This window comes from Candidatus Brocadiaceae bacterium, from assembly GCA_012728835.1.
GTDB lineage: Bacteria > Planctomycetota > Brocadiia > SM23-32 > SM23-32 > JAAYEJ01.
In genome coordinates this window covers 1-56894 of sequence record JAAYEJ010000031.1, presented here as the reverse complement: position 1 = coordinate 56894, position 56894 = coordinate 1, and the positions used below count along the sequence as shown (strand labels likewise).

The 56894-nt window shown below is 70.2% G+C and carries 50 protein-coding genes, 2 tRNA genes and 1 pseudogene; 29 read left to right on the top strand and 24 right to left on the bottom strand.

The window, feature by feature from the left end; genetic code table 11:
- The first annotated feature begins 21 nt into the window (after nucleotides 1-21).
- The 4 genes from GXY85_04800 to GXY85_04785 all read left to right on the top strand — a co-directional run bounded on the left by GXY85_04800 (nucleotide 22) and on the right by GXY85_04785 (nucleotide 5366).
- Nucleotides 22-2736, top strand: coding sequence for a hypothetical protein (locus tag GXY85_04800; GenBank protein ID NLW50148.1), 2715 nt, complete (start codon nucleotides 22-24; stop codon nucleotides 2734-2736).
- Between the two features lie 446 nt (nucleotides 2737-3182).
- Nucleotides 3183-3986 (top strand): ATP-binding cassette domain-containing protein, encoded by an 804-nt coding sequence (locus tag GXY85_04795; GenBank protein NLW50147.1) that lies wholly within the window; start codon nucleotides 3183-3185, stop codon nucleotides 3984-3986.
- 16 nt (nucleotides 3987-4002) lie between these two features.
- A complete protein-coding gene (locus GXY85_04790) occupies nucleotides 4003-4701 on the top strand; it encodes a cobalamin biosynthesis protein (GenBank protein NLW50146.1) in 699 nt (232 codons plus the stop codon).
- Nucleotides 4702-4703: 2 nt separating this feature from the next.
- Nucleotides 4704-5366 carry a Fe-S cluster protein gene (locus tag GXY85_04785; GenBank protein ID NLW50145.1) on the top strand — a complete coding sequence of 221 codons (663 nt, stop codon included), beginning with the start codon at nucleotides 4704-4706 and terminating at the stop codon, nucleotides 5364-5366.
- A 74-nt stretch (nucleotides 5367-5440) separates the two neighbouring features.
- On the opposite strand, the gene GXY85_04780 is transcribed toward GXY85_04785, so the two are convergent.
- Nucleotides 5441-7036: a D-aminoacylase gene (locus GXY85_04780; protein NLW50144.1), complete on the bottom strand. Its 1596-nt coding sequence runs from the start codon at nucleotides 7034-7036 to the stop codon at nucleotides 5441-5443.
- Between the two features lie 172 nt (nucleotides 7037-7208).
- On the opposite strand from GXY85_04780, the gene GXY85_04775 reads away from it, so the two are divergent.
- Nucleotides 7209-9059: a hypothetical protein gene (locus tag GXY85_04775; GenBank protein ID NLW50143.1), complete on the top strand. Its 1851-nt coding sequence runs from the start codon at nucleotides 7209-7211 to the stop codon at nucleotides 9057-9059.
- Nucleotides 9060-9069: 10 nt separating this feature from the next.
- Here the strand turns inward: GXY85_04775 and GXY85_04770 are convergent, their stop codons facing one another.
- The 3 genes from GXY85_04770 to GXY85_04760 all read right to left on the bottom strand — a co-directional run bounded on the left by GXY85_04770 (nucleotide 9070) and on the right by GXY85_04760 (nucleotide 12249).
- Nucleotides 9070-10368 carry a TRAP transporter large permease subunit gene (locus GXY85_04770; GenBank protein NLW50142.1) on the bottom strand — a complete coding sequence of 433 codons (1299 nt, stop codon included), beginning with the start codon at nucleotides 10366-10368 and terminating at the stop codon, nucleotides 9070-9072.
- A 41-nt stretch (nucleotides 10369-10409) separates the two neighbouring features.
- Entirely contained in the window at nucleotides 10410-10913 is a 504-nt protein-coding gene (locus tag GXY85_04765) for a phosphatidylglycerophosphatase A (GenBank protein NLW50141.1), read from the bottom strand.
- 139 nt (nucleotides 10914-11052) lie between these two features.
- Nucleotides 11053-12249: a DUF4349 domain-containing protein gene (locus tag GXY85_04760; protein NLW50140.1), complete on the bottom strand. Its 1197-nt coding sequence runs from the start codon at nucleotides 12247-12249 to the stop codon at nucleotides 11053-11055.
- 172 nt (nucleotides 12250-12421) lie between these two features.
- Between GXY85_04760 and GXY85_04755 the strand changes: the two genes are divergently transcribed.
- The 7 genes from GXY85_04755 (at nucleotide 12422) to trpS (ending at nucleotide 18233) form a co-directional block, all read left to right on the top strand.
- A tRNA-Pro gene (locus tag GXY85_04755) sits at nucleotides 12422-12499 on the top strand.
- A 155-nt stretch (nucleotides 12500-12654) separates the two neighbouring features.
- Nucleotides 12655-13149, top strand: a complete 495-nt coding sequence (locus GXY85_04750; GenBank protein ID NLW50139.1) for a hypothetical protein — start codon at nucleotides 12655-12657, stop codon at nucleotides 13147-13149.
- Between the two features lie 613 nt (nucleotides 13150-13762).
- Nucleotides 13763-14542, top strand: a complete 780-nt coding sequence (locus tag GXY85_04745) for a peptidase E (protein ID NLW50138.1) — start codon at nucleotides 13763-13765, stop codon at nucleotides 14540-14542.
- Between the two features lie 320 nt (nucleotides 14543-14862).
- Nucleotides 14863-15630, top strand: coding sequence for a tetratricopeptide repeat protein (locus GXY85_04740; protein NLW50137.1), 768 nt, complete (start codon nucleotides 14863-14865; stop codon nucleotides 15628-15630).
- A 104-nt stretch (nucleotides 15631-15734) separates the two neighbouring features.
- Nucleotides 15735-16361, top strand: coding sequence for a cobalamin-binding protein (locus GXY85_04735; GenBank protein NLW50136.1), 627 nt, complete (start codon nucleotides 15735-15737; stop codon nucleotides 16359-16361).
- A gap of 205 nt (nucleotides 16362-16566) precedes the next feature.
- Nucleotides 16567-17043, top strand: coding sequence for a GNAT family N-acetyltransferase (locus GXY85_04730; protein NLW50135.1), 477 nt, complete (start codon nucleotides 16567-16569; stop codon nucleotides 17041-17043).
- 215 nt (nucleotides 17044-17258) lie between these two features.
- Nucleotides 17259-18233: a tryptophan--tRNA ligase gene (gene trpS / locus GXY85_04725; GenBank protein ID NLW50134.1), complete on the top strand. Its 975-nt coding sequence runs from the start codon at nucleotides 17259-17261 to the stop codon at nucleotides 18231-18233.
- Nucleotides 18234-18257: 24 nt separating this feature from the next.
- On the opposite strand, the gene GXY85_04720 is transcribed toward trpS, so the two are convergent.
- On the bottom strand, nucleotides 18258-19037 hold the full coding sequence (locus GXY85_04720) for a hypothetical protein (GenBank protein NLW50133.1): 780 nt from the start codon (nucleotides 19035-19037) through the stop codon (nucleotides 18258-18260).
- A gap of 66 nt (nucleotides 19038-19103) precedes the next feature.
- Nucleotides 19104-20156: an alcohol dehydrogenase catalytic domain-containing protein gene (locus tag GXY85_04715; GenBank protein NLW50132.1), complete on the bottom strand. Its 1053-nt coding sequence runs from the start codon at nucleotides 20154-20156 to the stop codon at nucleotides 19104-19106.
- A 251-nt stretch (nucleotides 20157-20407) separates the two neighbouring features.
- On the opposite strand from GXY85_04715, the gene GXY85_04710 reads away from it, so the two are divergent.
- Nucleotides 20408-21634, top strand: coding sequence for a glycosyltransferase family 4 protein (locus GXY85_04710; GenBank protein NLW50131.1), 1227 nt, complete (start codon nucleotides 20408-20410; stop codon nucleotides 21632-21634).
- 9 nt (nucleotides 21635-21643) lie between these two features.
- Here GXY85_04710 and galK read toward each other — a convergent pair whose 3' ends face one another.
- Both galK and GXY85_04700 read right to left on the bottom strand, forming a co-directional pair.
- On the bottom strand, nucleotides 21644-22834 hold the full coding sequence (gene galK, locus GXY85_04705; protein ID NLW50130.1) for a galactokinase: 1191 nt from the start codon (nucleotides 22832-22834) through the stop codon (nucleotides 21644-21646).
- A complete protein-coding gene (locus GXY85_04700; GenBank protein NLW50129.1) occupies nucleotides 22831-25470 on the bottom strand; it encodes a leucine--tRNA ligase in 2640 nt (879 codons plus the stop codon). Before GXY85_04700 ends, galK begins: the two co-directional genes overlap by 4 nt.
- Before the next feature lie 289 nt (nucleotides 25471-25759).
- Between GXY85_04700 and GXY85_04695 the strand changes: the two genes are divergently transcribed.
- On the top strand, nucleotides 25760-26536 hold the full coding sequence (locus tag GXY85_04695; GenBank protein NLW50128.1) for a type III pantothenate kinase: 777 nt from the start codon (nucleotides 25760-25762) through the stop codon (nucleotides 26534-26536).
- A gap of 15 nt (nucleotides 26537-26551) precedes the next feature.
- Here GXY85_04695 and GXY85_04690 read toward each other — a convergent pair whose 3' ends face one another.
- From GXY85_04690 to GXY85_04675, 4 genes are read right to left on the bottom strand one after another with little or no spacing between them, the layout of a single operon-like run.
- Entirely contained in the window at nucleotides 26552-27538 is a 987-nt protein-coding gene (locus tag GXY85_04690) for a phosphatase PAP2 family protein (GenBank protein ID NLW50127.1), read from the bottom strand.
- A complete protein-coding gene (locus GXY85_04685; protein ID NLW50126.1) occupies nucleotides 27531-28520 on the bottom strand; it encodes an NAD-dependent epimerase/dehydratase family protein in 990 nt (329 codons plus the stop codon). The genes GXY85_04690 and GXY85_04685 overlap by 8 nt, the downstream gene beginning before the upstream one ends.
- Complete coding sequence (locus tag GXY85_04680; GenBank protein ID NLW50125.1) at nucleotides 28517-29629, bottom strand: GNAT family N-acetyltransferase; 1113 nt, start codon at nucleotides 29627-29629, stop codon at nucleotides 28517-28519. The genes GXY85_04685 and GXY85_04680 overlap by 4 nt, the downstream gene beginning before the upstream one ends.
- Nucleotides 29630-29664: 35 nt before the next feature.
- The gene (locus tag GXY85_04675) at nucleotides 29665-30846 is read right to left on the bottom strand and encodes an aminotransferase class I/II-fold pyridoxal phosphate-dependent enzyme (protein NLW50124.1); all 1182 of its coding nucleotides are present in this window, start codon (nucleotides 30844-30846) and stop codon (nucleotides 29665-29667) included.
- 387 nt (nucleotides 30847-31233) lie between these two features.
- On the opposite strand from GXY85_04675, the gene GXY85_04670 reads away from it, so the two are divergent.
- Both GXY85_04670 and GXY85_04665 read left to right on the top strand, forming a co-directional pair.
- Nucleotides 31234-31986, top strand: a complete 753-nt coding sequence (locus GXY85_04670) for a hypothetical protein (protein NLW50123.1) — start codon at nucleotides 31234-31236, stop codon at nucleotides 31984-31986.
- Nucleotides 31987-32052: 66 nt separating this feature from the next.
- The gene (locus GXY85_04665; protein ID NLW50122.1) at nucleotides 32053-32907 is read left to right on the top strand and encodes a hypothetical protein; all 855 of its coding nucleotides are present in this window, start codon (nucleotides 32053-32055) and stop codon (nucleotides 32905-32907) included.
- A 16-nt stretch (nucleotides 32908-32923) separates the two neighbouring features.
- Here the strand turns inward: GXY85_04665 and GXY85_04660 are convergent, their stop codons facing one another.
- Nucleotides 32924-34423, bottom strand: coding sequence for a TSUP family transporter (locus tag GXY85_04660; GenBank protein NLW50121.1), 1500 nt, complete (start codon nucleotides 34421-34423; stop codon nucleotides 32924-32926).
- Between the two features lie 198 nt (nucleotides 34424-34621).
- On the opposite strand from GXY85_04660, the gene GXY85_04655 reads away from it, so the two are divergent.
- Together GXY85_04655 and GXY85_04650 are read left to right on the top strand one after the other, a co-directional pair.
- Nucleotides 34622-35008 carry a hypothetical protein gene (locus GXY85_04655; GenBank protein NLW50120.1) on the top strand — a complete coding sequence of 129 codons (387 nt, stop codon included), beginning with the start codon at nucleotides 34622-34624 and terminating at the stop codon, nucleotides 35006-35008.
- A gap of 234 nt (nucleotides 35009-35242) precedes the next feature.
- Nucleotides 35243-36556, top strand: coding sequence for a hypothetical protein (locus tag GXY85_04650; GenBank protein ID NLW50119.1), 1314 nt, complete (start codon nucleotides 35243-35245; stop codon nucleotides 36554-36556).
- 110 nt (nucleotides 36557-36666) lie between these two features.
- Here GXY85_04650 and GXY85_04645 read toward each other — a convergent pair whose 3' ends face one another.
- The 8 genes and pseudogenes from GXY85_04645 to GXY85_04610 all read right to left on the bottom strand — a co-directional run bounded on the left by GXY85_04645 (nucleotide 36667) and on the right by GXY85_04610 (nucleotide 45771).
- Nucleotides 36667-37650 (bottom strand): ABC transporter ATP-binding protein, encoded by a 984-nt coding sequence (locus GXY85_04645; GenBank protein NLW50118.1) that lies wholly within the window; start codon nucleotides 37648-37650, stop codon nucleotides 36667-36669.
- Nucleotides 37643-38695 carry an ABC transporter ATP-binding protein gene (locus GXY85_04640; GenBank protein NLW50117.1) on the bottom strand — a complete coding sequence of 351 codons (1053 nt, stop codon included), beginning with the start codon at nucleotides 38693-38695 and terminating at the stop codon, nucleotides 37643-37645. Before GXY85_04640 ends, GXY85_04645 begins: the two co-directional genes overlap by 8 nt.
- 1 nt (nucleotide 38696) lies before the next feature.
- Entirely contained in the window at nucleotides 38697-39641 is a 945-nt protein-coding gene (locus tag GXY85_04635) for an ABC transporter permease (GenBank protein NLW50116.1), read from the bottom strand.
- Complete coding sequence (locus GXY85_04630) at nucleotides 39638-40615, bottom strand: ABC transporter permease (protein NLW50115.1); 978 nt, start codon at nucleotides 40613-40615, stop codon at nucleotides 39638-39640. The genes GXY85_04635 and GXY85_04630 overlap by 4 nt, the downstream gene beginning before the upstream one ends.
- Nucleotides 40612-42453, bottom strand: a complete 1842-nt coding sequence (locus GXY85_04625) for an ABC transporter substrate-binding protein (GenBank protein ID NLW50114.1) — start codon at nucleotides 42451-42453, stop codon at nucleotides 40612-40614. The genes GXY85_04630 and GXY85_04625 overlap by 4 nt, the downstream gene beginning before the upstream one ends.
- Nucleotides 42454-42471: 18 nt before the next feature.
- Nucleotides 42472-43896 carry a pyruvate kinase gene (gene pyk / locus GXY85_04620; protein NLW50113.1) on the bottom strand — a complete coding sequence of 475 codons (1425 nt, stop codon included), beginning with the start codon at nucleotides 43894-43896 and terminating at the stop codon, nucleotides 42472-42474.
- 3 nt (nucleotides 43897-43899) lie between these two features.
- Complete coding sequence (locus GXY85_04615; protein ID NLW50112.1) at nucleotides 43900-45156, bottom strand: S41 family peptidase; 1257 nt, start codon at nucleotides 45154-45156, stop codon at nucleotides 43900-43902.
- Nucleotides 45157-45663: 507 nt separating this feature from the next.
- Nucleotides 45664-45771: pseudogene (locus GXY85_04610) on the bottom strand (M23 family peptidase).
- Nucleotides 45772-46089: 318 nt separating this feature from the next.
- Here GXY85_04610 and GXY85_04605 point away from each other — a divergent pair.
- Nucleotides 46090-46818: an MgtC/SapB family protein gene (locus tag GXY85_04605; GenBank protein ID NLW50111.1), complete on the top strand. Its 729-nt coding sequence runs from the start codon at nucleotides 46090-46092 to the stop codon at nucleotides 46816-46818.
- Nucleotides 46819-46827: 9 nt separating this feature from the next.
- Here the strand turns inward: GXY85_04605 and GXY85_04600 are convergent, their stop codons facing one another.
- Nucleotides 46828-47610 carry a hypothetical protein gene (locus GXY85_04600; GenBank protein ID NLW50110.1) on the bottom strand — a complete coding sequence of 261 codons (783 nt, stop codon included), beginning with the start codon at nucleotides 47608-47610 and terminating at the stop codon, nucleotides 46828-46830.
- A 411-nt stretch (nucleotides 47611-48021) separates the two neighbouring features.
- Between GXY85_04600 and rpmF the strand changes: the two genes are divergently transcribed.
- From rpmF to GXY85_04560, 8 genes are all read left to right on the top strand, one after another.
- Nucleotides 48022-48246: a 50S ribosomal protein L32 gene (rpmF, locus tag GXY85_04595; GenBank protein NLW50109.1), complete on the top strand. Its 225-nt coding sequence runs from the start codon at nucleotides 48022-48024 to the stop codon at nucleotides 48244-48246.
- Nucleotides 48247-48251: 5 nt separating this feature from the next.
- A complete protein-coding gene (plsX, locus tag GXY85_04590; protein ID NLW50108.1) occupies nucleotides 48252-49364 on the top strand; it encodes a phosphate acyltransferase PlsX in 1113 nt (370 codons plus the stop codon).
- Between the two features lie 45 nt (nucleotides 49365-49409).
- The gene (locus GXY85_04585; protein ID NLW50107.1) at nucleotides 49410-50405 is read left to right on the top strand and encodes a ketoacyl-ACP synthase III; all 996 of its coding nucleotides are present in this window, start codon (nucleotides 49410-49412) and stop codon (nucleotides 50403-50405) included.
- Between the two features lie 38 nt (nucleotides 50406-50443).
- A complete protein-coding gene (gene fabD, locus GXY85_04580) occupies nucleotides 50444-51394 on the top strand; it encodes an ACP S-malonyltransferase (protein NLW50106.1) in 951 nt (316 codons plus the stop codon).
- A gap of 7 nt (nucleotides 51395-51401) precedes the next feature.
- Entirely contained in the window at nucleotides 51402-52160 is a 759-nt protein-coding gene (gene fabG, locus GXY85_04575; GenBank protein NLW50105.1) for a 3-oxoacyl-[acyl-carrier-protein] reductase, read from the top strand.
- A gap of 61 nt (nucleotides 52161-52221) precedes the next feature.
- Complete coding sequence (acpP, locus tag GXY85_04570) at nucleotides 52222-52560, top strand: acyl carrier protein (GenBank protein NLW50104.1); 339 nt, start codon at nucleotides 52222-52224, stop codon at nucleotides 52558-52560.
- The gene (gene fabF, locus GXY85_04565; protein NLW50103.1) at nucleotides 52557-53804 is read left to right on the top strand and encodes a beta-ketoacyl-ACP synthase II; all 1248 of its coding nucleotides are present in this window, start codon (nucleotides 52557-52559) and stop codon (nucleotides 53802-53804) included. Before acpP ends, fabF begins: the two co-directional genes overlap by 4 nt.
- Nucleotides 53805-53832: 28 nt before the next feature.
- A complete protein-coding gene (locus tag GXY85_04560; GenBank protein NLW50102.1) occupies nucleotides 53833-55008 on the top strand; it encodes a glycosyltransferase family 4 protein in 1176 nt (391 codons plus the stop codon).
- Nucleotides 55009-55014: 6 nt separating this feature from the next.
- Here the strand turns inward: GXY85_04560 and GXY85_04555 are convergent, their stop codons facing one another.
- Nucleotides 55015-55641 (bottom strand): protein-L-isoaspartate(D-aspartate) O-methyltransferase, encoded by a 627-nt coding sequence (locus tag GXY85_04555; GenBank protein ID NLW50101.1) that lies wholly within the window; start codon nucleotides 55639-55641, stop codon nucleotides 55015-55017.
- Between the two features lie 142 nt (nucleotides 55642-55783).
- Between GXY85_04555 and GXY85_04550 the strand changes: the two genes are divergently transcribed.
- Nucleotides 55784-56200: a YjbQ family protein gene (locus GXY85_04550; GenBank protein ID NLW50100.1), complete on the top strand. Its 417-nt coding sequence runs from the start codon at nucleotides 55784-55786 to the stop codon at nucleotides 56198-56200.
- A gap of 71 nt (nucleotides 56201-56271) precedes the next feature.
- A tRNA-Pro gene (locus GXY85_04545) sits at nucleotides 56272-56349 on the top strand.
- 82 nt (nucleotides 56350-56431) lie between these two features.
- Here GXY85_04545 and GXY85_04540 read toward each other — a convergent pair.
- Nucleotides 56432-56894, bottom strand: a 463-nt coding sequence (locus GXY85_04540; GenBank protein ID NLW50099.1) for a transposase, incomplete at its 5' end; no start/stop codon positions are given.

The window sequence follows — 56894 nt, the reverse complement described above, 5'->3', positions numbered from 1 at the left end:
GGACCGACAGAGGGATGCTCCATGCGCTCCGTCTCGACGCTGCTGGCAACGCTCCTGGCCCTTCTCCTCGCCGCCGGCCGGGCGGACGCCGCCCCGGACAACGTCCTGCTCGATGCGTTCGGCTCCTGGCGCATGTTCCACGTGCTCAAGGCGCCCGAATTCGCGTTCGACGACGGCGTGCGGCCGGCGACGTTCGCGTATCGGGAGCACTACTGGCTGAACGGCTCCACGCCGCCCCCGCCCGACGGGTGGCAGGGCCCGGAGTTCGACGACGTGGATTGGCTGCGCGGGCCGGTGGGCATGGGCGTGCGGGCGTCGTTCCTGCAGAGGGCCTGCCTGCGCGGCAAGTTCCGGGTTGCGGACCCCGCGGCGGCCGGCCCGCTCACGCTCACGCTGAGCTTCCACGGGGCGGCCCTCGTGTATCTGAACGGGCAGGAGGTGGCCCGAGCGTTCATCGAACCCGGCGCGGAACTGGCCGCGCAGTACGCACCCGAGGCCTTCCTGACCCCCGACGGAGTCCTCCTGGTGCCCGAGGGCGCCATGGTGAACGTCGACGGCAAGGTCGTGCGGGCGCCCAAGCCGGACGAGGAGGCGCTCCGGCGCGTCGCCCTGCGGACCCGCACACTGACGACCGAGCTGCCCGCCGCCCTGGTGCGCCCGGGCGTGAACGTCCTGGCCGTCGAGGTCGTCCGCGCCCCCTATCACAGCGCCGTCGACGAGCAGAAGACGTTCCGCTGGGACAAGGAGCCGCTCTACAACCTGCAGTGGAACACGTGCGAACTGCGCGACGTGCGCCTGACGTCGGCAGAGCCCCTTCCGGCCCCCGCCGCCGGGCTGCAGGCATGGAACGGTTCGCTGCTGCGCACGGACTTCGAACTCGATTCCGCGGACCCCTGCGAGCCCCTCCGGCCGATCACGCTCACGGCCACGCGCAACGGCATCTTCTCGGGCAAGGTCGTGGTCGGTTCCCCGGATCCCATCCGAAGCCTCAAGGCGGAGCCGAGCGAGCTGACCGGTCCTGGCGGCACGATCGCCGCCTCGGCGGTGCGGGTGCGCTACGGCACGCCGGGCGGCGAGGAGTTCGGCGTCTACGAGTACACCTACGGCCTCGGGTCGCCGGACGCGCGCAGTCCCGCGCGCGCCAAGGCGCTCAGCATCCTGGCGGACGAGCCGCCGGCGGAATACGCAGGCCCCCGAGGCGCCGTGGCGCCCGTGTGGGTCACGGTCCACGTGCCGGCCGACGCCACAGCCGGCCGCTACCAGGGCCGCCTGACGTTGACCTGTGAGGGCCAGCCGGCGCTGGAGGTGCCTGTCGACCTGACCGTTGCGGACTGGGCGCTTCCCCACCCGGACGACTTCAGGACGTGGACAGAGGTCATCCAATCGCCGGATACCCTGCAGCTCGAATACGACGTGCCCGCCTGGTCGGACGAGCACTTCAAGCTGATCGCGCGCTCATTCCGCCTGATGCGCGAGGTCGGCAGCAGCGTCGTCTATCTGCCCCTCATCTGCTGCACCTACTACGGCAATGAGGAGTCGATGGTGCGGTGGGTCAAGACGGCGGACGGCGGATACGACTTCGATTTCACGGTCCTGGACAAGTACCTGGACGTCGTCCAGGAGAACCTGGGCAGGCCGAAGATCGTCTGCTTCATCGTCTGGGAGGTCTTCCTGCTCGAGAAGGCGTCGGACTCGCTGGGCGGCAGTCACGGCAACATCCCGGGCCAGATCAGCCGCGTCGAGGGACGCATGCGCGCGCCGTTCGTGACGACGGTCGATCCGGCAACCGGCCAGGTCGGCCGCGTCTCCTTCCCCGGCTACTACAACGACCCGGCGTGCAAGGCACACTGGACGAAACTGTTCCAGGAACTGCGCGCGCGACTGGAACAGCGCGGGCTCGCCGACACGATGATGCTCGGCTGGTTCACCGACGTGCGCGCACAGAAGGAGGAGGTCGAGTTCTGGGGCCAGGTCACGGGTGACCTGCCCTGGGTCTCACACTCCCACTACACGCTCGCCCGCTTCATGCGCGGGAAGGACCTGGGCCTCCGGGCCGGCTATAACACGAGCATCCACGACACGCAGTTCCCGCCCGATCCGGCCGTGAAGCGGGTCTACGGATGGCAGCCGAAGCCCGTGATCCATGCTCAGCAACTGCTGCGCCCCGGCTGGCGCGGCGAGATGGACCGGCTCCCCGGGGCCATGTGGCACTCCATGACCGAGATCACCATGGCCGGCGGGCAACGCGGCTTCGGCCGCCTCGGCGGCGACACGTGGTACGTGGTGAAGGACAGGCGAGGGCGTCGCGTGGCCCGCGCCTACGACCGCTACCCGTGGAGCAACTGGGGCAACCTGCAACTCTGTTGTCAGCTCTTCATGCCCGGACCCGATGGCGCGCTGCCGACGGCGCGCTTCGAACAGCTTCGCGAGGGCGTGCAGGCCTGCGAGGCCCGCATCTTCATCGAACAGGCCCTGCTCGACGAGGCGAAGCGCCGGGCCATGGGCGAGGATCTGGCCGCGCGCTGCCAGGCGGAGCTGGACGCACGCATCCTCTACTCGCTGCGGGGCGTCGCCAACTACGTGGCGGCGCCGCACAACTACTCGGCGCCCTGGACGTGGATCTTCCAGACGGGCGAGGCCGGCCATGCCTGGTACCAGAGCACCGGCTACCGCGACCGCGACGCCCGGCTCTACGCCCTCGCCGCCGAGGTCGCCCGCACAACCGCCGGCCACTGAAAGCGCCTCATCCCGCGTTGCCGTTGACGTTGCCGTGCGTCCGGGTCCCCGCCTGCCATCCAGGCGCCGCGTTCGCATTCGTCCGCCGTCACCGTGTGCGAACCCGCCCTGCCGGGCCGTGCGCAGTGCCGCGTTGTCCGGAACCGGCCCCCCCCCCGGGGGCACCGGCGGCGCGTTCTCCGTCTCTGCCGCATGTGACACGCCATCCGCATGTTCGGTCCCGTCCTCGCGCGGGTCTCCCGTCCGCACGGCCGCGCGCCGACGTGCGCGGCACCGGAAAAGCCGGCATCCCCTTGACAGGCGCCCCCCCGATGCACTAACCTCCGCGGCCGGAGTGCTATGGGAGTGTGCCGGGAACCGGCGCGTTCATACAGGGCAATACAGGAGCCTTTGGCGTCTTCTGCGCGACACTCCGTCCGGAGTGTCGCGACCGAAAGGAGCAGTGCATGAGAATCGAAGCGCTGACGGTCCTCGGCGGGCGCGGCAAGGACGGGGAACCGGAGCCCGTCGCGGAGGTGACTCTGGAGATGGGCAACGTCATCAGCGTCGTCGGGCCCACGGGCTCCGGCAAGACCGCGCTGATCAACGACGTCGAGTTGCTGGCCGACGCCAACACGCCGTCGGGCCGCCGGATTCTGATCAACGGCGCCGCGCCTCCGGAGGACGTGGTCAACTCGCCCGACGCCAATCCCGTCGCGATGATCACCCAGCACACGAACTTCCTCTCCGATCTCCCGGTGGAGGCGTTCCTCACCACCCATGCGCGCGTGCGTGACAGCGGGAACGCCGCCTCGGCGGTCGGCGCGACGCTGGAGTTCGCCAACCAGTTGACCGGCGAGCCCATCATCCCGACCAGTGCAATGACCGAGCTGTCCGGAGGCCAGACGCGCGCCCTGCTGATCGCCGACGCGGTCGTCATCGGGAACTCGCCGATCATCCTGCTGGACGAGATCGAGAACGCGGGGATTCATCGGACTCGGGCGGTCGAACTGCTCAAGGACTACGAGAAGATATTCATCTTCGTCACGCACGACCCGCGGATCGCCCTGCTGTCGGACTTCCGCCTGGTCATGCGCGGAGGCGCCATGCGGAAGCTGATCGTCACGGAGTCGGACGAGAAGCGCGTGGGCGAGGAGATCAAGAAGCTCGACGACCTGATGCTGGGCCTTCGGGCCTCGATCCGGGCCGGCGAACGGCTCAGCACACGGCAACTGGACGAACGGCTGCGTTCCCTCGGCTACATCGCCTGACAGGAGGAAGAGCGGTATGAAACTCGTCATCTGCGCCGGCCCGCCGACCGCCGGCAAGACCACCCTCCTCAAACAGGTCGCCCGCACGCTCATCGCCGGCGGCCAGGCCCTCGCCTACCTCAAGATCGACGTGCAGTTCGCGAACGAGGACGAGATGTTCCGCGACGAGCTGGGCATCCCCTCGCGCAAGATATACTCCGGCGACCTCTGCCCCGACCACTGCAACGTCGTGGTGCTGGGCGATGCCTTTGCCTGGGCCCTGCAGGAGGGGGCCGACGTGTTCCTGGTGGAGACGGCCGGGCTGTGCCTGCGCTGCTCTCCGTACGTGGAGACCGCCCTGGGGATCGTTGTCGTGCAGGCCACCAGCGGCATGAACCTCCCACGGAAGATCGGCCCCATGCTGTCGCTGGCCGACATGGCGATCGTGACCAAGATCGACCTGGTCTCCCAGGCCGAGCGCGAGGTCTTCCGCGCCAACATCAAGGCCGCCGCCGACGTGCCGGTCGTCGACACCAACGCCCTGCACGGCATCAACGTGCACCACGTCGTGCGGCGCATAGCGGCCATGGAGGAGACGCGTGAGCCCCTGCAACTGCGCGGCAATCCTCCGCTGGGAACCTGCACCATCTGCGTGGGCAAGAAGGAGATCGGCAGGCAGGCGCACTTCGGCGTGCTCCGTGCGCTCGACACGGACATCTTCTACAGGGGAGAGTGACGATGGATGCAGACGACATCCTGCAGACGTTGCCGGGGAAGGACTGCGGCCTGTGCGGGTTCAAGTCCTGCGCAGAACTGGCCCGCGCCGCAGCCGAGGATCCGATGATGATCCAGCGATGCGTACCCCTGGCGGCCCGGGACCATTCCTGCCCGCCGGGCGCGCCCTGTGCGTCCGAGCAGTTCCTCGCCGAAGGCACCTGGCAGGACCATCTGGGGAGGGAATACGACTTCCTGCTGGACAAGTTCCCCGGGGAGCCGGGGCCGCGCGAGACGATCATCCTGTTCAACCCCACGAAAGTGGAGGCCCTCGGGCTGAAGAAGGGCGACGTCATCTTCGGGCGGCCGGCATGGATCTCCTGCGGCTGCCCCGTGACACACGTGGGACGCATCATGGAGGACCCCGACTACTTCAACGGAACGGTCGTCTGGTGCGTCGTCGGGCCCCTCGCCGCCCGCGAAAACGGCATCAACATCGGCTACTACAACACGACGGCCTACGAGGGACTGGTACGCCACACGCGCGTGGAACTGGAGATCGGGCGGCGCTACTACTTCCAGCCTCGCTACTGCATGCTGCAGTGGCGTCACTGCGGCCTGATGAACTCGATGGCGCGCGGCAAAGACGGCATGCGCGTTCGCATCGAGGGTCTCTGGATCGGCTGAACGGCGGTGGCTCAAACAGAGCCCCAAAGACGCACCGAGCAGCCGGCGCCCTGGCGTGAGCCCCGTTGCCCCCGTCAGCGGCGGCCGAGCGTGAGGACGCGGCCGGGGAGCGCGCCGGTGTGACGGCCTTCGTCCTTGACCAGCACGCCGTTGACGGCCACGTACGGGATGCCCTCCGGGTACCGCCGCGGGTCCTCGTAGGTCGCCGTGTCGCGGACCGTCTCCGGATCGAAGGCCACCAGGTCCGCCGCCATGCCGGGGCGGAGCAGGCCGCGGTCCCACTGGCCCAGCCGCCGGCACGGCATCGACGACATCTTCACGGCCATCTGCTCCCACGTGAACATACCTTCGTCGCGGGCGTAGTGACCCAGATACCGCGCGAACGTGCCCCACGCGCGCGGATGCGGCTTCTGTCCGGCCATCAGGCCGTCGCTGCCGGCCATGTGACACCGCAGGCGCATGATCGCGCGCACGTTCTCCTCGTGCCCCACGTGCATCAGGATGTTCACGTCCAACCGCTCGTCGAGCAGAAGCCGCCGGGCGGCCTCGAAGGGCGCCACGCCGGACTCGGCGCCGATCTCGAAGACCGTCCGCCCCACCCAGCGCGCGCCGGCCTCGGTGCGGACGGAGTTGACCTCGACCGCACGCCAGTCGATCGGCATCCCGTGGTAGCCCGGCGTGCCGTCCACCTCCATCTCGCGCCGGATGCGCGCCGCCTGCCCGTCGTCGGCCAGGGCGGCCAGCACGCCGTCCGGCCCCCGCACGCTGACCCACGGCGGCAGCAGCGAGGCCAGGTAGGTCGAGGCGGCCAGGTAGGGGTAGCTGTCGACGGTGACCTCGACCTCGCGCGGGTTCAGCGCCTCGATCTCCGCCGCCAGGCCCGCGCCCCGGCCCTCGTTTCCCGGGAAGTTCATGGCGCAGTGGGTCAGGTGGACGGGCACGCCCGAGCGCCGTGCGACCTCGAACATCTCCCGGTAGGCCTCCATCGCCCCCTTCCCATAGCTGCGATGGTGCGTGCAGAAGAAGCCGCCGCGCGCCGCCACCTCGCGGCAGAGTTCGGCCATCTCATCCGTATCGGCATACATGGCCGGCGGATACGACAACCCGGTGGACAGCCCGACCGCGCCCTCCTCCATGCCCTGCCCGATCAGCCGGCGCATCTCGGCCAGCTCGTCCGGAGTCGGCCGCCGGTCGTCGTAGCCCATGGCCAGCAGGCGCACGTTCCCGTGCGGCACCAGGCAGGCCACGTTCACGGACGTCCGCCGGTCGAACCGGCGCAGGTAGTCGCCCATGCTCGCCCAGGCCCAGTCGCAGCCCGGGGCGTCGCCGTTCCAGGACGCCGTCTGTTGGCGGATCAGCGCCATCGTCTCGTCGTTGACCGGTGCGAAGGACAGGCCGTCCTGCCCGATGACCTCCGTCGTGACGCCCTGCATGACCTTGGCCTCGGCGCGCGGTTCGGCCAGCAGGCGCAGGTCCGAGTGCGTGTGCATGTCCACGAAGCCCGGGGCCACGATCAGCCCGCGCGCGTCGATCGTGCGCACGGCCTGCACGCGCCCGAGCCGTCCGACCGCCCGAATGAGGCCGCCCGCCACGCCGACGTCGCCCGGAAACGGCACCCCGCCCGTCCCGTCCACCACCAGTGCGTCTCGAAAGAGCAGATCGAATGTCACCGTTCGGTCTCCTGTCGGAGGGCGTCTGGAACTCCGTTCGTCCGCTGCGGCCCCGTGCGAACGGTGCAGAGTCTACCGAACGGAGCGGATTCCCGGCAAGCCGCCCGGAGAGTCGGTATGATGCGACCCACCCGGCCGGCACGCCGCCCGGCCCGTTCGCCTGGAGAGCACCATGGAGCCCCATCCCCGGCTGTATGTCGATTCGGAAGCGATCGAACGGGCGCGCAGGGAGCCCTCAATCCCCTGGCTTCGGGACGCGGCCCGGCAGGTCGCCGCGGACGCCCAACGCGGCGCGAGGCTGCCCGACCTGCAATGGACGCCCCACAGCCACAACGGCCACCTGATCCGCGCCCGCCGCATGCAGACGCGCGTCGTGACGCTGCTGGTGCGCTGGTTCCAGACGGGCCAGGAGCGCTTCCGGCGGGCGGCGCTGCAGTGCGTCCGGCAGATGCGCGACTGGGAGTACTGGTCCTGGATCGCCTGGCGCTCCGGCGATTCGGCCCCCGACGCCCTGTTCGATCTGAGCTACGGCGAGAACAGCGCGACGCTGGCCCTGGCCTACGACTGGCTGCACGACACGCTGTCGGACGAGGAGCGCGCGCTGTTCCTCGAGACCGCGCGGAAGTGGCCGTTCGCGGCCGGCATGAAGCACGCCCGGCCCGGCGCGACCTGGTGGTTCGGACGCACGGACTCGAACTGGAACACCGTCTGCGCGGGCGGCCTCGGCATGCTGGCGCTGGCCATGTACGAGGACGCGGACGAAGCGCGTGAGCTGCTACCGCTGGTCGAGGAGTCGGTGGCCCCCTACTTCCTGTTCCTGGACGAGACCGACGGCGCCTGGCCGGAGGGCATCGGCTACTGGAACTACGGCATGCGCTATGCCTTCCTCTACCTGCTGAGCCACGAGCGCGCGACGGGCCGCAAGCACCCGCTGTTCCGGCACAAGGGCGTGCGCAAGACCCTGGAGTTCCCGCTGGACTTCTGCCCCCACGGGCAATCCTGCAGCTTCGGCGACGTCAACCACTGGAACCCCCTGCCCTTCCACTACGCCGCCGCCCGGCGCCTGGGGCGGACGGACATCGCCGCCGCGCTGGACGACCGCCTGGAGGCGCAGGGCGTGCGGTCCGGCACCTGGCCGGACACGGCCGAATGGCTCCTGCTGCACCCGGGCCGGACGGCGCAGGCCGAAAGGAAGCCGGCGCGCGGTCCGGTCGCCAGGCTCTATCGGGGGATGGACTGGGGTGTCCTCGCCGACCGCATGCCGGACTCCACGTTCTACGCGGCCGTCCGCGGCGGCACCACAAACGTCCCGCACAGCCACCGCGACCTGCTCAGCTTCCATTGCGTCGTGGGACGCGAACTCCTGGTGACGGATATCAAGCCGGCGGAGTACCTCGACACGACGTTCTCGGTGCGCCGCGATGAGATCTTCGGCATCACCCCGGCCTCCAAGAACACGGTCCTCATCAACGGCGTGGGCATCACGGCCGGGTCGGCGCTGGACCGGACCGAACGCGTCTCGCTCCCCGGCGCCGTGGGATTCCGCCTGGTGGCCACCGAGGCGCTGGGCGCCATGCGGGACGGATCGGCGGTCGAGTTCTGCGCCCGGCTCGTGCTGCTGCTCGACGGCAGTCAGCTCCTCATCATCGACCGGGCGGTGCTCCCCCACGCCGGCCGGATGGAGACGCGCCTGCACACCTACGCGGACGTCAAGGCCGGCAAGCGCGGGGCCGTCCTGCACGGCAGGAAGGAGCGCCTGCGCGTCGCCTACGCGGCCGACGTGCCCGCGATGCTGACGCTCAGCGTGCCGGCCCCGACGACCCCGACCGCCCCGGCCGGCCATGCGCTCCGCTGGTGCACGGTGGCCAGCACGCATACGGACATGACACTGGCAACGCTCCTGTCTCCGAGCGCGGGCCGCGCAAGGCTGGAACTGGAGACGGGACAGCGCGGCCAGATCCGCCTGACGGTCGGCGAACGGGAGATCCGGCTCACGCCCACGCTCCGCCGCGCGCGGTCCTGACGCCCCGCCGTCATCGCCAGAAGGCGAGCACGAACAGCGAACCCGCGGCCGTCGCCGCGATGCTGAACGGGATGCCGATCCGCGCGAACTGCCAGAAGGACACGTGGTGCCCCTCCCGGCGCAGGGTGCCCACCGAGACGACGCAGCAGGCGGCCCCGATCGGCGTCATATTGCCGCCGAGGCAGGCCCCGATCAGCAGCCCTGCCGCATACAGAAAGGCTCCCCCGCCCGTAGCATCGGCGATCGCCTTCGCCGCCGGCAGCATGACGGCGACGTAGGCGACGTTGTCGATGAAGGCCGAGAGGACGAGCGACGCGAAGACCAGCGTGAGGAATGCGCCGACGCGGCTGCCTCCGACCAGCCCGATGACGCCGCGCGCCGTGGCGTCCACCCACCCGAAGCCCTGCATGGCGTAGGCCATCACGAACACTCCCGCCAGGAACAGGATCGTGGGCAGATCGTATCGCGTCAGGAGCTTCCAGATGCCCGGCCGATGCCGCCAGACGCCCCACAGGAGCGCGATCAGGCCCAGGGTCAGCGTGCCCGTCCCGGCCAGCCACCGGAAGTCCGGATCGATCCACGACGCCGAGGCCAGGAACGCAACCATCACAGACAGGAACACCGTCGGCGTCCACGTGGTCACCGGCTCGGCCGGCATGCGCGGCGGCGCGGACTTCGCACGCCGAAACACGAACAGGAGCACCAGCCCGCCCGCCACGGCACCCACCTGCATCGCAAAGAACAGGGAGGGGCGCCCTTGGTGGACGAAGAAGTCGTTGAACGTCATCCGGAAGCTCGCTGCCAGCAGCATGCTGGGCGGGTCGCCGATGAGCGTGGCGGCGCCCTGCAAATTCGCACAGATGGCGATCCCGACCATCAGCGGCACCGGCGATACGCCGGCATTCCGGGCCACGGCCAGCGCGACAGGGGCCACGATCAGCACGGTCGTCACGTTGTCCATGAAGATCGAGATGAAGCCGGCCAGCCCGCAGATGGCCAGCATCACCAGGCGCGTGCTGCGGAAGTAGTGGGTCGCCCAGTTGGCCAGCATGCTCGGCACGCGCGAGTCCGCAAACAGGTCCGCGATCAGCATCGCCCCGGCCAGCAGGCCGAGCACGTTCCAGTTGATGGCGTCGAAGACGATCCCCCGGGGGCTCAGCACGCCCTCCGCGTCCTGTCCCGGCAGCAGCAGCCGGGCCAGCACCAGCGCCCCGACGCCGATCCAGACCCCCTTGGCGCGATGGCGCGCAAAGGCGGCCACGAAGGCATACGTCGCAAAGAAGACCAGCAGGACAATCCAGCGAAGCACTCCACGCTCCTTTCCCGCCCCGGGCCGGGGCGGCCGTCTCGTCAGGCGCGCACGCCGAACGCAGCGGGCCACAGATGCGCCGCAAGGTGCAGGACGAGCACCGCGTACACGGAGGCGCACAGGTCATCGAGCAGGACGCCCCACCCGCCCGGCAGCTTCTCCAACTGCCGGACCGGCGGCGGCTTCACGACATCAAAGACGCGCGTCACGCAGAACGCCCAGACGGCCGTCGCGACGACGCTGTCCACGCGGAAGAAGGTGACCGTCAGCAGGAAGCCCGCCACCTCGTCCAGCACGAACCGCTGGGGGTCTTTGCGCCCCCAATGCCGCTCGGCCCAGCCCGCCAGCGGCACGGCCAGCAGGCAGACGAGCGCCAGCGCGCCGCCGAGGAACGCACCGTGCCGGGCCGCCGGCGCCGCCAGCGCAATGGCCACGTACAGCGCCACCGCAGGCAGCGTGCCGAAGGTCCCGGGCGCAAACGGGGCATACCCGAGGCCGAACGAGGAAGCCAACGCGGCCCTCACCCCGTCGAATCGACGTCCCATACCGCGTCCTTCAGTCCACAGACCCGGCGAGGCATCCCGCAAGGCCGCACGGCCGGCGTGCGGCGGAGACGTTCCAGCGCTCCGCGTCGTGCCGGCCGTGTGCGCGGCTGCGGCGTGACGGCCGTCCCGGCCGCCGCGCTCAGAACAAGAAGTCATACCAGGGCGCGTGCATCGTCCGGATCGCGTTCCTCAGGGCCGGGAGGGCCTTCTCCATCTCCTCGGCCGGGCCCCAGGTCTCCCATGTGTACACGTGCCCCTTGTCCGACCATATCGCGAGCAGGTAGGCGACGTCCTCGCGGCCCATCCGGCGCCGGCCCTGCATTATGTGCGCCGTGCGGCCGTTCGTCAACTCGGATGCCTCGGGTTCACCGAGCGCGATCCCGCCCTTCTCCACCAGCGCCCGGCGGGCCAGCCCCGACCAGAACTCGAGGCTTCCGTTGTCGTAGTTCCTGTGCCTGCGCACGTACACGCGGAGCCCGTCCGCAGACATCAGCCGGCTGGTGTAGTCGGCCTCGTAGTACTTCACGAACCCGGCCGGCGCCTTGAACACGATCCGCCGCCGCAGGGAGGGCACGTGCGGCTCCTGAGCGTCGGGCCGCGCGATCAGGCCCTGCCCGAGCGTGTAGACCCAGCGGAAGGGAATCTCCACGGTCCATTCCGCCTGCGGGATGGGCGAGTTCAGATGGACCGTGATGGTCGAGAACGCCACGCTGTGCTCAAGCGCCTGAAGCTTGCCCTTGAGGGTTTCAACGGTCTCGGTAACGCGCCCCAGTTCGCGCTCGATGTCGAGGACGGCCTTCATGTCGTCGGCGCGCTCGGCCAGGGCGGCCAGGCGGTCCCGCATCTGCTCAGCGTTCTTCAGGCGCAGCCGCAGGTCCTGCACCTGGTCGGTGACGTCGGCGCCTCGGATCGCGCGACGCCCGAGTTCGCCCATCTCGGCTACTGCGTCCATGGCCTCGTGGAAGCGGTCGGCGGGCACCTTCACCACGATGCTCTGCGCCTCCATCGTATGGAGATGGCCGCCCAGAGACTCGGCCAGGCGCTGGACGGCGTCCAGCGTGGCCCGGATGTCGCCGACGACGAGGTGGAGCTCCGCGTTGTAGACGAGGAGGCGGCGCTCGCGCGCCGGATCGAGCGCCGGTTGCCCGAGCTGTTCCGCCGCAGCGGACTCCAACATGGCGCGCGCCATGTCGGCCGCAGGGGCGCCGCGCATCATGGCCGGCCTCGTCCGGGCCGGCGCGGGCGCCATGCCCTCTTGCACGCCCGCGCAGCCGGTAAGCAGCGCCGGCCAGAGCGAAGCACCGACGATGAACCCCATTCTCAGTCGGCTGGCCATGTCCGTCCTCCTCTGAACGAAGAGCGTTTCCCGAGCCCCAAAGCCATCCAGCACGTCCGCATCGGGCAGGATACCCGAAGCCCCGGCCGGCCGCCAGTCGCGGCGACGGGGCCGCTCGGGCAACCTGACCTGTCGGGCAGTCGTGCCGTCTGATATAATGCCGCATCGGCGTCGGGGCGTGGCGCAGTCTGGATAGCGCGCGTGCCTTGGGAGCACGAGGTCGCCGGTTCGAATCCGGCCGCCCCGACCAGCCTTTCGCGCCAGCGAAAGGCTGGTAGAGCAGGAGAGCAGTGGTAAGGAGAAAGTAGAGAACGGCCAATGGCACGCAACGGCCGAACAGCGGTCCTCGGCCTCCGGCACTCTCCTGCGGTCCCCTTTCTACTCTCTACTTTCTAACGAGAGACGATGACGAACCCCAACCGGAAACGGATTTTCGGCGACAAGGTCCAGTTCAAGTCCCTTTCATGTGCACCAGTGAATGAACTCGGCGTCGTGTACCTTTTCGGTGTTCTGCACGAAACCTTCGGCTTCAAGATCGAGTCCATTCAGGCTGCTTTCCCGGACTGCATTGCGCGCCGGAAGATCGGGCCGAACCGATGGGAAGAGGTACGCATTGAGTTCGAATACGACAGTCGGTCGTTCGTGGCACACGGCCACGACGCGGACGGTGTTGATGTGATCGTGTGCTGGAAGCACAATTGGCCCTCTTGTCCCGAGAGAATCGACATTATCGAGCTTTCAACGTTGGCCGGTCATGCTGAGCAGGTTGCTGCGGGTACCAGAACGGAGAAGAAACTTACCGCGTGGCAGGGCTTCTGCCAGCAGAAGCGTCTTGATGGGCTCGACTTCGCCGACATCGCGAGATTGTGGAAGAAGCAAGAGGACAACGGGGAACCCTGACCAAGGAATGTAGGCAAGGGGGCGGGTGTGTTTGCGTCGGTCCTGTTGTCGGGGTCAGCCTGCATGGGCGAGTGGTGCGCCAGCCTCGTGAGCCTGAGAATGCGCCCGATGAGCCTTGACCATGCGCCAGCGCGTCTGTCTGGCAATGAGCCTGCGTGCGTCTGGCCGTGAGCCTCGTCAGCCTGGCAATGAGCCCGGTGAGCCCGCTCTTGACAGCGCTGGCTCGACTACGCCGAGCGGCGCACGAGGCGGTCCACGGTGAGGATATGCGCCTCTGGAGTCCTGAGGTACGGGGCCATGATGGGTGCGAGAGGTATCTGGGAAGGTTCAAAAGGCAGCCGTCATCGTTGAGCCCTGTGCTGAAGCTCGTGAGGCGGGCCACGCCGAAAGGCGCACCAGACGGGCACCTCGACCTCCCGGACGGCGACAGTCGCCGGCATGCCGTTCGCCGCATCTGTGTGCATCCGCGTCCATCTGTGGCTCCCTGTCTTGCTGTTCCGTTGCGTCTCTGCGCCTTTGCATGAGACGGCCGTGTTTGTGTACAAGAGCGACCGCGGCCGCTGCGGTGTGAGCGGGCGGCCCGTGACAGTTCCCGGCAGACGAGGACGAAACGGTGTCAGACACAATGCGGATTGTGGCGCTGGCCGGCGGGAAGCTGGAGGAATCGCAGACCCTGCCGATCCACCGCCACGTCGTGCGGCTCACGGGGAAGCGAAGGGCCCGAGCCCTGATCATCCCCACGGCGGGCGGGGACCCCGAGGATACCATCGCCGCCTTCGAGGAGGTCTACGGCGGCAGGCTGAACTGCCGGCCGCGCACGCTGGCGCTCGTGCGCAACCCGGTGAGCCGCCGGCGGGCGTCCTCGCTGATCCTGGAGTCCGACCTGATCTACGTCAGCGGCGGGAACACCTACCGCATGATGTGCATCTGGCGCCGGTTGGGGCTCGACGCGGTGCTCCGGAAGGCGGTCTCGCGGGGCATCGTGGCCGCCGGTGTCAGCGCCGGCGCAAACTGCTGGTTCGCATACGGCCAGGGCGGCCGGCGCTCGTCCGCAGGCAGCGAGGAGCGGAGCCTCATCCGCGTGAGGGGGCTGGGGCTCGTTTCCGCGCTGTTCTGTCCGCACTACGGGGACGACAGGCGCCGGGAGGCAATCGCCCGGATGGTCGCGCGGCACGGCGGAGTGGCCATCGGGTGCCGGGACTACGCGGCCGTCGAAGTACGCGGCGATACGTACCGCGTCCTCACATGCGCCGAGGGGGCCGGAGCCCAGAGACTCTTCCGGCACAAGGGCAAGGTCCTGACGCAGGAATTGCCGACCGACCGGCCCTATCGGCCGCTGCAGGAGCTTCTGTCGGAAGAGCCTGCCTTCGGCGAGCGGCAGGCGGCGGACTGACCGGCAAGCGCGCCCGCTCGGCCGTCCTCGGCCGTCTTGGCCGTTCGTGGCCGTCCCTGGCCGTTTTTGGCCGTTCTCCGCGTCCTCTGCCTTCCTTGGCCGTCTTTCGCCTTCCTTGGCCGTTTTCGTCGTGCCGTGCCTGGCCGTTATCGTGGTGCTTTGCCGTTCTTGGCCGTTCTCTGCGTCCTCGGCGTCCTCTGCGGTTCCTTTCGTTCGTACGTTGTGCCCGAGAACGATCCGTGCCGCGGGCCGCGCGTCGTGTTGCAGCCGCCGGCTGCCTGGCATATAATCCAGGCTTCCTCTGATCAGGCACGACGACCATGGCCAAGGCGCCCGAACGTCCCGAACCGTCGGAACACGACATCATCCTGCGCTTCCTGGAACGCGCGAAGGCCGTCCTGCAGAAGAACGGCCTGCACATCCTCCTGGTGGTCCTGGCGGTGACGGTCGTCGTCCTCCTCTACCGGACGCACCTGCTGCGCCAGAAGGCCCGCGCCTACGACTCCTGGGAGCTTCTGGGCGGCCTGCATGACCCCGTCGACCTGCTTTTCCGTCCGGCCGCCGACGCCGAGGCGGTGCGCAACGAGGAACTCGCCATGCTCTCCGAGGCACTGGACCGGCCCGGCGACTCCCGCGCCCGCCCCTGGCTGCTGCTCACGCAGGGCGCCCTTCTGGCGGCCAACGGCCGCCGCGACGAGGCCCTGGCCGCCTACGAGCAGGTGAAGAAGAGGCACCCCGAGTCCGCCCTGCTGGCCGACTCGGCCACGGCCGTGGTCCTGGAAGAAGCCGGCGGGTATGCCGAGGCCGCCGCCGTGTGCGAACGCCTGGCCCCCGGGCTGCCGGCGTGCTGGATCGACGCGGGACGCTGCCGGGAACTGGCCGGCGAACCGGAGAAGGCCCGGGCGGCGTATGAACGCGCGCTCCGGGAGGACCTCGAGAAGACCCTCGAGGGCCTGGCCGCCGCCCGCCTGGCGGCCCTGGACCGCGGCGCGCTGCTGCCGCCGCCGCCCCATCCGGCCGCGCCGTCCCCGGCGCCGGAGGCCCCCGCGCCGCTCGCCGTGCCGGGCGACACGCCGGCCGCGCCCTGACGACGGATTCGTTTGACACACCTTCGGGACCACCTGTAGACTGGCCGCCCGGCTTGGACCCGGAATCTCGGACACCACGCATACCTGACGCTAAGGAGAGTCCCATGGCGGACCTCGCCGCAGTCGCAGAAGCCCTGATCAAAGGCGATCGCAACACCGTGTGCAGCCTCGTCCAGCAGGCCCTGGACGAAGGCGTCGGCGCCGATCAGATCCTCAACGAGGGACTGGTCGCCGGCATGGACGTGGTGGGACGCAAGTTCAAGGCCAACGAGTTCTACGTGCCCGAGGTGCTCATCGCCGCGCGCGCGATGAACGCCGGCATGGAACTGCTCGCCCCGGGGCTCGCCCAGAGCGGAGTCAAGAGCGCCGGCATCATCGTGCTGGGCACCGTCAAGGGCGACCTGCACGACATCGGCAAGAACCTGGTCGGCATGATGCTCAAGGGCGGCGGGTTCAAGGTCATCGACGCCGGCATCGACGTGCCCGCTGAGCGCTTCGTGGAACTCGCCCGGCAGAACAACGCGGACATCATCGGCCTGTCCGCCCTGCTGACCACCACAATGACCCAGATGGGAGCCGTGATCGAGGCCGCCAGGGAGGCCGGACTCAGCGCCAGGATCATGGTGGGCGGCGCGCCCATCACCCAGGAATACGCCGAGGAGATCGGCGCCGACGGGTACGCGGCCGACGCGGCGTCGGCCGTCGACCTGGCCCGCAGCCTGATCGCCTGATCGACGCTTTGTGAGCGATGAAGCGGGCACCTCTGCGCACGAGGTGCCCGCTCTCTTTTGCCCCACCGGGGGGGGGGGGATGGGCACGCACCGCCGGGCGCGCACGTCCATCTCCGGCTCGATGCCTTGACGATTGACGCCCGCACAGTGCATCCACTAAGCTTGTCTCCGGCCCGGACCCCATCCCTCTTCGGGAGGAAAGCGGATGTCGGAAGTCATCATCCGCCGCTACCGTCGGTCGGATCGCCAGCCGGTCCTGGACATCACGGAGGAGAGCTTTGGCGGGTTCTGCATGGAAGCCCGAGTGGAGGAGCACTTCGGCCCGATCGCGCAGATGACCTGGCAGCAGCGCAAGGCCGGCGGCATCGACTACGACCTCCGCTGCAACCCCGAGCACACCCTCGTCGCCGAGAGGGACGAACAGGTCGTCGGCTACATCTGCAACCGCGTCTACCGCGACCAGAGGATCGGCCACATCGCCAACCTGGCCGTCGCCCTCGCACATCAGGGACAGGGCATAGGGAAGATGCTCATCTCGGCCGCCCTCGCGCACCTGCGCGACTGCGGCATGCGCTATGCGCGCATCGAGACGCTGGAGAGCAACGCCCGGGGCTGCAAGCTGTACCCCTCCTTCGGGTTCAAGGAAGTCGGACGCCAGGTGTTCTTCATGCGCGAGCTGTAGCACCCCCGGCAGGCGCGTGGCCGGCCGCCACGCAAGTCCGTGCAAGTCCGTGTCGGTCCGTGTCGGTCCGAGCCCGCGCGTTTTGACTTCGGCCGCCCCGCGCGATACCATGGCGTGCCGGCGTTCCGCCGTGTGGACGGCCGGGAAGCCCCCTGCCTCTTGCCGGAGCATCAATGACGATGGGCCAGACACAGCCGAATGCAGCCGGCGGACGCCTGCGCAAGGTCTTCAGCGGCATCCAGCCCAGCGGAGTCGTGCACGTCGGCAACTATGCGGGCGCGCTGCGCAACTGGGCGCGCATGCTCGACCGGTATGACTGCACCTTCTGCGTCGCCGACCTGCATGCCATGACGATCCCCTACGAGCCGGCCGAGATGCGCCGGCGGATCACCGACATGTTCGTCATCAACATAGCGGCCGGACTCGATCCCGAACGGTGCTGTCTGTTCGTGCAGAGCCACGTGCCCGAAGTCACCGAGCTGTGCTGGATCCTGATGACCTGCGCCGGCATGGGCGAACTCGGCCGCATGACGCAGTTCAAGGAGAAGAGCGAGAGGATCAAGGACCAGGTCAACGCGGGCCTGTTCACCTACCCGGTCCTGATGGCGGCCGACATCCTCCTCTACCGTGCCGAGGTCGTGCCGGTGGGCGACGACCAGACGCAGCACCTGGAGTTCACGCGCGAGGTGGTCCGCGTCTTCACCGGCCGCTTCGGGGAGGTCTTCGCCGAGCCGGCCCCGCTCTACAGCGAGGTGCCGCGCCTGCTGGGCCTGCAGGGCAAGGACAAGATGAGCAAGAGCCTGAACAACTACATCTCCCTGCTGGACGGCCCGGACGAGGTCTGGGAGAAGCTGCGGACGGCCGCCACGGACCCCGCCCGCGTGCGGCGCCAGGACCCCGGCACGCCGGGGATCTGCAACATCTTTACGATGCACAGGGCCTTCTCGCCCGCGGACGACTGCGAATGGGCGGCCGAGGGCTGCCGCAGCGCCGGCATCGGCTGCATCGAGTGCAAGCGGCGCCTCAGGGGGAACATGTCCGCCGAACTCGACCCCATACGGCAGAAGTATGAGGAACTGAGCGCCCGCCCGGACCTCGTGCGCGAGCTGATGGACGCCGGCGCGCAGACGGCGCGACGGACGGCCCGGGCGACCCTCGACCAGGTGCGCGCGGCCGTGGGGCTGGCGTAGGCGCCGCGCACGGGCCGGAGGCCGTCACGGGCTCTCAGGCTCCGCGCCCCCTTCGCTCGCCTGGCGCACGGCCGCGAGCGTCTCGGCCGACAGGATCAGCCGTCGCAGTTCCCGGTTGCCCAACAGCCGCCCGATCCTCTCGTCCTGAGTGATCGCCGCGAACGGGTCCTCCCGGATCCGGGCGGCCAGCTCGTCGTCCTCCACCACGGTCTGCAGGTCGGGATGCTCCAGCAGCGGGCGCACGCGCGGGTCGGCCGAGAGCCGCTTGAGCACCTCGGGGTCCCGCCGGGCGGCCCGCAGGAGCTTCAGGGCGTCGGTCACGAAGAAGCGGTCGGCGGGATTCGCCCGGCCCACCGCCTTGCGGAGCGCCGACTTCCGCGCCGACTGTGCGAAGAACCCCCCGGCATCCGGCAGGGCCTTGACCCAGACGTCGGCCACCGCCAGCAGGACGAACGCCGTCACCAGGCCCCAGGCCAGGCCGCAGGCCGCCCCCACGCCGCGGTTGAATGCGTGCAGGGTCTCGCTCTCGGCCGCGCGCAGCCGGCGGTCCACCGCCAGCGCCAGCAGCGCCAGCGGCAGGTAGATCATCACGCACAGCACCAGCCGGGACGCCAGGTAGGCCACCCCCGGCGACCATGCGAGCCACCCGCCCACGGCGGCGGCCACCGGGCCGCCGAGCAGGCCGCTGAGCACCCAGGCGGCCGCCAGCGCGACCAGCCCCAGCAGGCTGAAGATCGCCCCGCGCGAGTAGCCGCGAAGCGCCAGCAACACGACGACCAGCACCACAATGAGGTCGACGGCCATCGTTCCCCCCCCCAACACAGAAGGCATCTCCACACGGCGGACGGCAGACCCGCGTGCTTGCGGCCCCTACCACTGCCTCAGATCCACGACGGCCTTCAGCAGGCCGTCCTCCGCGCGCTCCACGGCCTCGAAGGCGCCGGCCGCATCGCGGGCGGCGAACGTGTGCGTGACCAGAGCGCCCGGGTCCATCATCCCCTCCGCGCACAGATCGAGGCAGGGGCGCAGCGTGTTCAGGCTGCGCCGCACCGCCCGCAGGGTCAGGCCACAGCGCCGGGCCGTGCCGGAGGAGTAGATCACGCGATCGTCCTCGCTGCTCCCGATGAACATCACGTGCCCGCCCGGAGCGGCGATCTCGCAGGCGTTCCAGATCGTCTGGTGCGCCCCCGCGCACTCGAAGACGATGTCGGCCCCATGGCCGCCGAGCGCCTCCCGGAGCCGTTCGGCGGGGGCCGCATCGGGCTCGGCCGCACGCACCGGCACCGTCTGCGCCGCGCCCATCGCCTCGGCGCGCGCCAGGCGGTCCGGGCGCAGGTCCGCACAGACGACGTGCAGCCCCCGGTAGAGCCCCAGCACCATCAGCACGCACGTGCCCATCACGCCGGTGCCGAGGATGGCCACCCGCTGCCCGGGACGGACCTTCGACAGGTTCACCGCGTGCATGGCGATGGCCAGGGGCTCCAGCACGACGCCCGCCTCGTCGGACACGCCGTCCGGAAGCACCTCCAGCAGGTGGGCGGGATGGCCGAGGTACTCCTGAAAGCCCCCCGGCCGGCCGGGCAGCCCAAGGAACGGCAGCCCGGGGCAGACGTTGTAGAGCCCGCCGGTGCACCACCGGCAGCGCCCGCACGGGATGGCCGGCTCCACGGCCACGCGCGCGCCCACCAGCGAGTCGTCCACGCCCGGCCCGACCGCCTCCACGTGCCCCATGCATTCGTGGCCCATCACCAGGGGCTCGTCCAGAACGATCGCGCCGATGCGGCCGTGCCGGTACAGGTGCATGTCCGAGCCGCAGATGCCCGCCTGATGCACGCGCACCAGGGCCTCCCCGGGCCCGGGCGACGGTCGTTCGGCGTCCTGCACGGACAGCACGCGCGGCGCGCTCAAGACGATGGCCTTCATCGGGGCCTCCCGGAACCGCACGAGACGGACCGTTGGCGAAACAAAACGCAAGCGTACGCCATAGACGGGGTTGTGTCAAGTTGCGACGCGGGCGCGCCGCCCCTTACACGGGCGGGCGCCGCCCCGTGCGCGGGCGGGCGCCGCCCCTTACACGGGCGGGCGCCGCCCCTTGCACGGGCGGGCGCCGCCCCTTGCACGGCGCCCGGCCGTGGGCGATACTGCTGTGCCGTGCCCTCCGGCTCGGGACGGCCATGCGCATATCCATCGCCTGCAAACAGTTCGCGCCCAGCGGCGGCGCCGAGAGCTTCCTGGCCTCCCTCGTGCGCCGGCTGCGTGCCGAGGGCGTGCAGGTGCGCATCCTCACGCCGGACGCGCGCGCGGCCGCCGCAGAGGCGCCGGCCGCCGCGGAGGCGCCGGCCGCCGCGGAGGCGGCGGGCGCCGCGGAGGCGGCGGGCGCCGAGGGCGTGCAGATCGTGCCGCTGGCGCTGCCCCGGGTGCCGCGGGCGTTCCGCGACCTGGCCCTGGCCCGCGCCGCACGGGCGGCCCTGGCCCGCGAGGACGCCGAGGTGACCTTCAGCGACCAGAAGTGCTGGGGCGCCGACGTGGTGCGGCCGGGCGGAGGCGTTCAGCGCGAGTACGTGCGCCAGCGCCAGAGAAGCTACCGCGGCCTGCCCGCACGGGCGTTCAACCGGCTGTCGCGCGCGCTCAGCGTGCGCGAACGGCTGCGCATCCATATCGACGACCGGCTCTACGCACCGCCCGGGCCGAGGTGCATCATCGCCAACTCCGACATGGTGCGCCGCGAGATCGCCCGCCACTACCCCGCCATGGCGGCGCGCGTGCAGGTGGTCTACAACGGCGCGGACTGCGCGCGTCTCCACCCGGCGCTTCGCCGGGAGCACCGGCCGCGCGTACGCGCAGAGCTGCGCCTCCCGCCCGACGCGCTGGTGGGCGTGTTCGTGGGCCACGACTGGCGGCGCAAGGGCCTCTTCACGTTCATCGAGGCCGTCGGCATACTGGCCCGCAAGGACGCCCCGCAGCCGGTCTACGCCCTGGTGGTCGGGCGGGGGCGTGAGCGCACGGCGCGCGCCTTCGCCGATCGCTGCGGCGCGGCCGACAGGATGCGCTTCGTGGGGGCCGTGGCGCCCGCCCCCTATTACGCGGCCGCCGACCTGCTGGTGCTTCCCAGCTACTACGATCCCTGCGCAAACGTGACCATGGAGGGGCTCGCATGCGGCCTGCCCGCCCTGACGAGCCTCCACAACGGCGCCTACGAGCTGCTCACGCCCGGCCAGAGCGGCCTCTACCTCCGCGACCCCTCCGATTCGGCCCAGCTCGCCGGGTTCCTGGAGCACTACATGGACGCGCCGACCCTCGAGGCCGGCTCCCGGGCCGCCCGCGCGCTCGCCCTGGAGTACACCCAGGAACACCAGCTCGGCGAGATCGTGCGCATCCTGGCCGAGGTCGCGCGCCGATAGCGCCGCACCTCAGCATGCGCGCACCTCGGCCCCCGCACCGGCCCGGAACTCGTAGACCTCCGGCGACGTGCCCGTCCGCGCCCGGTAATCGGACGCCATCGCGCGCGCGAACTCCCCCGCCGCCTCCGCGCTCACCAGGTTGACGGTGCACCCGCCGAACCCCGCCCCGACCATGCGCGCGCCGTAGAGGCCCGGCCGCCCCCGCGCCAGATCGACCATGAGGTCCAGCTCCCGGCAGCTTACCTCGTAATCGTCGCGCAGGCTGGCGTGCGACTCGAACATCAAGTGTCCGAATCGAACATAATCGCACACCCTCAGCGCGTCAGCGCCCTCGACCGTCCGCGCGATCTCGCCCACCACGTGCCGGGCGCGGCGGAGGGTCACCGCATCCAGAACGTCCGCCTCCCGACGCAGGGCGGCCGGCGAGACGTCGCGAAGCTCCCGCACGCCCTGCAGACGCCGCGACAGCCGCTCCACCGCCCGCTCGCAGCTCGCCCGACGCTCGTTGTAGGCCGACTGCCCGAGCGCATGCCGCACGCCGGTGTTGCACACCACCACGCGCACGGCCGCCGCGTCCAGCGGCACCTCCTCGAAGTCCAACGAACGGCAGTCCAGCAGCAGCGCGCATCCCGACCGGCCGTGGATGCTGGCGAACTGGTCCATGACGCCGCAGCGGACGCCGGTGAACGCGTGTTCCGCCCGCTGGCAGGCCAGGGCCAGCGCCCGCCCGTCGATCTGCAGCCCGGCCGCCGCGCAGAACGCCGTCCCCACCGCCACCTCGAGCGCGGCCGACGAGCTGAGCCCCGAGCCCATGGGCACGTCGCCGCTCACCACCCCCTGGATCGCGCGCAGCCGGTGGCCCGCCTCCTGCAGCGCCCAGGCCACGCCCCGCGCGTAGGCGCCCCAATCGGGCGCGCCGTCGCCGGGCGGCGCACCGCCGCCGGGGGGCGGCGGCCGGAGGTCCGCCAGTTCGAAGGCCGCCCAGGAGCCGGCGTCTTCCGACCAGAGCCGCACCGGCCCGGCGGCCGCCCGGAAGCAGACCCGCACGGCCCGGTCGACGGCGATGGGCAGGACGAACCCCCCGTTGTAGTCCGTATGCTCCCCGAGCAGGTTCACGCGGCCCGGAGCGCGGGCGCACTGCAGCCCCGGCGGCCGCGCGCCGAACACCCGTTCGAAGGACTCCGCCGCCCCGGCCGTCATCGCACCACGATGCTCACGATGCGGTTGGGCACCACAACGCACTGCACGAGTTCCTTGCCTTCGACGTAGCGCCGCACGTTCTCCAGGCTCAGCGCCTTCTCCCGGACGAGTTCCTCGTCTTCGTCGCGCTCGACCACCAGCCGCTCGCGCACCCGACCGTTCACCTGCACGGGCAGTTCCACTTCCTCGCTGCGGGCCGCCTCGGGGTCGAACTCCGGCCATCCCTGCTCGAAGATGCTCGCCGGATTGCCCATGCGGCCCCACAGCTCCTCGGCCACGTGCGGCACAAACGGCGCCAGCAGTTGCACGATGCTCTCCAGGGCGAACCGGAACAGGTTGAAGTCGCGCTGCTCCTCGTCGGTCTCCGTGCCCACGTAGCTTCCGAGCACGGGAAGCTTCTGGACCTCGTTGAGCAGGGCGATGACCGAGGCGATCGCCGTGTTGAAGTGCCACCGCTGCTCGATGTCCTCGGTCACGCGCTTGATCGTCGCATGCACCTGCCGGTAGACGCGTCGGCTCTCCGGCGCCAGCCCGCCCGCGTCGGGCAGTTGCCGGGGGATCGCCTCGAATCCCGTCCTGTGCCCGACGATCGAATCCCACAGGCGGTTCAGGAACCGATGGTAGCCCACGATGCCGCTGTCCTGCCACTCGGCGTCCTTCTCCGGCGGCCCGATCGCCAGCGTGTAGAGCCGCAGGGTGTCGGCCCCATACTGGCGGATGACGTGGTCCGGTGTGACCACGTTCCCCTTGGACTTGCTCATCTTCTCGGCGCTGGAGAGCACCTCGACGCCCTCCCGCAGGCGACGCTCCAGGCTCATGCCCAGGTCGCAGCGGCACGGCTCGCGCACGTTGGGGTCGTCCGTCACGACCCGCAGGCAGCGCCGGCAGACGTGGCTCTGCTTGCAGATCATCCCCTGCGTGAAAAGCGCCCGGAACGGCTCCGCGAACCCCAGGTGCCCGGCGTCCTGCAGCACCTTGACGATGAAACGCGAGTAGAGCAGGTGCAGGACGGCGTGCTCCACGCCCCCGATGTACAGGTCCACCGGCAGCCAGGAATCCGCCAGGTCCCGATCGAACGGCCTCGTCTCGTCGTGCGGGGACACGAACCGCAGGAAGTACCAGCAGGAGCAGAGCCACTGCGCGATCGTGTCGGTCTCGCGGCGCGCCTCGCGCCCGCAGGCGGGACACGTTGTCTTGACGAAATCCTCCACGAAATCCAGCGGGCTCTTGCCGCGCGGCGTGAAGTCCACCTCGTCCGGCAGGAGCACGGGCAACTGGTCCTCGGGCACGGGCACGATGCCGCACTGCGGGCAGTGCACCACCGGGATGGGGGCGCCCCAGTAGCGCTGCCGGCTGATGAGCCAGTCGCGCAGGCGGTAGTTCACGTCGGCCTCGCCCATCGCGTTGGCTTCGAGGTACTCGACCACGCGGTGCATCTGCTCGGGCACGCGCGTGCCGTCGAACGGACCGCTGTTGACCATGACGCCCGGCCCCACGTAGGCCTCGGCCATCTCCCCGGCGTCCGGTTCCGCGTCCTCAGGACGGATGACGGGCACGATGGGCAGGTCATACTTGACCGCGAACTCGAAGTCGCGCTGGTCGTGCGCCGGCACGGCCATGACGGCCCCCGTGCCGTACTCCATCAGCGCGTAGTTGGCCACCCACAGCGGCACCCGCTCGCCGTTGACGGGGTTGATCACGTGACGGCCGGTGAAGACGCCCTGCTTCTCCACCGTGTCCGAGGAGCGGGCCACCTGATTCTGCTCGATGGCCTCGGAGACGAAGCTCATCACCGGCTCCTCGTAGTCCGTTCCGGCCACCAGGCCGGGGATCGCCGGATGCTCCGGGGCCAGGCTCATGAACGTGACGCCCCAGAGCGTGTCCGGCCGCGTCGTGAAGCACGGCATCGGCTCGCCCGTGTGCGCCACCTTGAAGAAGACCAGCGCGCCCTCGCTGCGACCGATCCAGTTCGCCTGCATCAGGCGCACGCGCTCCGGCCACGCACCGAGCAGGTCCAGGTCCTTCAGCAGGCGGTCCGCGTAGTCCGTGATCTTGAAGAACCACTGCGGCAGGTCCTTCTCGACCACCTCGGTGTCGCACCGCTCGCAGAGGCCGTTGACGACCTCCTCGTTGGCCAGGCCGGTCTGGCAGCTCGGGCACCAGTTCACCGGCGCGTCGCGCCGATACGCCAGCCCCTGCTGCCAGAGCTGCAGGAACACCCACTGCGTCCACCGGTAGTAGCCCGGCTCGCTGGTGTTGATCTCCCGGTCCCAGTCGTAGCCGATGCCCAGCGCGCGAATCTGCGCCTTCATGATCTCCACGTTGCGGGCCACCGACATGCGCGGATGCAGCCCCCGCTTGATGGCCGCGTTCTCCGCCGGCAGCCCGAAGGCGTCCCAGCCCATCGGATGCAGCACGTTGAACCCGCGCATCCGCTTGTAGCGCGCCACGACGTCGCCCAGGATGTAGTTCCGCCCGTGCCCGACGTGCAGGGCCCCCGAGGGATACGGAAACATGACCAGGCAGTAGAAGCCCGGCCGCGTACTGCGGTCATCGCAGTGGAACAGCCTCACGCCGTCCCAGTACTCCCGCCAATGCGCCTCCACGTGCGCCGGCACGTAACGGTCTTGTTCCATCCCTTGGATGCTCCAGCCTCTGAGGATGCTTGCGGAGACCCCGAGGCGTCAATTATAGCAGCCGACCAGTCCGGTTCAAAGCGCCCCCTGCGGCCCGGCACGGACACACACGGACGCACACGGACGCACACGGACGCACACGGACAAACACGGACAGCGGCCGAGCACGGCCGCGCTCCCCCCAACGGGCCGCACCGGGCCTCCCCGCCCGGGCACCGACGGTCCGCGAAACGGCTCGCCCCCCCGCCCGGCGTCTGGTATACTCACCCCCTGCACCGAGGTGGCAGCCATGGCCCCGACGACCCGAACACAATGCCTCCTGGCCCTGGACGTCGGCAATACGTCCGTCAAGGGGGCCTGGATCACCCGAGACGCGATCCGGCCGGTCCTGCGGGTACCCACTCGGCCTGTAGAGGACTTGCCGGACCGCCTTCGCACCGCCCTCGCCTCCCCGGACCTGCCCTGCGGCCTGCGCTGCCTCGTTGCGTCCGTCTGCCCGGCCGCCGACGGCGCAATCGCGGCGGCCCTGGAGCCGCGGGCACGTCCGGAGTTCTTCGGACGCGACCTTGCCGTGCCCCTGACGGCGCTCGTGCGCCATCCCGGCCGGGTGGGCGTCGACCGCCTTCTGCTGGCCCTGGCGGCCCGGGAGGAGGCCGGCGCCCCATGCATCGTCGTCTCGGCCGGCACGGCGATCACAGTGGACCTGGTGGACCCCGAAGGCCGCTTCGCCGGCGGCGCCATCGCGCCGGGGCTCGCCCTGGGCGCCCGGGCGCTGCACGCAAGCACCGCCCTGCTGCCGCGCGTGACGCCCCGGGTCCCCGCCACGGCCGTCGGCACCGACACGGACAGCGCCGTCGCAAGCGGCGTCTACTGGGCGTGTGCCGGCGGCGTCACCGCCCTGGCGGCCCGGTACAGGGACCTTCCGGGATGCGACTGTGCGCCGCTGGTCTGCACGGGCACGGATGCCCCGCTCCTGCTGGGCGCCCTGCCGGAGCCGGGGACCCGGCACGTATCGGACCTGATCTTCCGCGGCATGGCGCGCGCCGTCGCCGCAGCGGCCGGCTGAACGGCCTTTGCCCCGTCACGCGTCCGAGGAGCCGCAGCCGGCCCCCGCCGCCGCCGGGACGCGCACGCCCTCGCGTACGGAGCCCCGCTGCCGCGCCTCCGCCCTGCGGACCATCCAGAGCCCCGCCGGCGCCAACAGGGCGGCCGTGACGATCCCGCCCAGGACGTCCACGGCGTAGTGGTAGCCGCAGTAGACGGTCGAGATGCACAGCAGTATGACGAGCACCAGGTGCGCGAGCCGCACCTTCCGGAAGTGGGTCCAGGTGAACCAGAGCGTCGTCAGCGCCACGGCCACGTGGCTGCTCGGGAAGGCGGCGCCGCCCTCCGGCTCCACCAGGTCGTAGAGGCGAACCATGATCCGATAGAACACCGCCGACCGGACGGACGGGGGAGCCGTCAGCGGACCGACCGACGCCAGCGTGCCGGAGAAGACCACCCCGACGTGCGTCCCGTGCGGGCCCATCACGGGAAGGACGATGTAGGTGAGGTAGCAGACGTAGAACACGACGCTGAGCACCGTGACATACCGCCGGAAGTGCCGGCGGGGTCGGAGCCGGTAGAGGGCCAGCCCGACGCCGAAGACCATGACGTAGTAGGAGAAGTAGGCGAAGTAGAGCAGTTCGGCCACCCACGCCTGCGGATGCGCCGCCATCATCGCCCGGCAGAGCTGGCGGCCGAACAGCCGCTGGTCCATGTCGATGAACGCCCCGTCCAGATGCCGCGTGACGATCAGATCGTCCAGCAGGTGGGTCTCGGAGTAAAAGAAGGAGTAGAGCAGGAACGGGTAGAAGGCGCGCACGAACCGCACGGCCGGCCGGCCGTCCCCCTCCGCCCGGCGGATCAGGCCGTGCACCAGGGCCATGGCGACGGCGTGTGCCAGGAGGTAGAGCGGCCAGTGCGCCAGCCGCCCGGGCCCGAACAACACGATCCCCGCGGCCACGACCGCCAGGTAGCCCTGCGTGAGCCAATCGACAAGCCGGTACCCGCCCTTGTGTTCATCCATGCCGCAGCCAGCCCGCCTCCGCGTACCATTCGGCCGTGCGGCCCAACCCGTCCGCAAGCCGGGTGGACGCCTCAAAGCCCAGATCGCGCGCCGCGTCCGCCGTGTCGCAGACCCATCCGGGCGCGCGCAGTTCCGCCGCCTTGTCCATGCTCAGTATGCCCGGCCGGCCGCTCAGGCGTGCCCAGGCCCCCCGGGCGGCGCACGCGGCGGTAACGGCCAGGCCCGGCACCCGTACGTGCACGGGACGGGCGCCCACGGCCGCCTCGATGGCCCGCATGAACGCACGCTGCGTGACGGGATCGGGGTGCGCGACGTGATACGTGCCCCCGGCGCCGTGCTCGGCGTCGAGTGCCCGCAGAACGCAGTCCGCCAGGTCCTCCACGTAGACGAGGCTGAGCGGCTTCGAACCGCCGAAGACCGGCACCAACCGACCCCGGACGCCGCGGAATACCAGCAGGAAGTCCCGATCCCTCGGCCCGTACACGGCCGCGGGCCGCAGGATGGTCCACGGCACGCGGCAGCGTTCGCGCACGTGCCGCTCGCCCTCCAGCTTGCTTCGTCCGTACTCGGAGACGGGGCGGGCCGGGCCGTCCGCGCGGGCGGGCGCCTCGACCGTGCCCGGCCCGGTGGCGGCCAGGCTGGAGATGAGCACGAGCCGCCGCACGGTCGCCTCGGAGGCGTTGCACGCCTCGGCCACGTGGAGCGCACCGGCGGCGTTGGCCGCGTGGTATGCGGCGCGACGCGCGGCCTTCGTCACGCCCGCGCAGTGGATCACGGCGTCGACGCCGGCGACGGCGCCTCGGAGGGGCTCCGGCGCGTCCAGGGACCCGTAGCGAACCTCCGTGCGCGCCAGGTGGTCGGCGATGAACCGTGTGTTCGACGTCTCTCGCAGCAGCAGGCGGGCGTCGTGCCCGGCCGCCAGAAGGCCGTCGAGCACGTGACTGCCGACGAAGCCGTTCGCACCGGTCAGGAGGACCTTCATAGGGCCTTCTCGAAGATGCGGTAGGTCTTGGTGGCCCGGGCGCCGAAACGTTCCAGAACGCGCCTCATCAGCACGTTGTCCTCGAGGACCCACGAGAACTCGCCCTCGTCGTAGCCGCGCTCGTAGCCGTTCCTGAACATCTGGTATATGAGCGCCATCTCGATGCCGCGCCGGCGGAGTTCGGGGACAACGCCCATCGTCAGCACGCGCACCCGGTGCATCCGTCTGCGCGCCAGCAGAAAACGAAAGATGCCGAGCGGCCAGAGACGGCCGTTCATTCTCTTCAGCACGGTGTTATAGTCGGGCAGGGCCAGAAGAAAACCGACGGGCCGCCCGTCCACTTCCGCGATCAACGCAAACGACGGCTCAACGATGGACTTCAGCTCGCGGGCCATGTGGGCGAACTGCGGCTCCGACATCGGCACGAAGCCCCAGTTGCGGGCCCAGGCGTCGTTGTAGACGGTGAAGGCGGCCCGCACGTCGGCCTCGAAGCGACGCATGTCCACGGGGCGGACGACGGCCCCGGCCCGGGCCGCCCGGTCGGCGTAGCGCGCCACCCGTTCGGGGATCGCCCCCTGGCGGTCGTACTCGTAGGCGACCAGGTCCATGGCCCCCCGATAGCCGCATTCGGCCATCAGGTCCGGGTAGTAGGGCTTCGTATACGGCATCATGAACGACGGCGGCCGGTCGAAACCCTCTGCCAGGAACCCGCACTCCTCGTTGGTCGAGAAGTTCAGGGGCCCCCGTACCGCGTCCATGCCCCGGGCACGCAGCCAGTCCTCCGCCCCGGCCAGCAGCGCCCGTGCGACGCCGGCGTCCCGCTCGCACTCGAAGAACCCGAAGAACCCGGTGCGGTCGTCCCAGTACTGGTTATGCCGGCGGTTGACGTGGGCGGACGTGCGGCCGACCAGGCGGCCCGAATCGTCGCGCGCGAGCAGGTAGCAGACCTCGGTGAACGCGAACAGGGGGTTGGACGGCCCGAAGAACCGCTTGCGTTCGCTCAGAAGATGGGGGACGAACAGGGGGGCGTCCGCATAGAGGGCCAGGGGATAGCGGATGAACCGGCCCATGTCCGCGCGGGACGTAACGGCACAGACGGCTGTTCCCATGGGCCGGCCCTCAATCCCGGAGGCGAGGGTTGAGGTCAGATGACTCCCAGCTCCTGCCCCACCAACTTGACCTTATCCAGCGCAAACTGGATCTGCTCTTCGCTGTGGGTGGCCATCAGGCTGATGCGGAGCAGGGCTTCGTTGGGCCCGACGGCGGGCGCGACGACCGGGTTGACGAACACCCCCTCCTCGTCCAGGCGCTTGCACATCCGGAAGCAGGTGTGCATGTCGCCGACGTGCACGGGCACGATGGGCGTCTGGCAGTTGCCCGTGTTGAAGCCCTCTGCGCGGAGCCCTTCGGTCATCATGCGCGTGTTGCGCCAGAGGCGACGGATGCGCTCCGGCTCGCGCAGCATGATGCGAACGGCCGCCAGGGTGGCCGCCGCATTCGGAGGGGAGATGCTGGCGCTGAAGATGAGCGGACGCGACTTGTGCTTCAGGTACTCGATCGTCTCCAGGTCGGCGGCGATGAACCCGCCCAGCGAGGCGAAGGACTTGCTGAACGTGGCCATGATGATCTGCACGCGGTCGGTCAGGCCGAAATGCGCCGCCGTGCCCTCGCCCCGCGGCCCCAGAACGCCCATGGCGTGTGCGTCGTCGACCATGACGCCGGCCTGGTAGCGCTCGGCCAGCTCGCAGATCGACGTCAGCTCCGCGATGTCGCCCGTCATGCTGAAGACGCCGTCGACAACGATCAGCTTGCCGGCCTCGATCGGCAGCTCCTGCAGCCGCCCTTCCAGGGAGGCCATGTCGTTGTGGTTGAACCGCACGAAGGTCCCGAAGCTCAGCCGGCATCCGTCGACGATGCTCGCGTGGTCCTCCCGGTCGGTGATGACGTAGTCGTCCTTGCCGACCAGGGTGCTGATGGCGCCCAGATTCGCCTGGAAGCCCGTGGAGTAGAGGATCGCGGCCTCCTTGCCGACCAGCCGTGCCAGCGTCTCCTCCAACTCCAGGTGGATGTCGAGCGTCCCGTTCAGGAAACGCGACCCGGCGCAGCCGGTGCCGTAGACCTCGATCGCCTTCTGTGCCGCCGCCTTGACCTCCGGATGCGTCGTCAGACCCAGGTAGCTGTTGGACCCGAGCATGATGACCTTGCGCCCGTTCATCACGACCTCGGTATCCTGCGCGGACGAGACGGGCCGGAAGTACGGGTACAGACCGGCCTCTTTCACCGCGTCGGAATCGGTGAACTGACGCGCCTTCTCCAGCAACGGCAGACTCAGGCTGCTTGAATGAGCCATTCCCCCGCTTCCGGCTTCAGTTGGATCGGACAATACACACGCAATGAAATACTGCCTCAGGCGCCAAAAGTCAAGGTCAGAGCACCGAGCCGCAGGCCCGTCTGCGCATGTGTCGACGCGGGAAGGACTTGCGGCACCCCTGCCGGCCCACCCCCGCCGCCGTCGCCCGCCCGGGGGCCGCCCGCCGGCCTCCCGCCGGGCCGGCGGCTGCCGGGGGACGCAGACCCCGCGACCCCGGTCGCCTCGCCCCCGGCGAACGATCTTCAAAAACCGCTTGCCTTTTCAGCGGGTGTTCTGTACCATGGCGCACGGGCACTTTTACTCCTCTTTGGTGACACCGGGGCTTGAGCACAGAGGGTAGCGATGGCCGACAACAAGGTGCAGCCGACACCGGTGGACGAACAGACCCCGCCGGGCGCCGCAACCGGCCGTTTCGTCAAGAAGCTCTTCCTTAGGAAGGAGGACGAGACCGACTCGACCCCCCTCCCCCCCGAACAGGGCATCGCCCGCGTGCCCGCCACCGTGCTCACGGTCGAGTACGTCGACAGCAGCGAGGGCCTGGAGGGCTCGATGCGGGAGGCGGCGGACCGCCTGCGCAGACTCGGCGAGTTCCTCGGCCAGATCCAGGAGACGCAGGGGCGGCTCGTCGCGGCGCTCAACCAGCAGGCCAAGGACATCGCCAAGGTGGTCGAGACGCTCGGGCGCCGTATCGATCGCCTGCACGCCCTCGTGGAAGGGGCGATCGCCGATGGCGTGGCCCGGGCCGCAGCGCCGGACGAGGATGACGACGCAACGGTGCCCGCTTCTGCCGGGGCGGGTCTGGACGAGACGGACGGCGCCCCCGAAGTCAGCGCCGACCCCGCCCACCAGAACGCCTGGCGGATCGCCCGCGTGCTCGTGGCGGACCTCGAGGCCTACCACGCGGATGCCGTGCGCGAGGGCATCCTGCAGGACTCCTTCGAGGAACTCCTGCGCGATCCCCTCGAACGGGCGCGCAAGACCTACCAGCAGAGGGCCGGCAAGAAGGTCGGCGAAGAACACGACTACTTCTCCAGGGCGCTGGACGAACTGATCGCGCGCAAGCGGGCAGAGCTTGAGAAGGAAGGGGCGCCGTAGCGCCCGGCGCCGCCGTAGCGCCCGGCGCCGCCCCGGAGCCCGGTGTCCTCCCAGAGGCCCTATGCCATGAAACACCCCCTGGTCGCCGCCGCCGTGGTCGCACTGGCGGCCTTCGCGTTCGTTCGCCCGGCCCTGGCCGCAGGCGCGGACCCCGGCCCGGCCGGTGCCCAGCCGACGGAACAGGCCCCCCCCTCAAAGGCCGAGGTGCTCGCCCAGAAGGCCGAGACGAAGGTCCGGAGCTTCGCCACACAGGTCGACGACCGCCTGGAGGCGTTCACCGAACGGCGCACGACGGCGTGGCTGATGGTCGCGATCGGCGCGTTTCTGGGCCTCCTGTGCATGTTCTTCGGCTGGACGCTCGTCAAGTCCCTGCTGATCCCGTTCGCGCCCGTGCTCGGACTCGCCACGGGGGTGGTCATCGCCTTCTGCCTGATCGAGACCCTGTATGCCGGGGAGACGCGGCCCGCGTGGTTCCGCCTGACGCTACTGGCCGTGGGCGCCGGCCTGGGGGTGGCCGCCTACCTCTTCTCCGCCCTGCGCGCCCGGCCCATCGCCGCCTTCCTGGTGGTCATGTCCCCCTTCCTCATGCTCTCGGCCATCTTCTTCACCCATAAGGTCTTCGCCCAGCATCAGACCCTGGCGCTGGTGCTGTTCGCCGTGGGGTTCCTCATGGGATTCGCCGCCATGGTCGAGGTGCGGCCGCTGGCCATCATCTCCACCGCACTGCTCGGCTCCTGTGCCCTCCTGGCCGTCCTCGGCCTGCTTTCGCACCTGCTGAGCGACGAGGTCGCCTTCCTGCACACGTTCTTCGGGTGGCTCACCGAGAATCCGGACATGCTCGGCCTTGCGCTGCTCGTCATGCTGCTGGCCGCCGCCGGGTTCCAGTTCGCAACCGGCCCCCGGGGCACACTGGAAGGCTGAGGAGCGCCCGGCGGCGCTACCAGCGCCGGCCGCCCACGGCCGGCGGCTGCGAGCGGGCCAGCACCGGCCCCGTGTCGCGGCGCGCCACGGCCGCCAGAACGGCGCTCAGGTCCCGCGTCCCCTCCGCCCCGTCCGGCTCCGAGCCCGCCGCGGACCCCGTCAGGACGTCCCGCACGTCGCGCCCCCCCTCCGCGCCCGGCAGCGCCGCCCCCTCCCCCCGGCCCGTGTGCGCCTGCGGGGTCCCCCCCGCCGGTCCGGGCAGAGGAGGATGGGTGACCCGTCGGCGCGCGAGGGCCAGGTTGTGCTCCGCCCGGGCCCGCACCTCGCGCAGCCCTGCCTGCTGCTGCCCGGGCGCGCACACGCCCGCACAGACGCCGACCGCCCGGGCATACCGGCCCATCGCCTCGTCCCAGCGGGCCGTGCGGTAGGCGCAGTTCCCGGCGTTCAGCAGAGCGGCCGCGCCCACCAGCGGGTCCGGCGCCTGCCCCAGCCCGCCGAAGACATCCTCGGCCGCCGCCAGGCGCCCCGCCCGATAGAGGGCCAGCCCCAGGTTCAGCAGGGCCGGGTCCCGGCGTGCGCCGGCCGCGCGCGCCGCCTGCCGGAACGCCTCTGCGGCCGCCGGCCAGTCGGCGCGACGGTAGGCGTCCAGGCCTCGGTCGAACGGGTCGCCGACCTCCACGGCGGACGCCTGCCCCGGGGGAGCCTCCGACGGGGCCGGCGGGGCTGTCGGACGGCCCGACCTGGCCAGCAGGAGCAGCCCGGCCAGCAGCGCCAGAACGTAGACGATCGCCCGGAACGCACGGTCGCTGAACCGGGCGTGCAGCACCACGCCCAGCACCGTGCCGACGACCACCGCGGGCACCAGGATCAGCGCCAGCACCCCGTTGCGGGAGGTCATCAGACCGCTCTGTGCGTAGGGCAGGAGCTTGACGAGATTGCCCAGGAAGAAGTACTTGATCATCGTGCCGACGAGCACCTTCTTCGGCAGCTTCTGGGGCAGCAGGAACAACGCGATCAGCGGCCCTCCGGCGTGTGCCACGGTCGAGGAGACCCCGGCCGCCGCGCCGACGGCCACGCCGTGCCACAGCCGGGGGCGGTAGGCCGGCGCCTCGGTGCCCAGCCGGCGCTCCTGAAGGCCCCGCAGGCACTGGATGCCCACGAACGCGATCGAGAGGCACCCGATGGCGCGCATCATCCAGACCTCGCCGCCGGGAAGCGCCAGAAACCAGTCGAGCGCGAGCCATCCCCCCCCGACCCCCACGACCAGCCCCGGGATGAGCCCGGCCAGCGCCCGCCCGTCATGCTGCTCCCGATAGTGCAGGAGCGAGAAGACGTCCCCGGTGATCAGGACGAGCAGCATGACCGGCAGGGCCGTCTCCGGCCCCAGAGCCACCGTCATGAGGGGCACCGCCAGCAGGCCGGCTCCCGTGCCGAACCCCGCCTTCGAGAGCCCGACCAGCACGGCCGAAACGACGGCGCCCACCCATTGCCAGGCGGCGATGTCTCCGAGTCCCACCTCGTCCCCTTCCAGCAAGACCGTCTGAGACCGCGCAGGGCCGCCCGCCGGCGGCCCACGGAGGCGGCTCCGGGAAGATACCCCAACGCCGTCCCGCTTTCCAGGCCGGGCGCCCGGGGCGCCGGGGGGGGGGAGGTTGCATGAGGCGGGGGCCGCACCCTATGATGGACGCCGGTATGGAGGGAAGGACGGACGACCATGGACTACCTGATCGTCACCTCCGCGCTGTGCGGGTTCTTCAGCGCGTTCGTGGCCGGGCGCAAGGGCCGCAGCCCCGTCGCCTGGTGGTTCGTGGGCGCGCTGCTGCCCGGAGTGGGCTGCCTGCTCAGTCTGGCGGTGCCGGCCCGGGCCGCGGTGCAGGACGACGCCCCCTGGCCGGACGCGGCGCCTCCGGCCGCCAGGCGGCGCCCCGCGCGATGCTGCGGCCGGTTCCTGCCCGACTGCTACGGCTGCCCCCATTTCCGCCGGAGGCTTTTCGCGCCGGAGGACGGCGAGCGGAGCCGGGGCCGGTGCGAATTCTACGGCAAGGAACTGGAGGAGGTTCCGGACAGGGCGGACAGTATCGTCGGCGGCGGCGAGCGCTGAACGCAACGGTCCCCTGCCGGACGCCGAATTCCGGATGAAAACGCTTGACTGCGGTTATGCGCTCTGTTAAAACTCCTGTGACAATGTCCGGTACGGGTACATCACCGTGTTGTTTCTGACTGGAGCGAACCCCCCATGAGGTCACATGGAACTCTCGTGTCCTGTGTGCTCGGCGTTGTTCTGTGCGCGGCAATTGAGACGGCGTATGGCCAGCAGACAACGACAACGGCCGACGTGGACGCGGCGCTTGCCACCCTTCGCTCGACGGCCGCGTACGAACGGGCCGCCGCACGCGCGGACGTGGTCAAACACGGGGAGCTGGCGCTCGACCCGCTCGTCACGGCCGTGGCGGGGCGGGAGACGGCCGAAGACACGAATTTCGTGCTCAACTGCGTGATCGCGCTGGGCGAGATCGCGGACGCCCGCGCGACCGACACTCTCGTGCAGGTTCTGGGCGAGAGCAACATGCCCATGGCGTTGGCCGCCGCCCGAAGCCTGGGCCAGATATGGGAAGGCACGAACGCCGGCACCCCGGAGGTGCAGAAGGTCAACGCCGCCCTGCTCGCGCTGCTCCACTCCGAGCTGCCCGAGGTCGGCGTCTACATGCCCGGGGTGGCGCTGGTCCAGATCAACACGATCCCCCTGGCGCGCCCGCACGGCCTGCCGGTGGACGAACTGCGGGCCGGCATCAGCGACTGGTTCACGCGCAACCCCGACGCCCTGCCGGCGCCCGGCGTTCGCCCGTGGCAGTTGAACGCCTACATGGCGCTGCACAGCCAGAACGCGGCCGCCAGGGAGGCCGCCGTCAGCGCCCTCCAGCAGCAGCGCCCCCTGGGCGCGATCGACGCGACCCTCGAAGCCATGGCCGCAGGCACCACCGTGACGCCCGACCTCAGGAACCTCCTGGCCGACCTCTCCGGCGTGCCGTTCCCGCCCCGGGGCGTGCCGGACGACGCCGACCTCGTGACGCAGATTGAGCAGTGGCGCTGGCAATGGTTGGCGCGGCTGGCGACCCAGACGGACCGGCGCCACGTCGACTACGCCCTCAGCGGCCTCGAAGGCGCCCTGCAGCACTATGTGGAGGCGCCCACCGACGAGGCGGCCGAGCCGGTCCGCTTCTTCCGTGCCGCCCTGCTGAGCCAGCTCTCCGACCCCGACGCCGTGCCCGCCACCGTGTCCCCGAAGGCGCGCACGATGCTCAACGACCCGCTGGAGCGCAAACGCATCATCCAGGACGCGGTGGCGACCCTGGCCGAGGTCACGGCCCCCCTCGACAAGACCGCACAACTGCGCATCATCCAGGCGCAGATCCGCCACGACACCGGCCGCGAGGTCGGCATGATGTTCCTGAGCCCCCTGTTTGACCGGGCCTACCGCGAGGAGACGCCCGCCGTCGCCGGGGACATGGGCGAGGTCCTCTCGCGCATCAGCGGCATCCCGGTCGCCCTGAAGAACATCAGCCTGCTGGACATGCGCCAGGCGCGGCTGGACCGCTGGCTCACGGAGGTTCAGCGCCTCGGGCTCGCCCTGGAAGCCACGGGCGGCTGAGAGGCCCCGGCCGACGCAACCGTTCACGGATCCCCTGACGATCCGGCCCCCGCACCGTTGCGCGTCCCATGCGCCCTTTCCGGCGGAACGGCACGCCCCCGTGGCCGCGCTCAGGCTCTCGGGGCGTCCCCGCACCGCACGCAACGCACGAAATGCCCGGGGGCGACCTCGCGCAGCGCCGGCATCGCCGCTGCGCATTCCTCTGTGGCCAGCGGACAGCGCGGCCGGAACGGACATCCCCCCTCGGGCGTCTCCAGGGCCGGATCCTCCGGCGGCCGGGCCTCGCGGCGGGCATCCGGATCGGGCCGCGGGATCGCCGAAAGCAGAAGCCGGGTATAGGGGTGCAGCGCCTCGTCGTACAGCACGTCGCGGGGGGCCGTCTCGAGGATCGTCCCCATGTACATCACCGCCACGTCGTCCGAGATGTGCTCCACCACCGCCAGGTCGTGCGCGATGAACAGGTAGGAGAGCCCCCTCTCCTGCTGGAGGTCCTCGAGCAGGTTGATGATCTGCGCCTGGATGGACACATCCAGTGCGGAGACCGGTTCGTCGCACACGATGAAGTCGGGGTCGAGCGCCAGGGCTCTGGCGATGCCGATGCGCTGGCGCTGGCCGCCCGAGAACTCGTGCGGGTAGTGGTTCACGTGGGCGGCCGAGAGGCCGACGCGCTCGAGCAGTTCCTCCACCTTCCTGCCGCGGGCCGAGCCCGTGGCGATGCCGTGCACGGCCAGCGGCTCGCCGACGATCGCCTGCACGGTCATGCGCGGGTCCAGGGAGCTGTACGGGTCCTGGAAGATGATCTGCATCCGGCGCCGCAGGGCGCGCAGGCGCCGGCCGGAGGCGGAGTGGACCGGGAGGCCGTCGAAGACCACCTTGCCCGCGGTCGGCTCCAGCAGCCGCAGGAGCGTGCGCCCCGTGGTCGTCTTTCCGCAGCCGCTCTCGCCCACCAGGCCCAGCGTGCGGCCGCGCCGGACCTGGAACGACACGCCGTCCACCGCGCGCACGTGGCCGACGGTCCGCCCCAGCAGCCCCCCGCGCACGGGGAAGTGCTTCTTCAGATCGCACACGCTCAGGAGGACATCACTTTCAGGCATGGCCCATCCTCTCGGCGTCGGTGGCGATCAGCGCGGGGTCGGGCGGTGCCCCGTCGGCCCAGTAGCCCGGCAGCCGCAGGCAGGCGGCCCGGTGCCCCCTGCCGACGCCGCGCAGTTCCGGCTCGCTGTCCGCGCACGCGGGAGCCGCCATGAAACAGCGCGGATGGAAGCGGCACCCCGGCGGGAACCGGCGCGGGTCCGGCACGTGCCCCGGGATCACGGCCAGCCGTCCGCCGCGCCCTCCGCGCCGGGGCAGCGAACGCAGCAGGCTCACCAGGTAGGGATGCCGGGGGGTGCGGAACACGCTGCGGACGTCGGCCGTCTCCACAATCCGCCCGGCGTACATGACGGCCACCGTGTCGGCAACCTCCGCGACCACGCCCATGTCGTGTGTGATCAGCAGCACGGCCATGCCCATCTCGTCGCGCAGTTCGCGCAGCAGGTCCAGGATGCGCGCCTGCACGGTCACGTCGAGCGCCGTGGTGGGTTCGTCGGCGATCAGCAGGTCCGGCCTGCCCACCAGCGCCATGGCGATCATCACGCGCTGGAGCATCCCCCCGGACATCTGGTGGGGGTAGTCGTCGTAGCGGCGGGCCGCGTCGCGGATGTAGACGCGCTCCATCAGGTCCAGCGCGCGGCGGCGGGCCTCGCTGCGGCTCACGTCGGCATGGGCGCGCACGGCCTCGGCGACCTGGTTGCCGACGGTGAACACGGGGTTCAACGCCGTCATCGGCTCCTGGAAGATCATGCCGATGCCCGCCCCGCGCACGCGGCGCATCCGGCGCTCGGACAGGCCGCGCAGATCGCGCCCGCCGAAGAGCACCCGGCCCGAGGTGATCCTGCCCGGCGGGGACGGCACAAGCCGCAGGATGGACAGCGCGGTGACGGACTTTCCGCAGCCGCTCTCGCCGACCAGGCAGAACGTCTCGCCGCGGCCGATCCGGAAGCTGACGCCATCGACGGCCCTGGCGATGCCGTTCTCGGTGCGGAACTCCGTCCGCAGGTCGCTCACCTCCAGGACTGTCGGCCGCTCGGTTGCGCTCATCTCACTGCGTCCTGAGCTTGGGATCCAGGGCGTCGCGCAGGGCGTCGCCGAACACGTTCAGAGCCAGGACCAGGACGAACAGCGCCCCGGCGCCGCCCGCCAGATGCCACCAGACGCTGGGTTCGCGCGAGACCTCCATCCGTGCCTCCGCAATCATCGTCCCCCACGACACGGTCGTCGCCTCCACACCGATCCCGATGTAGCTCAGCACGGCCTCCGACATGACGATGCCGCTGAACCCCAGGGTGAACGTAATCACCACGATGTGGAGCACGTTGGGCACGATGTGGCGCACGATGATGCGCGGAGCCGACGCACCCACGGCCCGGGCGGCCAGCACGTAGTCGGCCTCCCGCAGCTTCATCGTCTCTCCTCGGACGAGCCGGCACAGCCCCACCCAACTCGTCACGCCCATGGCGATGCAGAGCTGCACCAGCCCCTTGCCCATGACCAGCATCAGCGCGATCAGCAGCAGGATGCCCGGGATGCACGCCAGCGTGGAGTAGACGTAGACGATCAGGTCGTCCACCCACCTGCCGAAGTAGCCCGCCAGCACACCGAAGAACAGGCCGAGGGGGATGGCGATCAGGGCCGTGAGCCCGCCGAGGATCAGCGCCGTGCGCACCCCGCGCACGGCCTTGAACAGGACGTCGCGCCCCATGATGTCGGTGCCCAGCAGGTGGCGCCCCGTCAGGGGCGGCACGTAGCTCCTGTCCCGATCGGCCGGGCCGATCACCGCGTGCATCGCCCATTCGGCCAGGCTGACCATCCGCCCGCCGGGCGCGCTCTCGCGCTTGACCGGCACCATGTCCAGCAGGCCGATGAACACATAGGCGGCGATGACGCCCAGGCAGATCATCGCCACCCGCCTGCGCCGCAGCGTCCTCCACGCCTCGGCGTAGAGGGAGCGGGCCGCAGGGACGTCGTTCCGGGTCTCGGTGCTCATTGCAGTCGGATGCGAGGGTCGGCGATCGTGTAGCTGATGTCCGTCAACAGGTTGCCGAAGGCGAAGAGCAGCGCGCCGATGTAGACCATGGCGGCCATCACGTCGGTGTCGCCGTTGTTCACCGCCTCCACGGTCATGCTGCCCAGCCCCGGGATTCCGAAGAAGCTCTCCAGCAGCAGCGACCCCAGGAACAGGAACGGGATCGCGATCACCGTGCGGGTGAGCACCGGGATCATCGCGTTCTTCAGCACGTGCCGGAACAGCACGGCGGTCTCCGTCAGGCCCTTGGCGCGCGCGGTGCGCACGTAGTCGCGGGTCATCTCCTCCAGCAGGATGGTGCGGTAGAACCGCACGTCGTCGCCCAGGCCCTTCACGACGCCGATCAGCACGGGCAGGAGCAGGAAACGCAACACGCCGAACCCGCGCGCGAAGCCGTAGATCGGGAAGAACCGCAAGTACTGCGCCAGGAGGAGCTGGCCGACGATGATGTACACCAGGATGGAGACCGACATGAAGGCCACGCAGACCACCACGCCCGCCAGGTCCAGAACCGTCCCCCGGACGTAGGCGACGCCCAGCGACAGGCACAGGCCCGTGAACAGGCCGAGCACGAAGATCGGCAGGGTGAGCGTCAGCGACGGCACCATCCCCCGCAGGATCGCCTGCCCGATGTCCTCGTGGGTCTTCTCCGTGCGCCCGAAGCGGAACAGGAGCAGTCGGGACATGTGGCGGGCGAAACGCGTGTCGGTCAGGCGCTGGACCCCTTCGGCCCGGGCGTTCCAGACGAGCCCCTTGTCCCATCCCCGCTTGCGGATCTCCTTCTGAATCGCCTCGGCGGTGGCATGCCGGCCGATCGCCTGCGCCGCGCGCACCTCCGGCGGCACGATCCACTCGAACAGGACGAACGTGAACAGGCACACCCCCAGCACCAGCGGGATGGTGTAGAGCAGCCGCCGGATGACGTAGGCCGTCATAGGCCCTCCCCCGCCCCGGGCCGGTTCCATTCCAGACGCAGCCGATCGCGCAGGCTCACGTCGACGTCCACGTACTTCAGGAAGCTCCCGGTCATGCCGTGCGGCTTGTAGTTGCGCACCCACTGGTGCACCAGGATGTAGCTGAGGGCGTGCACGCTCGGAACCCAGGGGGCGTCCTCGCAGACGATCTCGACCATCCGGCGCACCAGGGCGTACCGCTCGGGGCCGTCATGCATGGTCTTCATCCGGTCGAACAGCTCGTTGAACTCGGGGTTGTCGTAGCTGGTTCCGTTCGGCCCCGGCGCCTTGTTGGGGCCGTAGAGCAGTTGCAGGAAGTTCTCCGGATCGGGATAGTCCAGGACCCATCCGACATTGAAGACCTGCGTGCGGCCGTTCTGGAGCTTGTCCAGGAACTCGCTCCAGGTGTTGGTGATGATCTCCACCCTGATGCCGATCCTCGCCATGTCCTCGGCGAACGCCAGAGCGTTCTGTCGGGCCGCGGGGTCTGCCGAGCCGATGTCATAGGAGACCTGCAGCGGGCGGCCGTCCGGCCCGGTCCCGCCCGGGAAGCCCGCCTCCGTCAGCTTCCGCGCAGCGGCCTCCGCGTCGGGGCCCTTGTAGGGATTCCGGAACTCGGGGTCGTAGCCGAACATGCCGGGCGGGATGGGGCTCTGCGCCGAGATGGCCCGCCCGTTCATCATGTGCTCGATGCGCCACTCCGTATCGTACGCCAGGCTCATGGCCTGCCGCAGCGCCTTGTTGGCGCCGACGACGGGGTCCTTCATGTTGAAGCCGACGTAGTAGACGTCCATCTCCGAGGTCTTGATCAGCCGCACCCCTTTGCGCACGAAGCCCGGCGTCAGCGTGCGGGCCGTCGTGACCGCCTCGGCGAAGTTGTCCTTGCTCACCCCGGAGGTGTCGCGGTAGCCCTGCTTGAAGTAGAGCCACATGGGCTGCGACTCGCGCACGATGGTGTAGTGGACCTCGTCGACGATCGGCAGTCGCGTGCCGGCGGCATCCAGCAGGCCGGCCTCGCGGTCGCCCGGCTCGCCCTCGTGCGGGTAGTCGTCCTGGCGATAGGTCGGGTTGCGCTCCAGGATCAGCCGCCAGCGCTTGCTCCACTCCTTGAGCCGGAAGGCGCCGGTGCCGACGGGATGGTTCACGAAGTCCTCGCCGTAGAACTCGACCGCCTCCCGCGCGACCGGAGCGGTGTAGGTCATGCCCAGGGCGTACTTGAGCTGGGGGTAGGGCTCGGTCAGGCGGATCTCCAGGGAGTGGCTGTCGATCGCGCGCAGGCCCTCCACCGGCCGGCCGTAGTCCATCGCCCGCTCGTCCGCCTCCAGGGACTCCTCGTGGAAGGCGTCCAGCCCCACCACCTTGCCCTCCAGCAGCCACCAGCCCCGCGGCTGGTTGTTCTTGTCCGCCAGCCGTTTGATCGCGTAGACGACGTCCTCGGCGACGACCTCCCGCCCCTTGCCGCCCGGGAAGCACGGATCGTCGTGGAAGCGGACACCCCGCTTCAGCGGGATGGTGTAGACGAGACCGTCCTCGGAGACCTGCGGCATCGTCTCGGCCAGGCAGGGCACGAGTTCGTAGGGGCGCTTCAGGTAGTGGTACTCATACAGGCAGTCGTAGATCTGCGCGATGATGCCGCCGGAAAGGGTGTCGCCGGCGCGCACGGGATCGAGGCCGTGCGGGTCCTCGCCGATGACGGTGTACCAGACCTTCCTGTGGCCGGGCCGTTCGTAGGGGTTGTTCGAGCACGCCGACGCCCATAGGGCCAGCAGCGCGCCCGCGCAGAGCACCGCCGCCCCCCGCATGGCCGTCCGCCGCCGCATCGCGTTCCTCCGCCGGACCTACTCGAAACGATGGATCTTCAGCATGTCGGTGCCGCCGGGGGTGTTCGTGCGCGCCCCGGCGATGTAGACGACCCTCTCGCCGGCGCTGACCAGGCCGAGTTCCCGCAGGCGCTCCTCGCCCCGCTGCACCATCTCGTCGGTGTTGTCGAACCGCTCCAGCATCACCGGCCGCACGCCCCACAGGAGGGTCATACGGTTGTAGACGGCCGGTTCGGGAGTCAACGCGTAGATCGGCGCCGCCGGACGCCGCTGCGACACGAAGCAGGCCGTGGCCCCGGAGGTCGTGAAGGGCACGATGCCCGCCGCCCCGAGTTGATCGGCGATCAGGCAGGCCGCCCCGGCCAGCGCGAACTCCGTATGCCTCGTCGTGATGAAGTCCGGCGCGGCGTCGGGCCGCTCGCGCCGAAGCCGCTCGGTGTGGCACGCGATGCGCTCCATCATCCGCACCGACTCCACCGGATAGCGCCCCATGGACGTCTCCCCGCTGAGCATCACTGCGTCGGTGCCGTCCAGGATGGCGTTGGCCACGTCGGACGCCTCCGCCCTCGTCGGGCGCGGCGCACTGATCATGGACTCGAGCATCTGCGTGGCCGTGATGACCGGCCGGCCGCGCCGATTGGCCGCGCGGATGATCTGCTTCTGCACGGCCGGCACCGCTTCGGCGGGGATCTCGATGCCCAGGTCGCCGCGGGCCACCATGACGCCGCCGGCCACGTCCAGGATGCCCTCCAGGTTCTCGACGCCCTGCGGGCGCTCGATCTTGGCGATGACCGGGACGTCGGGCGCGCCGCACGCCGTCATCTCGCGCCTCAGCCGCGCCACGTCGTCGCCGCTCTCCACGAAGCTCAACGCCACGTAGTCGACGCCCCGCTCCAGGCCGAAACGCAGGTCCTCCAGGTCCTTCTCGGTCGGCGCCGAGATGCCCAGGCGCACGCCCGGCAGGTTGATGCCCTTGCGCTCACCCAGCAGGCCGCCCAGGACGACCCTGCAGCGGGCCCGGACCTCGTCCGCCTCCAGGACCCGAAGCTCCAGCAGGCCGTCGCTCAGCAGCACGGAGTCGCCCGGGTTCAGGTCCCGGGCCAGCCCCTCGTAACTGACGGCGATCGTGCGTGCGTCGCCCTTGAAGTCCCCCGGCCTGAGCACGACCTCATCGCCCGCGCGGAGTTCGACGGGCTCATGGCCCCGCAGGAGCCCCGTGCGGATCCGCGGCCCCTGCAGGTCCTGCAGGATGCCGACGGGCTGGCCGGCCCGCTCGGCGGCCGTCCGGATCACCTCGATGGCCCGGCCGTGCGTCTCGCGCGTGCCGTGCGAGAAGTTCAGCCGGAACACGTCCACCCCCGCGGCGATCAGCGCGGCGATGGCCTCCGGCGAGGACGACGCCGGCCCGACGGTGGCGACGATCTTCGTGCGGGTCGGCTGCATGGCTTACCTCTGCTCGGCCGCCTTCGCGCCGATGACCTCCAGGGCCTTCCGCATCTGGGCCTCCCGCGCGCTCTTGCGGTGTTCGATCACCCACGCCCGCACCTGCGCAGCCTCCAGACCCTCCGGGAGCGCGGGCATCTCCCCCACCAGGACGTCCGGTGTGATCCCCACGCCGTCGACCGCGCGGCCGCCGGCCAGCATGTAGCGCGTCACCGTGAGCACCAGGCCTGCACCGTCCGGCAGGCGGATCACGGTGTTGACGGCGCCCTTGCCGACCGTGCCGGTGCCGACCACCGTGGCCCGGCCGTGTGCCTGCAGCGCCCCCGCGACGATCTCCGCCGCGCTGGCCGTGCCCTCGTCCACGAGCACGACCACGGGCACGACGCCGGGCAGAACGGTGCCCGGGGTCGCCAGGACGTTCGGCTCCCGCCGGCCGCCCCGGCCCTCCTGGGCCAACAGCAGGCCGCTCTCGACGAACATGTCGCAGACGGCCGTCGCCTGGCCCACCAGCCCGCCGGCGTTGCCGCGCAGGTCCAGGACCAGGCCCACGATGCCGCGTTTCTGCAGGTCCTCCAGCGCGGCCCGGGTGCCGGCGGCGCTGCTCTGGCTGAAGGAGGTGATGCGCAGCAGGCCGACGTTGTCCGCCAGCACCTCAGACTTCACGCTGGGGACGGCGATGTTGTCGCGGGTCAGCGTCAGGGCGAGCGGCTCGTCCTGCGGCGGGCGCACGAGTGTGAGTTCCACCGACGTGCCCACCCGCCCGCGGATCATGTCCAGTATCTGGTCCGGCCGCAGGTCCGCCACGGGCCGGCCGTCGATCCGCACGATCGAGTCGCCGGCCTGGAGGCCCGCGGCCGCCGCCGGGCCGTCCGGAAACACATCCTCGACGATCGCGCGTCCGTCGGCCGGGAACAGCATGATGCCGATGCCGGCGTACTTCCCCTCCGTGTCCTCATTCAGGCGCGCCCTCTGCTCCGGCGTCAGGTAGGCGCTGTATCGGTCCGACAGGGCGGCCACCATCCCGCGCATCGCCCCCTGGTAGAGGGTGTCCCGGTCGACCTCCTCCACGTACAGGTCGCCGATCGCCCCCATGGCGTCGCGGAAAGCGGCCAGCCGCAGGCGCTCGGCGCGGGGCGGTCGCAGCAGGAGCGAGGAGCCGAAGTGAACGGCCACGAGCAGGAGCAGGAGCCACGCAAGGACGCGCAGGTGGCGGTCCTGGCTGGTCTGCTCTGGGCGCCGGGTCGCGGCCGAGTCATTCATCGCGTGCGCTCAACCCTCGGGCGTCTCCGGTTTGTAGGCCTCGTAGCGGCGCCCCGCGAACAGCACGCGGCTGACCCGGGCCCCATCCTCTCGGTTCTTCACCACCAATCGGCACGTGCCGCGCGGCAACTGCACCCCGTCCGCCCCCGCCACCGGCAGCCAGAGCCACCAGCGGTTCGCGCCCTCCTGCACGACGTACTCGGCCGCAGCGCCGCCCTCCGGCTGGATGCCGATCACGACGGAGTTCCCGCACGAGTCCTGCCACCAGACCCGCGCCCACGGGTAGTATGTGCCCGCTTCCTCCACGTCGAACGTGAAGACGGCAAGGTCCCGGGCCGACGCCGCCAGATCGCACGCCTGCTCCGAGGCGCCCTCTTCCTCGTCCTCGTCCTCGTCCTCACACCAGACGTACTTCGGGACGTCGCCCGCCAGCACCATCCGTCCGCACAGCTCCACCACGTCCTCGGCCCTCACCATGATCCGGGCCGGCGCGGCGAACCGCGTCCATGCAGCCGCCGCTCCCGCGGCGCCCTCCGCCTGGGCGGCGCCCTCCGCCTGGGCGGAGGCCTCCGCCTCGGCGGAGGCCGCATCGGCTTCCACTCGCTCCGCAGGGGCCGGCTCGACCGGCCCGCCGGGGGCGGGCGGGACGCGCATGGAGACGGCCAGAACGAAGCCGACGCCGGCGGAAAACACCACGGCCCAGAGAGCGGTCCTCATGGCATAATATCCCTTGGCTGCAGACACGCCCACGCAAGCTCCACACACCGGCACGCAGACCATTGCGGATTCTACCAGATGGCTCCGGCCGGGGCAAAGAACGGCGGCACGGCCGCGCGGCCGGCATTGCGGGGTGAGGCGGCCGGCACCCTATAATGGCAGGATGTGCCCCCGACAGGGCACTGCCGGCCCGGTCACCCGATAAGGAGGCATGCCATGGACTGGATCGCGTCGATCGCCCCGTTTCTGCGCGAGACGGTGGGCCCCATAGGTTTCGACCCCGTGTTCCGGATACTCCTGGCGGCCGTCCTGGGCGGTCTGATCGGCCTGGAGAGGGAGCGGCACGGCCGCGCGGCCGGCCTGCGCACCCACCTCCTGCTCTGCATCGGCTGCACGCTGGCGATGCTGGTGTCGCTGCAGATGCCCCGTCTCGCGGCGGGCTACGGCTCGGAGGGCCTCGTGCGCGCGGACCCCGGCCGCATGGCGGCACAGGTCCTCAGCGGCATCGGCTTCCTGGGGGCGGGGGCCATCATCACGATGGGACGCCGGATCCGCGGCCTGACGACGGCGGCCACCATCTGGGTGACCGCCGCCATCGGGCTCTCGCTCGGGTGCGGCTACGTCTTCGGGGCCGTCGTCACGTTCCTGGTGGCGCTGTTCGCCCAACGCACTCTGGCGGCCTGGGAGCGCGGCATGGTCGTGCGGGACCGTTACGCCCGGCTCCGGCTGCACTTCGGGCACAGCGGCGACCAGATCGCACGGATCCGGCAGGTCCTGCACACGCGCGGCTGGGAGCTGCTGGAGTACGACCTCGACTGGAAGCCGCAGGGCACCACCTACACGCTGGAACTGCGCCGCACGCGCCCGGACGAAGCCGAGCAGGTCGTCCGGGAGCTGACCGACGCCCTCCAGGCGGAGGCACTGACGCGCATCGTGTGGCGGTGAGGCCCCGGGTTACTTCTTCCTGTGGTAGTTCTTCCGGATGCCGCACGCCTCCCGGGCGGCCGTCCACGTGCCGAAGTACTTGCAGGCCGCGCTGTAGAGGGCCGAGTGGTTCCGGCGCATGTTCGGCGCCGCCAGGTCCTCGCCCTCGCGCTGGAGGCCGCGGATCTCCCCCTTGATGATCTCGGGGCTCCAGCGCCGACGCCGGTAGACGTCCTTGGGGGCCACGCCGGCCGCGATCAGGGCCTTGTCCCAGCTCCCGAAGTAGTTCAGGGCCGCGTTGAACAGCTTGGAGTCCTCTTCCTGCATCGCCTTGGAGTTGAGGGCCTGGCGCTTCTTCCGCCTCTCGCGGATCCCCTTGACGATCCTCTCCTCGCTCCATGCCTTGTAGCGACGCACCTGGGAGGCGTCCAGCCCGGCGGCGTCCAGGGCGGCATCCCAGCTCCCGAACTGGTTTTCGCGGATGGCCGCGTACGCCAGGGCGGAGTAGCGCTTATCGCGCGTCACGCTGGTCCAGCACAGGTCGGCGCCCTGTGCATGCGCAGCCTGGATCGCCTCGATGATGGCCTCCTGGGACCATTTGGGGATCCGTCGCACCTCGCGGGCGTAGTCGACCCCGGCGGCGTCCACGGCCTTGCCCCAACTGCCGAAGTGGTAGTTGGCGGCGGCCAGGAGCCCCTGCTCGCGACGCGCCATCGAGTTGTACGAGAGGTCTGCCCCCTTCTTGCGCAACTCCTGAATGCAGCCGACAATCTTCTCCTTGCTCCATGCGGAGCCCGTCCCCTTCGCTGGCATGGCATCTTCCTACTGGCACTTAGGAATCCAGGGACAGTGGCCGGACGAAACGACCGGGCATCAATCCCCCTCAGTCGGTGGGGTCACCGACACTCACCATGCGATCCATGGTATCTGTAGCTGCCATAGTGCGTCAAGTAGAACTCTCCGGACTTTTTGCCCAACCACCCCGGCCGCCGCGGGCGTGTGCGCCTGCCGTGCCCGGCCGTGCGCCCGTCCGGTCAGGTCGGCGCCCGCCGTTTCCGGTTGACATGTGGCGCCTGGTCGGGGTACAATCCCCAGCGCTGCAGGGCGGTGCCGCACTTCGGCCGAGTTGCGCATCTTGGGTTGTGGTGGTGCGGGCTTCTGCGGCATCCGACCGTAGGCAGGACGCCAGCCCTTCCGTACTCCCTCTGGAAGAGGACTCGAAGCGTGGCCGTACCAAAGAGACGCACCAGCAAGGAACGCAAGCGCAAGCGCCGCACGCACGACGCACTGAGCATCCCGAACCTGCCCAGCGCGACCAGGACGCGCGCCGAAGGAAGCCGTTCGAAGAGGTTCTTCTGCACCAACTGCAACCAACCGAAGACACCGCACGCGGTCTGCCCGAACTGCGGCTACTACCGCGGCCGTCCCTTCGTCGAGGTGGAGCGATAGCCCACGTGGCCTCCCGCATGAACGCGCCGGCCCAAGACCGGACCGCATCCCCGGAGGGCGCCGCCGAGCCTCTGCGCGAACAACCGCCCGAGTCAACGGACGGCGCCCGCATCGTTCTGGACGCCCTCGGCGGTGACGCGCCCCTGCACGAACGCCTGACGGGCGCCGCCAACGCTGCGCGCATGTACCCGGACATCGACCTGATCGTCTGCGGCGCACGGGACGAGATGGAGCGGGATCTCGACGGGATCGGCCATCCCGCCAACCTCCGCTGCGTCGACGCGCCCGAGCAGATCGACATGAACGATGCCCCCGTGCGCGCCCTGCGCAAGAAGAAGAGGTCCTCGATCGTCGTCGGGCTCGAGATGGTCGCCGGCGGCGAGGCCGACGCCTTCGTAAGCGCCGGCAACACCGGGGCCGTCGCCGCCGCCAGCCTGCTGAAGCTGGGACGGCTCCGCGGCGTGCAACGGCCAGGCATCGCCGCCGCCATGAAGGTCATCGACAGCACGGTGGTGGCCATCGACGTCGGCGCCAACGTCGATTCGCGCCCCATGCACCTGCTGCAGCACGCCATCATGGCCAGCGTGTTCTCCCGCGAGGTCCTCGGGATCCCCAGCCCGCGCGTTGCCCTGCTGAACGTCGGCGAGGAACGCACCAAGGGCAACGAACTCGTCAAGCAGGCGTACGAACTTCTGGCCAGCGCCGAGCTGAACTTCGTCGGCCACGCCGAACCCGCCAGGCTGTTCACCGGCGAATGCGACATCGTCGTCTGCGACGGCTTCATCGGCAACATCATGCTGAAGCTCGGCGAGAGCCTCACCATGAAGGTGATCGGCTGGCTCCGCGAGCAGGTCGGGCACAGCCTGCGCTACAAGCTCGGCTTCCTGTTGTGCCGCGGCCTGTTCTCTCACCTGCGGCACTGTGCCGACTACACCGAATACGGCGGCGCCCCCCTGCTGGGCGTCAACGGCATCACGATCGTCACGCACGGCACGTCCGACGCCCGCGCAATCCAGAACGCCATCCGAGAAGCGCGGCTGTTCGCCAAGCACCGCGTCAACGACCATATCGAGAGCGCCGTCCGCAAGGACGCAGCCGCCCGTGGCCTGCGTGCCTGAGCTGGACCGCCAACGCTTTGCGACCCCCGGACCCGGTGAAAGACAATGCAGACCCCCAAGCCTCTGCCCGTTGAGATCACCTCTCTGGGCGCCTGTCTGCCCGAGCGCGTCCTGAGCAACGCCGACCTGAGCGAGATGGTCGAGACCACCGACGAGTGGATCTTCCCCCGCACGGGCATCCGCGAACGCCGCCTGCTCGCCCCGGAGCAGGCCACCAGCGACCTGGCCATCGTCGCCGCCGAACAGGCACTCCAGCAGGCGGGCATGAACGCCGCCGACCTGGACGCCATCCTCGTGGCGACCTGCTCCCCCGACCACCTCTTCCCCGCCACCGCCTGCCTGGTCCAGGCCGCCATCGGCGCCACGCATGCCATGGCCTGCGACCTGGAGGCCGCCTGCAGCGGCTTCCTCTACGCCCTCGCCTGGGGAGGCGCCGCCCTCACGGCCGGCATGGTGCGCAACGTCCTGGTGATCGGCGCCGAGGCCCTCTCGCGCATCACCGACTACGAAGACCGCCGCTCCTGCATCCTGTTCGGCGACGGAGCCGGTGCGGCAATCCTGCAGCCGTCCTCCCAGGGCAGCGAGATCCTCTACGCGGAACTGGGCGCCGACGGCTCCTGGCCCGAGATACTCATGGTCCCCGCCGGCGGCTCGCGCCTGCCCGCATCGCACGAAACCGTCGACGCACGCCAGCACTACATGTTCCTCAAGGGCCGCGACGTCTTCCGCCTGGCCGTCGGCAAGCTCGCCGAACTCATCCAGCGCATCCCCGAGGCCACAGGCATCGGCCTCGACGACGTCAAACTGGTCATCCCGCATCAGAGCAACGTGCGCATCGTCAAGAGCGCCTTCGAGCGAAGCGGCATCGACATGTCCAAGGCCCACATGAACATCGACCGAGTGGGCAACACGTCCGCCGCCTCCATCCCGCTGGCCATGGCCGAGGCGGCCGCCGCCGGCGAGATCGAACGCGGCGATCTCGTGCTGCTGCTCGCCTTCGGCGGCGGCATCACCTGGGGGTCCGTGCTCCTGCGCTACTGAGACGCCATCCCGATACCCAGGGGCCGGAGGGCACGCCGATGAAAGCCATGGGACTGCTGTTTCCGGGCCAGGGAGCCCAGGTCGTCGGCATGGGCCGCGACCTCGCCGAAGGATCCGCCGCCGCACGGCAAGTCTTCGACGCAGCCGAACGGGCGACCGGGGTCGACATCGCCGCCCTCTGCTTCGACGGCCCGCTCGAGACGCTCTCGCGCAGCGACGTCGCCCAGCCGGCCATCCTGACCGTCAGCATCGCCGCCCTGCGCGCGCTGGCCGAGGCCGCCGGGGCGCCCCTGCATCCGGCCGCCGGCGGCGGGCTCAGCCTCGGCGAGTACAGCGCGCTGGTCGCCGCCGACGCCATCTCCTTCGCCGACGCCGTGCGCCTGGTCCTGAGGCGTGGCCGCTACATGCAGGAGGCCTGCGACGCCCGCCCAGGGGCCATGCACTCGGTCATCGGGCTGGACGACGCCCGGGTGGAGCAGGCGTGCGCACGCGCGCGCGAGGAGACCGGCGCGGGCGTCTGGCCGGCCAACTACAACTCCCCGGGCCAGCTCGTGATCAGCGGCGAAGAGCCGGCCGCCGAGGCCGCCGCGCGCGCCTGCGCCGCCATGGGCGCCCGCCGCACCATCCGACTGCAGGTCGCCGGCGCCTTCCACACGCCCATGATGCAGCCGGCCGCCGACCGGCTGGCCGCCGACCTGGACACGGTGGAGATCCGCTCCCCCCGCTGGCCCGTCGTCGCCAACGTGACGGCGCGGGCCGTGGCCGGGCCGGACGAGATCCGCGACCTGCTCGTGAGGCAGGTCACCAGCCCCGTCCGCTGGACCGCCTGCATGCACTGGCTTCTCGAGAGGGGCATGCGAGACTTCTACGAGATCGGCCCGGGACGCGTCCTGCAGGGACTGCTCAAGAGGACCTCGACCGAGGCCGTCTGCCGCACCGTCAACGGACTGGAAGACGTACGGGCCTGCGCACAGGCCGCATCCACCTGATGAAAGCATGGGAGGAGACACCGTGAGACCGCTCGAAGGGCAGACCGCCGTCGTCACCGGCGCGTCGCGCGGCATCGGCCGCGCCATCTGTCTCAGACTGGCCGACGGCGGAGCGAACATCGCCGGCATCGACGTCGCCATGGACTCCCTGGAGGAGACCGGCCGGCTGATCCGTGAGAAGGGCGTGCAGTTCAAAGCCCTCCAGGCCGACGTCTCGAAGCTCGACCAGTTCCAGGACGCCGTCAACGCCGCCGCCGAGGCGTTCGGCTCCGTCGACATCCTCGTGAACAACGCGGGAATCACGCGCGACAACCTGCTCGTGCGCATGCCGCCCGAGGAGTGGGACAGCGTGATCGCCATCAACCTGACCGGCGTCTTCAACGGCATCAAGGCCGCCGCGCGCATCATGTCGAAACAACGCAGCGGCCGGATCATCAACATCGCCAGCACCGTGGGCATCAGCGGCAACGCCGGCCAGGCGAACTACTCGGCCAGCAAGGCCGGCGTCATCGGCCTGACGAAGACCGCCGCGCGGGAACTCGCCCGCCGCAACGTCACCGTCAACGCCGTCGCCCCCGGGTTCATCGTCACGCCCATGACCGACAAGATGACCGAAGAGGCCCAGCAGGCGTCCCTGCAGAGGGTCCCGCTCGGTCGCTTCGGGCAGCCCGAGGACGTCGCCGGCGTCGTGTTCTTCCTGGCGGGGCCGGACGCCGGCTACCTGACGGGCGAGGTCATCCCCGTCGACGGCGGGCTGGTCATGTAGCGGCGCGGCCCCGGCAGCACCCGTCGGGGCCTCTTGCGGCAGCAGTGAGTCTGCGGTTACAATGCCACGCACGGTGGATGCCCGCGCCCCGTGTTCTGGTCTGCCCCGGCCTCCGGGGCTCGGCGGGACAACATCAGAATCAGGAGGACGTGCAGTGTCCGAAAGCGTTAAGGAGAAGGTCGTCAGCCTCGTCGCTGAGAGGATGGGTGTCGAACCGGACCAGATTACGTCGGAGACGCATTTCGTCAACGACCTTCAGTCCGACTCCCTCGACATGGCCGAGCTGGTGATCGACCTCGAGGAAGCCTTCGACCTCAGTATCAGCGACGAAGATGCCCAGGCCATCGAGACCGTCGGCCAGGCCATCGCGTACATCGAGAAGAGCCAGTCCAGCCAATGAACCTCCGACGCGTCGTCGTCACCGGTCTGGGCGTGATCTCGCCCGTGGGCAGCAGCAGAGAAGCGGCATGGCCCGCCATCCGCGAAGGTCGCAGCGGGGTCGGCCGGATCACCTCGTTCGACACCTCGGCGTTCGACGTCCACATCGCCGCCGAGGTAAGGGATTTCGATCCGCTGGCCCACTTCACCAAGCGCGAACTGGGCCGCCTTGACCGCTTCGTCCAGTTTGCCGTTGCCACCGCCCAGACCGCCGTCGCCGAGTCCGGGCTCGATCTCGACCGGGTCGATCACGAACGGGTCGGCGTCATGCTCGGAACGGGCATCGGAGGGCTCCACGAGATCGAGGAGCAGCACGGCCGCCTCCTCAAGAGCGGACCGGGCCGCACCAGCCCCCTGATGATCCCCAAACTGATGACCAACGCCGCCCCCGGCCAGGTGGCCATGCGCATGGGGCTCTACGGACCCAGCATGTCCGTCTCCAGCGCCTGTGCCTCCGCCTCCCACGCCATCGGCGAGGCCATGTCCTGCGTGCGCCACGGCCGGGCCGACGTCGTCATCAGCGGGGGGGCCGAGGCGGCCGTCACCCCGATGGGCCTCAGCGGCTTCCAGCAGTCCAAGGCACTCTCCACCCGCAACGACGACCCCCAGGCCGCCAGCCGCCCCTTCGACGTCAACCGGGACGGCTTCGTCATGGCCGAAGGCGCCGCCTGCCTCGTGCTCGAAAGCCTCGAACACGCCCGCGCACGCGGCGCCCATATCCTCGCCGAACTCTCCGGCTACGGTGCCAGCACCGACGCCTACCACGTCACCCTGCCCGATCCCGAGGGCCGCGGCGCCGTGCGCGCCATGCGCAACGCCCTCGCCGACGCCGGCCTCCACCCCGAGGACGTCGATTACATCAACGCCCACGGCACCAGCACCCCCGCCGGAGACGACGTCGAGGCCAAGGCCATCTGTGCCCTGTTCGGAAGCCATGCCTACAAGCTGGCCGTCAGCTCGTCCAAGAGCGTGGTCGGACACCTGCTCGGCGCCTCCGGCGCCCTCGAGAGCGCCATCTGCATCTGGGCGATGCAGGACGGCGTCTGTCCGCCCACCATCAACCTGGACGATCCCGATCCGGAATGCTGTGGGCTCAACTTCGTCCCCAAGACGCCCCAGGAACGGCCCCTCAGCGTCGTGCTGAACAACTCCTTCGGCTTCGGAGGACACAACGCCTCGCTGCTGTTCCGCAAGTTCGACGGCTGATGTCCGCCCCTCCCCGGCCATGACATCCATGGGAACTCCGCCCGTCCGTGTCTGCCACGTGATCACGCGGATGATCCTGGGCGGAGCGCAGGAGAATACCCTGCACACCTGCCACGGACTGCAGCAGCGCGGCTGGGACGTGCTCCTCATCACCGGCCCGCCGATCGGCCCGGAGGGCGAACTCCTCAGCACGGTCCGCCGCCTCGGCATCCCCTGCGCCGTCGTGCCCGCCCTGCGCCGCCCCATCGCCCCGCTGCGCGACGCCCGCGCCTTCGTCGAACTGGTCCGCCTGCTCCGCTGGTTCGGTCCCGCCATCGTCCAGACGCACAGCTCCAAGGCCGGCATCCTCGGGCGTTTCGCCGCCCGCGCTGCCAACGTGCCCGTCATCGTCCACACCATCGAGGGCCTGCCCTTCCACCGCTACGCCCCCCGCGCGCTCAATGCCGCCTACATCCGGGCCGAGCGCCAGGCCGCCCGCGTGACCGACCACATCGTCTGCGTCGCCCGCGCCATGCAGGACCAGGCCGTCCGGGCCGGCATCCGACCGCGTGGCGGCTACTCCCTCATCTACAGCGGCCTCGACGTCGCGTCCCACCTTCGGGCCGCCCCCTTGCGGGCCGCCGCCCGCCGGCGCCTCGGCATCGCGCCCGCGGACGTGGTCATCGGCAAGGTCGCGCGCCTGTTCGACCTGAAGGGCCATGAGTTCGTCATCCGCGCACTGCCCGCCGTGCTGGCACGCTGTCCCCAGGCACGCTGCCTGTTCGTCGGCGACGGCCCCCTGCGCATCGAGCTGGCGCGCCTGGCCGGGCAGCTCGGCGTCGCCCACCGCGTCAGTTTCGCCGGCCTCGTGTCGCCCGAAGAGGTCCCCGCCACGATCAGCGCCATGGACGTGCTCGTGCACGCGTCCTTGCGCGAAGGCCTGCCGCGCGTGCTCGTCCAGGGGCTGCTGTGCGAGAAACCCGTGGTCGCCTTCGCGCTGGACGGCGCCCCCGAGGTCATCCTGGACGGAATCACGGGCCGGCTCGTGGAGCCGGAATCGGTACAGGGCCTCGCGGACGCCCTGCTCGAGGCCGTCGAGCATCCCGAGCAGGCGCTGCGCATGGCCCGCGAGGGCCGGCGGCGGTTCGCCGGACGCTTCTCGATCGACACAATGGTCCACGCCACCGAGGCGCTCTACCGCGACCTTCTGGCCCGCCGGCCCTGAAGGCGCCTACCAGCCGTCCGCGCCGATCAGCTTCACGAACACGCACTCGCAGAGCGCCTGCCCCGTGATCCTCCCCTCCGGCGACCGCACGTAGTGCGTCAGCACCTGCCAGTGGCCCGCCCCCACCGGCACGACGGCCTCCCCGCCCGGGGCCAGTTGAGTGAGAAGCCTGTCGGGACGATGCGGCGCGGCCGCCGTGACGATGATCCGGTCGAACGGCGCCTCCTCCGGCCACCCGAGCGTCCCGTCGCCGACCCGCAGCGAGATGTTCCGGTAGCCCAGCGCCTCGACCAGCAGGGCCCCCGCCGGCTCCGCAAGGTCCTCCACCCGCTCGACCGTGTAGACATGGGCCGCCAGCTCCGCCAGCACCGCCGTCTGGTAGCCCGAGCCCGTGCCCACCTCCAGCACGCGCTCCGCGCCGCCCAGATGCAGCGCCTCGGTCATCAACGCCACCATGTAGGGCTGCGAGATCGTCTGCCCGCACCCGATGCCGAGCGCCCGATCGCTGCAGGCATGCCGGCGCTGCGCCGGGGGGACGAACAGCTCGCGCGGCACCCGCGCCATGGCGTCGAGGACGCGCGGCTCGCGCACCCCGCGCGCGGCGATCTGCGCCCGTACCATCTCCCGGCGCATCGCCTCAGCCTCTGCTGACCCCTCACCCATGGCCGGACCGGACGACGTGTTTTCGCTTTGCCAGCATCATGCCCGATACGGTATCATAGCCCTGGCGGACCCGAATTCATACCACGCACTTCGCGGTGCGGGAGCCAAGGCCATGATCGAAACTCGGACATTCGTCTTCAGCACCGAAGCGGAGATGGACGTCGTCGACATCACCAACGACGTCAGTGACATCCTCACCAGCAGCGCCGTCTCGGACGGCATCCTGACGGTGTTCGTGCCCGGATCGACCGGGGCGCTCACGACCATGGAATTCGAGCCCGGGCTCGTCAAGGACATGGAGGAGATGTTCGAGAAGATCGCCCCCCGCGAGCACTACTACCACCACGAGGAGCGCTGGCACGACAAGAACGGGCACAGCCACGTCCGTGCGAGCCTGATCGGCCCGTCGGTCACGATCCCGTTCCGCGACAAGCGGCTCATGCTGGGCACGTGGCAGCAGATCGTCTTCTTCGACTTTGACGTGCGCGCGCGCGAGCGCGAGGTATTCGTGCAGATCGTCGGCGAATGACCCCTTCGGCCGGATTCCCGGCCATCCGCCGTTGACCGGCCGCCGGGGGCCGGGTAAGATGCTGGGCAAGTCGGGGCGTGGCGCAGCCTGGATAGCGCGCTAGCATGGGGGGCTAGAGGTCGAGGGTTCGAATCCCTCCGCCCCGACCAGTCTGGACAACAAGCCCTTCGGCTATCACGTCGAAGGGCTTTCTCATTTCTGGCACCAGACTTACGCCGTCCAGCGTCCAGTTCAAACTGAGGATTTCGAGGATCTGCCGTTTCTCGGCCACATCCGCCCTATCCCATTTCTCGCGCAGGGCTTCGGCTGGTAGTAGAAGCTCGAGCGGCTCAAGCCGAGGGCCTTGCAGATCGGGGCGAGGGGATAGCTTTGGCGCATCATGCCGGCCACCTCCCTTCGGCGGGCCGGGGGGGCATCCAGAAGCGTCGAGGCTTTTCCCAGGATCTCCACTTGCATGGTCAGGCGGCCGACCATGCGCTCCAACTCGGCGATGCGGCCCTTGAGTTGCTCCTGCTCCTCGCCCCCGCCGAAGGCTAAGTGGGCGTTCGCCTCAAGCTCTTCTCGCCTGCGCTTGACCTGCTGGGGCAGGACGTGGTGTGACTTGCAGACCTCGGCCTGCGTGTGTTCCCCGGCCAGCAGGGCGAGTGCCACGCGGGCCTTGAACTCCGGCATGAACTTGCGTCGCTTCGGCATG

Coding starts and splice junctions, on each gene's coding strand:
- GXY85_04800 (NLW50148.1), top strand. CDS start 22: ATGCGCTCCGTCTCGACGCTGCTGGCAACGCTCCTGGCCCTTCTCCTC.
- GXY85_04795 (NLW50147.1), top strand. CDS start 3,183: ATGAGAATCGAAGCGCTGACGGTCCTCGGCGGGCGCGGCAAGGACGGG.
- GXY85_04790 (NLW50146.1), top strand. CDS start 4,003: ATGAAACTCGTCATCTGCGCCGGCCCGCCGACCGCCGGCAAGACCACC.
- GXY85_04785 (NLW50145.1), top strand. CDS start 4,704: ATGGATGCAGACGACATCCTGCAGACGTTGCCGGGGAAGGACTGCGGC.
- GXY85_04775 (NLW50143.1), top strand. CDS start 7,209: ATGGAGCCCCATCCCCGGCTGTATGTCGATTCGGAAGCGATCGAACGG.
- GXY85_04765 (NLW50141.1), bottom strand. CDS start 10,913: ATGGGACGTCGATTCGACGGGGTGAGGGCCGCGTTGGCTTCCTCGTTC.
- GXY85_04760 (NLW50140.1), bottom strand. CDS start 12,249: ATGGCCAGCCGACTGAGAATGGGGTTCATCGTCGGTGCTTCGCTCTGG.
- GXY85_04750 (NLW50139.1), top strand. CDS start 12,655: ATGACGAACCCCAACCGGAAACGGATTTTCGGCGACAAGGTCCAGTTC.
- GXY85_04740 (NLW50137.1), top strand. CDS start 14,863: ATGGCCAAGGCGCCCGAACGTCCCGAACCGTCGGAACACGACATCATC.
- GXY85_04735 (NLW50136.1), top strand. CDS start 15,735: ATGGCGGACCTCGCCGCAGTCGCAGAAGCCCTGATCAAAGGCGATCGC.
- GXY85_04730 (NLW50135.1), top strand. CDS start 16,567: ATGTCGGAAGTCATCATCCGCCGCTACCGTCGGTCGGATCGCCAGCCG.
- GXY85_04720 (NLW50133.1), bottom strand. CDS start 19,037: ATGGCCGTCGACCTCATTGTGGTGCTGGTCGTCGTGTTGCTGGCGCTT.
- GXY85_04715 (NLW50132.1), bottom strand. CDS start 20,156: ATGAAGGCCATCGTCTTGAGCGCGCCGCGCGTGCTGTCCGTGCAGGAC.
- GXY85_04710 (NLW50131.1), top strand. CDS start 20,408: ATGCGCATATCCATCGCCTGCAAACAGTTCGCGCCCAGCGGCGGCGCC.
- galK (NLW50130.1), bottom strand. CDS start 22,834: ATGACGGCCGGGGCGGCGGAGTCCTTCGAACGGGTGTTCGGCGCGCGG.
- GXY85_04700 (NLW50129.1), bottom strand. CDS start 25,470: ATGGAACAAGACCGTTACGTGCCGGCGCACGTGGAGGCGCATTGGCGG.
- GXY85_04695 (NLW50128.1), top strand. CDS start 25,760: ATGGCCCCGACGACCCGAACACAATGCCTCCTGGCCCTGGACGTCGGC.
- GXY85_04690 (NLW50127.1), bottom strand. CDS start 27,538: ATGGATGAACACAAGGGCGGGTACCGGCTTGTCGATTGGCTCACGCAG.
- GXY85_04685 (NLW50126.1), bottom strand. CDS start 28,520: ATGAAGGTCCTCCTGACCGGTGCGAACGGCTTCGTCGGCAGTCACGTG.
- GXY85_04680 (NLW50125.1), bottom strand. CDS start 29,629: ATGGGAACAGCCGTCTGTGCCGTTACGTCCCGCGCGGACATGGGCCGG.
- GXY85_04670 (NLW50123.1), top strand. CDS start 31,234: ATGGCCGACAACAAGGTGCAGCCGACACCGGTGGACGAACAGACCCCG.
- GXY85_04665 (NLW50122.1), top strand. CDS start 32,053: ATGAAACACCCCCTGGTCGCCGCCGCCGTGGTCGCACTGGCGGCCTTC.
- GXY85_04655 (NLW50120.1), top strand. CDS start 34,622: ATGGACTACCTGATCGTCACCTCCGCGCTGTGCGGGTTCTTCAGCGCG.
- GXY85_04645 (NLW50118.1), bottom strand. CDS start 37,650: ATGCCTGAAAGTGATGTCCTCCTGAGCGTGTGCGATCTGAAGAAGCAC.
- GXY85_04640 (NLW50117.1), bottom strand. CDS start 38,695: ATGAGCGCAACCGAGCGGCCGACAGTCCTGGAGGTGAGCGACCTGCGG.
- GXY85_04635 (NLW50116.1), bottom strand. CDS start 39,641: ATGAGCACCGAGACCCGGAACGACGTCCCTGCGGCCCGCTCCCTCTAC.
- GXY85_04630 (NLW50115.1), bottom strand. CDS start 40,615: ATGACGGCCTACGTCATCCGGCGGCTGCTCTACACCATCCCGCTGGTG.
- GXY85_04625 (NLW50114.1), bottom strand. CDS start 42,453: ATGCGGCGGCGGACGGCCATGCGGGGGGCGGCGGTGCTCTGCGCGGGC.
- pyk (NLW50113.1), bottom strand. CDS start 43,896: ATGCAGCCGACCCGCACGAAGATCGTCGCCACCGTCGGGCCGGCGTCG.
- GXY85_04615 (NLW50112.1), bottom strand. CDS start 45,156: ATGAATGACTCGGCCGCGACCCGGCGCCCAGAGCAGACCAGCCAGGAC.
- GXY85_04605 (NLW50111.1), top strand. CDS start 46,090: ATGGACTGGATCGCGTCGATCGCCCCGTTTCTGCGCGAGACGGTGGGC.
- GXY85_04600 (NLW50110.1), bottom strand. CDS start 47,610: ATGCCAGCGAAGGGGACGGGCTCCGCATGGAGCAAGGAGAAGATTGTC.
- GXY85_04585 (NLW50107.1), top strand. CDS start 49,410: ATGCAGACCCCCAAGCCTCTGCCCGTTGAGATCACCTCTCTGGGCGCC.
- fabD (NLW50106.1), top strand. CDS start 50,444: ATGAAAGCCATGGGACTGCTGTTTCCGGGCCAGGGAGCCCAGGTCGTC.
- fabG (NLW50105.1), top strand. CDS start 51,402: ATGGGAGGAGACACCGTGAGACCGCTCGAAGGGCAGACCGCCGTCGTC.
- acpP (NLW50104.1), top strand. CDS start 52,222: ATGCCACGCACGGTGGATGCCCGCGCCCCGTGTTCTGGTCTGCCCCGG.
- fabF (NLW50103.1), top strand. CDS start 52,557: ATGAACCTCCGACGCGTCGTCGTCACCGGTCTGGGCGTGATCTCGCCC.
- GXY85_04560 (NLW50102.1), top strand. CDS start 53,833: ATGGGAACTCCGCCCGTCCGTGTCTGCCACGTGATCACGCGGATGATC.
- GXY85_04555 (NLW50101.1), bottom strand. CDS start 55,641: ATGCGCCGGGAGATGGTACGGGCGCAGATCGCCGCGCGCGGGGTGCGC.
- GXY85_04550 (NLW50100.1), top strand. CDS start 55,784: ATGATCGAAACTCGGACATTCGTCTTCAGCACCGAAGCGGAGATGGAC.